This window comes from Bacillus sp. MUM 13 (genome assembly GCF_001866725.1).
In the GTDB taxonomy this organism is placed as follows: domain Bacteria; phylum Bacillota; class Bacilli; order Bacillales; family DSM-1321; genus Peribacillus.
Genome location: NZ_MLYQ01000065.1, coordinates 1 through 57,671 on the forward strand (window position 1 = coordinate 1; position 57,671 = coordinate 57,671).

The 57,671-nt window shown below is 39.5% G+C and carries 55 protein-coding genes, 1 other RNA gene and 1 other annotated feature; of the genes, 39 read left to right on the top strand and 17 right to left on the bottom strand.

Annotated features, from left to right (window positions below; all coding sequences use genetic code 11):
• Positions 1 to 159: 159 nt before the first annotated feature.
• Positions 160 to 450 carry a HesB/YadR/YfhF family protein gene (locus tag BIV59_RS15585; RefSeq protein ID WP_071352372.1) on the bottom strand — a complete coding sequence of 97 codons (291 nt, stop codon included), beginning with the start codon at positions 448 to 450 and terminating at the stop codon, positions 160 to 162.
• A gap of 469 nt (positions 451 to 919) precedes the next feature.
• Here BIV59_RS15585 and BIV59_RS15590 point away from each other — a divergent pair, with 469 nt between their 5' ends.
• Positions 920 to 1,249 (top strand): PadR family transcriptional regulator, encoded by a 330-nt coding sequence (locus tag BIV59_RS15590; protein WP_071352373.1) that lies wholly within the window; start codon positions 920 to 922, stop codon positions 1,247 to 1,249.
• An 82-nt stretch (positions 1,250 to 1,331) separates the two neighbouring features.
• On the opposite strand, the gene BIV59_RS15595 is transcribed toward BIV59_RS15590, so the two are convergent.
• Together BIV59_RS15595 and plsY are read right to left on the bottom strand one after the other, a co-directional pair.
• Entirely contained in the window at positions 1,332 to 1,472 is a 141-nt protein-coding gene (locus tag BIV59_RS15595; RefSeq protein ID WP_071352374.1) for a YycC family protein, read from the bottom strand.
• A gap of 84 nt (positions 1,473 to 1,556) precedes the next feature.
• Complete coding sequence (plsY, locus tag BIV59_RS15600; protein WP_071352375.1) at positions 1,557 to 2,147, bottom strand: glycerol-3-phosphate 1-O-acyltransferase PlsY; 591 nt, start codon at positions 2,145 to 2,147, stop codon at positions 1,557 to 1,559.
• Between the two features lie 322 nt (positions 2,148 to 2,469).
• On the opposite strand from plsY, the gene BIV59_RS15605 reads away from it, so the two are divergent.
• The 5 genes from BIV59_RS15605 (at position 2,470) to BIV59_RS15630 (ending at position 11,158) form a co-directional block, all read left to right on the top strand.
• The gene (locus tag BIV59_RS15605; protein WP_071352376.1) at positions 2,470 to 3,771 is read left to right on the top strand and encodes a purine/pyrimidine permease; all 1,302 of its coding nucleotides are present in this window, start codon (positions 2,470 to 2,472) and stop codon (positions 3,769 to 3,771) included.
• Positions 3,772 to 3,959: 188 nt separating this feature from the next.
• A complete protein-coding gene (locus tag BIV59_RS15610) occupies positions 3,960 to 4,373 on the top strand; it encodes a CoA-binding protein (protein WP_071352377.1) in 414 nt (137 codons plus the stop codon).
• Between the two features lie 306 nt (positions 4,374 to 4,679).
• Entirely contained in the window at positions 4,680 to 6,635 is a 1,956-nt protein-coding gene (gene parE, locus BIV59_RS15615; protein ID WP_481747442.1) for a DNA topoisomerase IV subunit B, read from the top strand.
• Positions 6,635 to 9,085: a DNA topoisomerase IV subunit A gene (parC, locus tag BIV59_RS15620; protein ID WP_071352379.1), complete on the top strand. Its 2,451-nt coding sequence runs from the start codon at positions 6,635 to 6,637 to the stop codon at positions 9,083 to 9,085. Before parE ends, parC begins: the two co-directional genes overlap by 1 nt.
• 438 nt (positions 9,086 to 9,523) lie before the next feature.
• Positions 9,524 to 11,158 carry a glycoside hydrolase family 13 protein gene (locus tag BIV59_RS15630; RefSeq protein ID WP_071352381.1) on the top strand — a complete coding sequence of 545 codons (1,635 nt, stop codon included), beginning with the start codon at positions 9,524 to 9,526 and terminating at the stop codon, positions 11,156 to 11,158.
• Positions 11,159 to 11,214: 56 nt separating this feature from the next.
• Here the strand turns inward: BIV59_RS15630 and BIV59_RS15635 are convergent, their stop codons facing one another.
• Complete coding sequence (locus BIV59_RS15635; RefSeq protein WP_240501923.1) at positions 11,215 to 12,411, bottom strand: MFS transporter; 1,197 nt, start codon at positions 12,409 to 12,411, stop codon at positions 11,215 to 11,217.
• A gap of 3 nt (positions 12,412 to 12,414) precedes the next feature.
• Positions 12,415 to 12,876, bottom strand: a complete 462-nt coding sequence (locus tag BIV59_RS15640; RefSeq protein ID WP_071352382.1) for a MarR family winged helix-turn-helix transcriptional regulator — start codon at positions 12,874 to 12,876, stop codon at positions 12,415 to 12,417.
• A 427-nt stretch (positions 12,877 to 13,303) separates the two neighbouring features.
• On the opposite strand from BIV59_RS15640, the gene BIV59_RS15645 reads away from it, so the two are divergent.
• The 14 genes from BIV59_RS15645 (at position 13,304) to nadE (ending at position 29,008) form a co-directional block, all read left to right on the top strand.
• Positions 13,304 to 14,665, top strand: coding sequence for a cytochrome ubiquinol oxidase subunit I (locus BIV59_RS15645; protein WP_071352383.1), 1,362 nt, complete (start codon positions 13,304 to 13,306; stop codon positions 14,663 to 14,665).
• Between the two features lie 11 nt (positions 14,666 to 14,676).
• Positions 14,677 to 15,720, top strand: a complete 1,044-nt coding sequence (locus tag BIV59_RS15650) for a cytochrome d ubiquinol oxidase subunit II (protein WP_071352384.1) — start codon at positions 14,677 to 14,679, stop codon at positions 15,718 to 15,720.
• Between the two features lie 32 nt (positions 15,721 to 15,752).
• Complete coding sequence (locus BIV59_RS15655; protein ID WP_071352385.1) at positions 15,753 to 16,505, top strand: hypothetical protein; 753 nt, start codon at positions 15,753 to 15,755, stop codon at positions 16,503 to 16,505.
• A gap of 75 nt (positions 16,506 to 16,580) precedes the next feature.
• Entirely contained in the window at positions 16,581 to 17,054 is a 474-nt protein-coding gene (locus BIV59_RS15660; protein WP_071352386.1) for a staygreen family protein, read from the top strand.
• Between the two features lie 147 nt (positions 17,055 to 17,201).
• Positions 17,202 to 17,837, top strand: a complete 636-nt coding sequence (locus BIV59_RS15665) for a TetR/AcrR family transcriptional regulator (protein ID WP_071352424.1) — start codon at positions 17,202 to 17,204, stop codon at positions 17,835 to 17,837.
• Between the two features lie 117 nt (positions 17,838 to 17,954).
• Entirely contained in the window at positions 17,955 to 19,097 is a 1,143-nt protein-coding gene (locus tag BIV59_RS15670) for an acyl-CoA dehydrogenase (RefSeq protein WP_071352387.1), read from the top strand.
• A gap of 114 nt (positions 19,098 to 19,211) precedes the next feature.
• Positions 19,212 to 20,855, top strand: a complete 1,644-nt coding sequence (locus BIV59_RS15675; RefSeq protein ID WP_071352388.1) for an AMP-binding protein — start codon at positions 19,212 to 19,214, stop codon at positions 20,853 to 20,855.
• A gap of 60 nt (positions 20,856 to 20,915) precedes the next feature.
• Positions 20,916 to 22,271 (top strand): acetyl-CoA carboxylase biotin carboxylase subunit, encoded by a 1,356-nt coding sequence (locus BIV59_RS15680; RefSeq protein ID WP_071352389.1) that lies wholly within the window; start codon positions 20,916 to 20,918, stop codon positions 22,269 to 22,271.
• A gap of 18 nt (positions 22,272 to 22,289) precedes the next feature.
• Positions 22,290 to 22,502, top strand: a complete 213-nt coding sequence (locus BIV59_RS15685; protein WP_071352390.1) for an acetyl-CoA carboxylase biotin carboxyl carrier protein subunit — start codon at positions 22,290 to 22,292, stop codon at positions 22,500 to 22,502.
• A gap of 18 nt (positions 22,503 to 22,520) precedes the next feature.
• A complete protein-coding gene (locus BIV59_RS15690) occupies positions 22,521 to 23,435 on the top strand; it encodes a hydroxymethylglutaryl-CoA lyase (protein ID WP_071352391.1) in 915 nt (304 codons plus the stop codon).
• A gap of 30 nt (positions 23,436 to 23,465) precedes the next feature.
• Positions 23,466 to 24,248, top strand: coding sequence for an enoyl-CoA hydratase (locus tag BIV59_RS15695; RefSeq protein ID WP_071352392.1), 783 nt, complete (start codon positions 23,466 to 23,468; stop codon positions 24,246 to 24,248).
• Positions 24,249 to 24,264: 16 nt separating this feature from the next.
• On the top strand, positions 24,265 to 25,797 hold the full coding sequence (locus BIV59_RS15700; RefSeq protein WP_071352393.1) for an acyl-CoA carboxylase subunit beta: 1,533 nt from the start codon (positions 24,265 to 24,267) through the stop codon (positions 25,795 to 25,797).
• An 821-nt stretch (positions 25,798 to 26,618) separates the two neighbouring features.
• Positions 26,619 to 28,091, top strand: a complete 1,473-nt coding sequence (locus BIV59_RS15705; protein ID WP_071352394.1) for a nicotinate phosphoribosyltransferase — start codon at positions 26,619 to 26,621, stop codon at positions 28,089 to 28,091.
• Between the two features lie 86 nt (positions 28,092 to 28,177).
• Positions 28,178 to 29,008 (top strand): ammonia-dependent NAD(+) synthetase, encoded by an 831-nt coding sequence (gene nadE / locus BIV59_RS15710; RefSeq protein WP_071352395.1) that lies wholly within the window; start codon positions 28,178 to 28,180, stop codon positions 29,006 to 29,008.
• 42 nt (positions 29,009 to 29,050) lie between these two features.
• Here nadE and BIV59_RS15715 read toward each other — a convergent pair whose 3' ends face one another.
• Complete coding sequence (locus BIV59_RS15715; RefSeq protein ID WP_071352396.1) at positions 29,051 to 29,548, bottom strand: DinB family protein; 498 nt, start codon at positions 29,546 to 29,548, stop codon at positions 29,051 to 29,053.
• A complete protein-coding gene (locus tag BIV59_RS15720) occupies positions 29,541 to 31,502 on the bottom strand; it encodes an AMP-binding protein (RefSeq protein ID WP_071352397.1) in 1,962 nt (653 codons plus the stop codon). Before BIV59_RS15720 ends, BIV59_RS15715 begins: the two co-directional genes overlap by 8 nt.
• Positions 31,503 to 31,664: 162 nt before the next feature.
• On the opposite strand from BIV59_RS15720, the gene BIV59_RS15725 reads away from it, so the two are divergent.
• Positions 31,665 to 32,282 carry a VC0807 family protein gene (locus BIV59_RS15725; protein WP_071352398.1) on the top strand — a complete coding sequence of 206 codons (618 nt, stop codon included), beginning with the start codon at positions 31,665 to 31,667 and terminating at the stop codon, positions 32,280 to 32,282.
• 65 nt (positions 32,283 to 32,347) lie between these two features.
• On the opposite strand, the gene BIV59_RS15730 is transcribed toward BIV59_RS15725, so the two are convergent.
• The gene (locus tag BIV59_RS15730) at positions 32,348 to 33,586 is read right to left on the bottom strand and encodes a two-component system sensor histidine kinase NtrB (protein ID WP_071352399.1); all 1,239 of its coding nucleotides are present in this window, start codon (positions 33,584 to 33,586) and stop codon (positions 32,348 to 32,350) included.
• Positions 33,587 to 33,830: 244 nt separating this feature from the next.
• The gene (gene katA / locus BIV59_RS15735; RefSeq protein WP_071352400.1) at positions 33,831 to 35,288 is read right to left on the bottom strand and encodes a catalase KatA; all 1,458 of its coding nucleotides are present in this window, start codon (positions 35,286 to 35,288) and stop codon (positions 33,831 to 33,833) included.
• A gap of 211 nt (positions 35,289 to 35,499) precedes the next feature.
• Between katA and BIV59_RS15740 the strand changes: the two genes are divergently transcribed.
• The 8 genes from BIV59_RS15740 to BIV59_RS15775 all read left to right on the top strand — a co-directional run bounded on the left by BIV59_RS15740 (position 35,500) and on the right by BIV59_RS15775 (position 40,834).
• Positions 35,500 to 35,976: a C40 family peptidase gene (locus BIV59_RS15740; protein WP_240501924.1), complete on the top strand. Its 477-nt coding sequence runs from the start codon at positions 35,500 to 35,502 to the stop codon at positions 35,974 to 35,976.
• A gap of 80 nt (positions 35,977 to 36,056) precedes the next feature.
• A non-coding RNA gene (ssrS, locus tag BIV59_RS15745) (6S RNA) lies at positions 36,057 to 36,245 on the top strand.
• Positions 36,246 to 36,376: 131 nt separating this feature from the next.
• A complete protein-coding gene (locus tag BIV59_RS15750; protein WP_071352401.1) occupies positions 36,377 to 36,670 on the top strand; it encodes a hypothetical protein in 294 nt (97 codons plus the stop codon).
• A 100-nt stretch (positions 36,671 to 36,770) separates the two neighbouring features.
• Positions 36,771 to 36,988: a binding site (T-box leader), on the top strand.
• 59 nt (positions 36,989 to 37,047) lie between these two features.
• The gene (proB, locus tag BIV59_RS15755; RefSeq protein WP_071352402.1) at positions 37,048 to 38,133 is read left to right on the top strand and encodes a glutamate 5-kinase; all 1,086 of its coding nucleotides are present in this window, start codon (positions 37,048 to 37,050) and stop codon (positions 38,131 to 38,133) included.
• Positions 38,134 to 38,149: 16 nt separating this feature from the next.
• Complete coding sequence (locus tag BIV59_RS15760) at positions 38,150 to 39,397, top strand: glutamate-5-semialdehyde dehydrogenase (RefSeq protein WP_071352403.1); 1,248 nt, start codon at positions 38,150 to 38,152, stop codon at positions 39,395 to 39,397.
• 150 nt (positions 39,398 to 39,547) lie between these two features.
• Positions 39,548 to 39,808, top strand: coding sequence for a hypothetical protein (locus tag BIV59_RS15765; RefSeq protein ID WP_071352404.1), 261 nt, complete (start codon positions 39,548 to 39,550; stop codon positions 39,806 to 39,808).
• A 232-nt stretch (positions 39,809 to 40,040) separates the two neighbouring features.
• Positions 40,041 to 40,262, top strand: a complete 222-nt coding sequence (locus BIV59_RS15770) for a hypothetical protein (RefSeq protein ID WP_071352405.1) — start codon at positions 40,041 to 40,043, stop codon at positions 40,260 to 40,262.
• Positions 40,263 to 40,603: 341 nt separating this feature from the next.
• Positions 40,604 to 40,834, top strand: coding sequence for a YolD-like family protein (locus BIV59_RS15775; RefSeq protein ID WP_481747440.1), 231 nt, complete (start codon positions 40,604 to 40,606; stop codon positions 40,832 to 40,834).
• 247 nt (positions 40,835 to 41,081) lie between these two features.
• Here BIV59_RS15775 and BIV59_RS23745 read toward each other — a convergent pair whose 3' ends face one another.
• Positions 41,082 to 41,240, bottom strand: a complete 159-nt coding sequence (locus tag BIV59_RS23745; RefSeq protein ID WP_170846172.1) for a hypothetical protein — start codon at positions 41,238 to 41,240, stop codon at positions 41,082 to 41,084.
• A 791-nt stretch (positions 41,241 to 42,031) separates the two neighbouring features.
• Positions 42,032 to 42,169: a hypothetical protein gene (locus BIV59_RS23750; RefSeq protein WP_170846173.1), complete on the bottom strand. Its 138-nt coding sequence runs from the start codon at positions 42,167 to 42,169 to the stop codon at positions 42,032 to 42,034.
• Positions 42,170 to 42,336: 167 nt separating this feature from the next.
• Here BIV59_RS23750 and BIV59_RS15780 point away from each other — a divergent pair, with 167 nt between their 5' ends.
• Both BIV59_RS15780 and BIV59_RS15785 read left to right on the top strand, forming a co-directional pair.
• The gene (locus BIV59_RS15780; protein ID WP_071352406.1) at positions 42,337 to 42,633 is read left to right on the top strand and encodes a hypothetical protein; all 297 of its coding nucleotides are present in this window, start codon (positions 42,337 to 42,339) and stop codon (positions 42,631 to 42,633) included.
• Positions 42,634 to 42,801: 168 nt separating this feature from the next.
• On the top strand, positions 42,802 to 42,987 hold the full coding sequence (locus tag BIV59_RS15785; protein WP_071352407.1) for a hypothetical protein: 186 nt from the start codon (positions 42,802 to 42,804) through the stop codon (positions 42,985 to 42,987).
• A gap of 141 nt (positions 42,988 to 43,128) precedes the next feature.
• On the opposite strand, the gene BIV59_RS15790 is transcribed toward BIV59_RS15785, so the two are convergent.
• Positions 43,129 to 43,959, bottom strand: coding sequence for an STAS domain-containing protein (locus BIV59_RS15790; protein WP_071352408.1), 831 nt, complete (start codon positions 43,957 to 43,959; stop codon positions 43,129 to 43,131).
• Between the two features lie 214 nt (positions 43,960 to 44,173).
• Here BIV59_RS15790 and BIV59_RS15795 point away from each other — a divergent pair, with 214 nt between their 5' ends.
• The 3 genes from BIV59_RS15795 to cotJC are packed head-to-tail and all read left to right on the top strand — an operon-like array spanning position 44,174 to position 45,270.
• Positions 44,174 to 44,422: a spore coat associated protein CotJA gene (locus tag BIV59_RS15795; protein WP_071352409.1), complete on the top strand. Its 249-nt coding sequence runs from the start codon at positions 44,174 to 44,176 to the stop codon at positions 44,420 to 44,422.
• On the top strand, positions 44,419 to 44,679 hold the full coding sequence (locus BIV59_RS15800; protein ID WP_071352410.1) for a spore coat protein CotJB: 261 nt from the start codon (positions 44,419 to 44,421) through the stop codon (positions 44,677 to 44,679). The genes BIV59_RS15795 and BIV59_RS15800 overlap by 4 nt, the downstream gene beginning before the upstream one ends.
• 21 nt (positions 44,680 to 44,700) lie before the next feature.
• The gene (gene cotJC, locus BIV59_RS15805) at positions 44,701 to 45,270 is read left to right on the top strand and encodes a spore coat protein CotJC (protein WP_071352411.1); all 570 of its coding nucleotides are present in this window, start codon (positions 44,701 to 44,703) and stop codon (positions 45,268 to 45,270) included.
• A 442-nt stretch (positions 45,271 to 45,712) separates the two neighbouring features.
• On the opposite strand, the gene BIV59_RS15810 is transcribed toward cotJC, so the two are convergent.
• The gene (locus tag BIV59_RS15810; protein ID WP_071352412.1) at positions 45,713 to 46,141 is read right to left on the bottom strand and encodes a hypothetical protein; all 429 of its coding nucleotides are present in this window, start codon (positions 46,139 to 46,141) and stop codon (positions 45,713 to 45,715) included.
• Between the two features lie 1,537 nt (positions 46,142 to 47,678).
• Here BIV59_RS15810 and BIV59_RS15815 point away from each other — a divergent pair.
• Positions 47,679 to 48,086 carry an SRPBCC family protein gene (locus BIV59_RS15815; RefSeq protein ID WP_083392212.1) on the top strand — a complete coding sequence of 136 codons (408 nt, stop codon included), beginning with the start codon at positions 47,679 to 47,681 and terminating at the stop codon, positions 48,084 to 48,086.
• A gap of 1 nt (position 48,087) precedes the next feature.
• Positions 48,088 to 48,414, top strand: a complete 327-nt coding sequence (locus BIV59_RS15820; RefSeq protein ID WP_071352414.1) for an ArsR/SmtB family transcription factor — start codon at positions 48,088 to 48,090, stop codon at positions 48,412 to 48,414.
• Between the two features lie 885 nt (positions 48,415 to 49,299).
• On the opposite strand, the gene BIV59_RS15825 is transcribed toward BIV59_RS15820, so the two are convergent.
• The 4 genes from BIV59_RS15825 to BIV59_RS24475 all read right to left on the bottom strand — a co-directional run bounded on the left by BIV59_RS15825 (position 49,300) and on the right by BIV59_RS24475 (position 52,314).
• Complete coding sequence (locus BIV59_RS15825; protein WP_139194390.1) at positions 49,300 to 50,976, bottom strand: autotransporter outer membrane beta-barrel domain-containing protein; 1,677 nt, start codon at positions 50,974 to 50,976, stop codon at positions 49,300 to 49,302.
• A 205-nt stretch (positions 50,977 to 51,181) separates the two neighbouring features.
• Positions 51,182 to 51,712 (bottom strand): hypothetical protein, encoded by a 531-nt coding sequence (locus tag BIV59_RS15830; protein ID WP_071352416.1) that lies wholly within the window; start codon positions 51,710 to 51,712, stop codon positions 51,182 to 51,184.
• 238 nt (positions 51,713 to 51,950) lie between these two features.
• Positions 51,951 to 52,208, bottom strand: a complete 258-nt coding sequence (locus BIV59_RS15835; protein WP_071352417.1) for a hypothetical protein — start codon at positions 52,206 to 52,208, stop codon at positions 51,951 to 51,953.
• Complete coding sequence (locus BIV59_RS24475) at positions 52,201 to 52,314, bottom strand: hypothetical protein (protein ID WP_481747441.1); 114 nt, start codon at positions 52,312 to 52,314, stop codon at positions 52,201 to 52,203. The genes BIV59_RS15835 and BIV59_RS24475 overlap by 8 nt, the downstream gene beginning before the upstream one ends.
• Before the next feature lie 566 nt (positions 52,315 to 52,880).
• Here BIV59_RS24475 and BIV59_RS15840 point away from each other — a divergent pair.
• The 3 genes from BIV59_RS15840 (at position 52,881) to BIV59_RS15845 (ending at position 57,209) form a co-directional block, all read left to right on the top strand.
• On the top strand, positions 52,881 to 55,652 hold the full coding sequence (locus BIV59_RS15840) for a DEAD/DEAH box helicase family protein (RefSeq protein WP_240501925.1): 2,772 nt from the start codon (positions 52,881 to 52,883) through the stop codon (positions 55,650 to 55,652).
• An 8-nt stretch (positions 55,653 to 55,660) separates the two neighbouring features.
• Positions 55,661 to 55,915, top strand: coding sequence for an AAA domain-containing protein (locus BIV59_RS24095; protein ID WP_240501926.1), 255 nt, complete (start codon positions 55,661 to 55,663; stop codon positions 55,913 to 55,915).
• A 127-nt stretch (positions 55,916 to 56,042) separates the two neighbouring features.
• Positions 56,043 to 57,209: a hypothetical protein gene (locus BIV59_RS15845; protein WP_071352418.1), complete on the top strand. Its 1,167-nt coding sequence runs from the start codon at positions 56,043 to 56,045 to the stop codon at positions 57,207 to 57,209.
• Positions 57,210 to 57,671: the final 462 nt, after the last annotated feature.

Genomic DNA, 57,671 nt, shown 5'->3' on the forward strand with positions numbered 1-57,671 from the left:
AGGGGGCATTTCTTATGGCTGAATTTACAGATATAGATAGATGAAAAGGTGTAAAAATGTTAATTAAGTCGAATCAGCGAAGTCTGCAGACTGCGCTGATTCGACTAGGGATAATACGCCTTTTTTCTAAAATTCAATAGAAATTATTATTAATAGAGTCTATTTTTTGTATAAAAACTCTGGTTCGTTATACTTCTGGTTAAACTCAATATGCAAGTCATTTCCGTCAAAGTACCATGAGTCGGTTTCTTCGATAAAGAATGAAATGCCCATTTTTTCAGTTTGGGCAGCCGGATTTTCGGGATCTGTATTGTTGACCCCTAATGAAAAGCCGCTTTGTATAGGACTGTATCCTCCATATCTTGCGAAAAAACGGAGAGAATCTCCTTCTTTTAACGAAAGCTCATCTTTATACCATGCTGCTGCTTCATCGTTAATAAATATTTTCATAGCAAAGTCTCCCTTCATACTAGTCGTTAACAATAGTATATAGCAATGCTAGTAAAGAAGCGAACGATGAGTCATCCCGGCAGGAAGCTGGCCCTTGCGATGATTCCAGGGGGGGCATGTAAGGGAGTATAAATCTATGAAAATTTAAATCATATTAATCATTTTTCTCTATAAAAATTCAGCTGGTGTAAAAAAATTCAGAAGAGTTGCTATATTGTGTTAAAATATAGATATTAACAGCACTACTTTATAATAATGGGTTACTTAGTCATGCGATATGAATGCTTCGGTCGTCCAGTGACACTGCTTATATACCTATTACTTCTTATATGGGGTGAGCTGAGTTAACTGAATGTATTGAAGCTGACTATATAGTTTAGAAAATAACAGATTTTTATCTATATATTATTAATATGTAATGGAAATTGAGGGTATATAATAATGCGATATAGTTAAGGGAGCGGGATAAATGCGTAAATCCGAATTGCTGAAAGGCAGCACAGAGATGGTGCTTCTTTCAATTTTAAAGAACCGGGATATGTATGGGTATGAAATTATCGAGGAATTAAAAAGGATCAGTGATGGATACCTGATATTTAAAGAAGGAATGCTGTATCCGGCTTTGAAAAAATTAGAAGAAAAAGAACTTGTGAAAAGTTATTGGAGAGATTCTCTGGAGGGGCCAAGCAGGAAATATTACTACATTACCAAAAATGGAGTGCGCGAACTAAAGGAGCAAATTACAGAGTGGGAGCTTTTTCATGAGATCTTTAATAAAGTAGTCCATCACCAGAAGTGAGCTTGGGGTTATAAAAACAGGACAAAAAAAAAGAGAGCTTATCTCGGGCATGACCTGCCTTTGGCGGCTCTCTTCTTGTTCTTTATTCCTTTTCCTTTGCTTCCATTTCAGCTATTTTTGCGATAAGAATATGCGGAGGCATATGCATGATCTGTTCAATTGGCACTGATAGTGATTTTGAAAGCTTAATGGCAGTTTCAGCCGATATTTGCAGAGGCTTCATATTAGCTCCTTTCTTTTTTACTGACAGCTGCGAAAATTAAATGCCAGCCCTTATGTTTTGATTTGGGACGGCGGGAATATATTGTTAAATCCATTTTACTTTTGGCTCGGTTTTATCCAGAATCCGTTTAATGTTTGCACGGTGGCGATAAAAAATAAATATAGCCAGCACTCCAAGGACGATTATCAGGGGCCAGTCGCTCCACTTAAAAATGATGGCATAGGCCAGTGAAACGATTGAAGCCACCATGGAGGAAAGAGACACATATTTTGATAAATACAGCGCAATAAAGAAGGCGGCTAAGACTACAACGAACAGCAGGGGGACATAGGCAAGTACGATTCCTCCTGAAGTAGCTACAGCTTTTCCTCCGCGGAACCCTGCGAAAACAGGAAACATATGGCCGATTACAGCAAAAACTCCTGCCAGAAGGGGATGGATATGAGCTCCGATCATCATAGGAAGCATAGTAGCCAGTGTTCCTTTTAATATATCCATTATGGTAACAGCCATTCCGGCTTTAATGCCGAGCGTCCGAAAAGTATTGGTGCCGCCGAGGTTTTTGCTTCCGTGTTCACGGATATCCGTTTTATAAAAGATCTTGCCGATAATCAAGCCGGAAGGAATAGAACCAAGCAGGTAGGCAAGCGCCAATGTGATAATAATTAGTAACATATTGCAGCCCTTTCTTATATGTATTTATTTGTATGTATGATTGCTTTTGGCAGATTGTCACTATCGTACATTTATCCAAAAAGCATGTAAACCTTTAGCCAGTAAGCAAGGTACTCTATATTTTATCATGATTATGCAAAAAAACCATCGGCTATGAGATTTTTTATTCCATGAATTTTACGGCTTTTATTCATGAAAGTTTTAAACCATGTGAGATTGCCGGTACTTTGCATCCAAAACTTTCCTGTCCCTTCCCCTGGCAATAGGCAGTTATGTTAAAATAGTAATGTAGTAGACTAGTTGATGAAAACGGGAGATTGTTATGAAAAATTTATTTGGCGCTTTGCAATGGATCGCTTTTATGGTTGCTTCTTCAATCGTAGCGCCCATTGCGATTGCAGACTTATTCGGTTTAACGGGTCATGAAGCAGCAGAATTTGTTCAAAGGACAATATTTGTTCTTGGTGTTGCCGGAGTCATCCAGGTAACCTGCGGGCACAGGCTGCCTATTAATGAAGGGCCGGCAGGTTTATGGTGGGGAGTGTTTGCCCTTTACGCAAGTTTCAGCACCACACTGTTTGCATCAGGCTCTGATACCCTAAGAGCCCTTCAGACAGCCTTGATTGCAAGCGGCATCTTATTTATCATACTTAGTGCAGCAGGATTGATAAAAGTGATCAGCCGCCTTTTTACGCCTGTTGTGATGGGCATCTATCTGCTTCTTCTGGTTATGCAGCTCAGCAAATCATTTTTAAACGGTATGCTTGGATTGGGGTATACAGGAAATAAAGCTGATTTGAAAATTGCCGGATTAAGCCTGCTGACTGTGCTGATCACTTTTTATGTGACAAAACATAAAAAGGAATCCATCCGGCGATACGGAGTGTTAATTTCCCTTGCCTGCGGCTGGCTTCTTTTTGCAGTTTTCGGAGCAGCGAAGAAGGCTGCCTATTCCCCAGATCAGCTTTTTTCACTGCCAAAGCTGTTTGCTTTTGGTTCCCCAAAGTTTAATTCAGGGATGATCATGACAGCAGTATTTGTTACACTGCTTTTGCTGACGAATATGATAGCAAGCATCCGTTTAGCAGAAATGGCCATGGATTCAATAAACCCGGGAGGAGGCAAGGCAAAACTTAAATCAGCAGGCATGGCAGCCGGTATAAACCAGATATTAGGAGGAGTATTCAGTGCAGTTGGACCTGTCCCGATTTCAGGTGCTGCGGGGTTTATTGCCGCAACGAGGATGACATCCAGACTGCCGTTTTTGCTCGGCTCCATTTTAATTGCCGTTTCAAGCTTTTTCCCGCAGGTTATGGCCATTTTTACAGCCGTTCCGATTCCAGTCGGATATTCCGTGACATTTGTAGTGTTTACCGGCATGCTAGGCATGGCGTTTGCGGAATTCGAAAAAGAAAAAGAACAAATTAGAATACGTACGGTTATCGGCGTGTCACTATTAAGCGGAGTAGGCTTAATGTTTGTTCCCGGCACAGCCTTTCAGGGGCTTCCTCCAATTATCGTTTCGCTGCTCAATAATGGCCTGGTGTTTGGCACACTCGTATCCATATGTGCAGATCAGTGGACGAAATTTGTTTACAGAAGAAAGGCTCAGGGTGAAGCATAACTCTTTTAGGGGAAAGATAGCCGTTTATAGGAGAAATTTGCATGAAAACAGCGGGAAAGTCAGCAATATCTCTATATTAAAGGCTAATAAAGATTTTTCTCCTGTTTGTTTATATGCTAAAATTTAAAGATAAACAGGATTTATGCCTCCTGAACGAGAAATAGAATAAAACTAAGGAGCTGAAAATCATGACAATGAATATTCCAAGCCGGGAAGAAATCGGCCGTATATTAAAAAAGGCCAAGGTAATTGCTGTGGTCGGGCTATCAGATAATCCGGAACGTACATCCTATATGGTCTCAAAAGCCATGAAGGATAGCGGATATGAAATCATACCGGTAAATCCCTCTGTCGAAGAAGTTCTTGGAGTGAAAGCAGTTGCTTCCTTAAAAGATATTAAAGGACATGTAGATATTGTGAATGTTTTCCGCCGCTCCGAATATCTGCCGGAGATCGCCAGGGAATTCGACGAAGTCGATGCGGATATATTTTGGGCACAGCTGGGGCTTGAAAATGAAGAAGCGTATAATTTCTTAACAGAAAAAGGTTACACCGTCATCATGGATCGCTGCATCAAAGTGGAACATGCCCTTACAAAGTAAGGCTGAGAGCGGACAAAGCCCCGCTCTTTTTTTATGGACTCCAAATTAAAACAATCGAAAACAAGAAGCATATTTAAATGCCAAGATGCAAAGGAATATTTACATGTCATTGCTGTCATGGTAATCATGATGGAAAACAAAAATAGAACATTTGTTCTTTTTCTTCTTTTGGATTATACTTATCATATAAGAAGTTAATAATATAAAGCCTATTTATTTATGAGTCATATCATACTGAATGATACGGCCCAGAAGTGTTGTTGTTGCAAGGAAAGGGGAATTTCTGTGGCAAAGAAAGTTAGTACAATCGAATATAATGATGATGCGATTCAAGTCCTTGAAGGCCTGGAAGCGGTGAGAAAGCGTCCAGGAATGTATATCGGAAGCACCGATGCACGAGGACTTCATCATTTGGTATATGAGATTGTTGATAACTCCGTGGATGAGGCGCTTGCTGGCTACGGAGACCACATCATCGTTAAAATACATAAAGATAACAGTATCAGCGTGACAGATAAGGGCCGGGGAATGCCGACCGGAATGCACAAGCTCGGCAAGCCGACACCTGAAGTCATTTTGACAATCCTTCATGCAGGAGGGAAATTTGGCCAGGGAGGCTATAAAACCAGCGGAGGGCTTCACGGTGTGGGAGCTTCAGTGGTAAACGCCCTCTCAGAATGGCTCGTTGTTACAATTAAGCGGGATGGCTTCATTTACGAACAGCGATTTGAAAATGGAGGCAAACCAGAAACTACTTTGGAAAAAATAGGCAAAACCAATCAGTCGGGAACTAAAATTCATTTTAAACCCGATACATCCATATTTTCGGTTACCGTATACAATTATGAAACACTTTGTGAACGCCTAAGAGAGTCTGCGTTTCTTTTAAAAGGAATGAAGATTGAATTAATAGATGAGCGGCATGATCACCATGATAACTTTTATTATGAAAATGGCATTGAAGCATTTGTAGAATATATAAATGAAGAAAAAGATACCCTTCACAGCGTGGTAAGCTTTGAAGGGGAACAGAACAATATTGAAGTCGATTTTGCCTTTCAGTTTAATGATGGGTATTCAGAAAATATTCTGAGCTTTGTTAACAATGTCCGTACAAAAGATGGAGGCACACATGAAGTCGGGGCTAAAACAGCAATGACCAGGGCTTTTAATGATTATGCAAGAAAAACGGGCCTGCTGAAGGAAAAGGATAAAAATCTGGAAGGCACAGATATAAGGGAAGGCTTATCTGCTATTATTTCCGTCCGGATTCCAGAAGAGCTTCTTCAATTTGAAGGCCAGACAAAAGGGAAGCTTGGAACAAGTGAGGCGCGTTCAGCAGTTGACAGTATTGTCACAGAGCATTTAGCATACTTCTTTGAAGAAGATCCGAATACAAGCAGCTCTTTGATCAAAAAGTCCATTAAAGCGTTTCAGGCCCGCGAAGCAGCAAGGAAAGCCCGTGAAGATGCCAGGAGCGGTAAAAAAAGAAAAAAATCTGATGCTGTTTTATCAGGAAAACTCACGCCCGCTCAATCTAAAAATCCTGAAAAAAATGAATTGTACCTGGTAGAGGGTGATTCGGCAGGAGGTTCTGCCAAGCAGGGCAGAGATCGCCGTTTTCAAGCTGTTCTGCCTCTTCGGGGCAAGGTTATCAATACAGAAAAAGCAAAATTGCAGGATATTTTTAAAAATGAAGAAATCAATACCATTATACATGCAATAGGCGCTGGGGTAGGGCCGGAATTCAATGTGGAAGATGCCAATTATGATAAAATCGTAATTATGACGGATGCGGATACTGACGGTGCCCATATTCAGGTGCTGCTCCTCACATTCTTCTATAGATATATGAAGCCGCTGATTGAAGCAGGCAAGGTATACATTGCGCTTCCACCTTTGTACAAGGTCAGCAGAGGGACTGGGAAAAAGGAAGTAATAGAGTATTCGTGGAGTGATGAAGAACTTCAGGATACAATCAAAAAGGTAGGCAAAGGCTATATGCTCCAGCGGTATAAAGGTTTAGGAGAAATGAATGCCGACCAGCTTTGGGAAACCACCATGAACCCGGAAACAAGAACTTTAATACGTGTAAAAATCGATGATGGAGCACGGGCAGAAAGACGGGTTACGACCCTTATGGGCGACAAAGTAGAGCCGCGCCGAAAATGGATTGAAGCTAATGTAGCGTTTGGTCTCGAAGAAGAGTCGAATATTTTGGATAATGAAAATATGTCGATATCAGAGGAGGTCAAAATTTAATGTCTTTAGAAGAGAAAGTTCATGATTTGCCCCTTGAAGAGGTTATTGGAGACCGGTTCGGGAGATACAGCAAATATATCATCCAAGACCGTGCGCTCCCTGATGCAAGGGACGGGCTAAAGCCGGTCCAGAGGCGCATATTGTATGCGATGCATGTGGAAGGGAATACAAATGATAAAGGTTTCCGAAAATCAGCCAAGACGGTAGGAAACGTAATCGGGAACTATCATCCGCACGGAGATTCATCTGTGTATGATGCCATGGTCAGGATGAGCCAGGAATGGAAGCTTCGAAATGTTATGGTGCAGATGCACGGCAACAATGGCAGCCTTGACGGCGATCCTCCAGCAGCGATGCGTTATACAGAAGCAAGGCTATCAGCCATTGCGGCAGAGCTCCTTCGGGATATTGATAAACGGACGGTAGACTTCATTCCCAATTTTGATGATACCTCAAACGAGCCGGTTGTTCTTCCTGCAATGTTCCCTAATTTGCTGGTAAATGGATCGACTGGTATTTCAGCAGGCTATGCAACAGAGATTCCGCCTCACCAGCTAGGAGAGGTTATAGACGCAGCCATTATGAGAATGGACAAGCCGGATGCAACTGTCGATGAATTAATGACAGTCATAAAAGGGCCAGATTTTCCGACAGGAGGCATCATTCAGGGGATTGAAGGCATAAAAAAAGCCTATGAAACCGGAAAAGGCAAAATTATTATTCGCGGCAATGCCGAAGTAGAGAATATGCGCGGAGGCAGGCAGCAGATCGTTGTGACAGAAATCCCTTATGAAGTAAATAAAGCAAATCTGGTCAAAAAAATCGATGAATTCAGGCTCGACCGAAAAGTGGAGGGAATCTCTGAGGTTCGTGATGAATCGGACCGGACCGGATTAAGGATTGTCATAGAATTGAAAAAAGAAGCAGATTCTTCAGGCGTGCTGAATTATCTTTATAAAAATTCAGATCTTCAGATAGCCTATAACTTTAATATGGTGGCCATATATAAAAAGAGGCCAATGTTAATGAGTCTTCCAAAGCTTCTTGATGCATATATCGGCCACCGTAAAGAAGTCATCCTGAACCGTTCACGCTATGAACTGCAAAAGGCACAGGACAGAGCACATATTGTGGATGGATTGATGAAGGCGTTATCCATTTTAGATGAGGTTATTGCAGTCATCCGTTCATCCAAGGATAAACGGGATGCCAAGGATAACCTGATAAAGAGGTTTCAATTTACAGAACCGCAGGCTGAAGCAATCGTATCCCTGCAGCTTTATCGCTTGACCAATACGGATATCACTGCACTTCAGTCTGAAGCAGAAGAGCTTAACCGCAAGATTCAGGAATTGCAGGCCATTCTGGACAATGAAAAAACACTCTTTCAAGTCATTAAAAGAGAATTGAAAAGCATTAAAAAAACATATAACGATACACGCCGTTCTAGAATTGAAAACGAAATAGAAGAAATTAAAATTAATCTGGAAGTATTGGTAGCCAGCGAAGATGTTATGGTCACAGTCACGAAGGAAGGATATGTGAAAAGAACTTCTCTCAGGTCGTATGCTGCCTCAGGGGGTCTTGATTTCGGCATGAAGGACTCTGACAGGCTCCTTCAGAAAACGGAAGCCAATACAACGGATGTTATCCTCCTGTTCACCAACAAAGGGAATTACCTGTACTGTCCAGTTCATATGCTGCCGGATATCCGCTGGAAAGAAACAGGGCAGCATATTGCCAACATTGTGCCAATTAGCCGTGATGAGCAAATAGTTAAAATGATCCCGATTAAGGACTTTGAACAGCAGCAATATTTGTTATTTGTTACGAAGAACGGAATGGTGAAAAGAACCGAGCTGCGTTCCTATAAAGCTCAGCGTTATTCAAAACCTCTTGTCGGCGTAAATCTGAAAGGCGATGATGAAATGGCTGATGTGCATCTTACTGATGGAAGCACATCCATTATTATGATCAGCCATTATGGGTTTGCTTTATGGTTTGATGAAGAAGAAGTTGGTGCAGTCGGTGTCAGGGCTGCCGGAGTAAAAGGCATGAACTTAAAAGACGGAGACTTCGTCGTTGGCGGCAAGGTGCTTCAAAAGAATTCAGCAGAGGGCATCCTGGTTGTTACCCAGCGAGGCGCGATTAAGAAAATGAAGCTTACTGAATTTGAAAAGTCTTCCCGTGCCAAACGTGGGGTCGTTGTGCTTAGGGAATTAAAGTCTCACCCGCACCGGGTCATTGGTTTTGAAACCGTTGTAAACAGCGACACCATTTTTATCAGAACGGAAAAGGGGATAATTGAAAGTTCCCATGCTGGAAGTTTAAGGTTCACCGACCGCTATACCAACGGATCGTTTATCATTGATGAAACAGAAAGCGGAAAAGCAGCTGAAATCTGGAAGATCGGTTTAGAAGACTCCAATCCAAACGTAGAACAGTCTTAAGAGATACGGAGCAATAGAGATAATCCCTGAACAGCATCTAACTGTTCAGGGATTTTTTTGTTTATTCCTGATACATTTGCAAGGCTGATTTTGGGATTCCGTGAAATTGGGACCCAATGTGAAATATTCTTCCTGAAGACGGATTCCTATTCAGCGGACTCAACAGGTAATTTTGAGAGCGCTTACCATTTAAAAGCATCCTTCCTCAAACCGTATTTTGATACGGAAAACTTTCCAATTCCTGCGTAATTATGCTATAAAAGAAGTATCCAGGAGCAATGAAGGCGTAGTTTTAGCTCGTTTGCACGTGCTGAAAAAAAAGAAGGGTAACACATTATAAGTACCAAATAGCTCTCTTAAAAATGTGGATTTCTGCGGGAAGTGGGGCTGCGGAAATCGAGAGTCAATATAAGAGAGCCTTTAAAATAGGGGGAGCATATGAAAAAAACATGGTGGAAAGAAGCAGTCGTTTATCAGGTATACTGGAGGAGTTTTTTTGATTCAAATGGAGATGGAGTAGGAGACATTGAGGGACTGATAGAAAAGCTGGATTATATTAAAAATCTTGGCATAGATGTCATTTGGTTAAATCCAATGTATGATTCACCCGATAAAGACAATGGTTATGATATCTCCAATTACTGCGGAGTCATGGAGAAGGCGGGAGATATGGCCAGTGTTGAAAGGCTGGTAGAGGAAGTACACCAGCGCGGGCTGAAAATCATTATGGACTTGGTGGTCAATCATACTTCCGATCGTCATCCTTGGTTTTTGGAATCAAAGTCATCTGCAGATAATCCTAAACGAAACTGGTATATTTGGAAAGATTCAAAAGATGGAAGACCGCCGAATAATTGGCGTTCCTATTTTGCACCTTCACCGTGGACTTATGACGAAACATCGGATCAATACTATTTTCATTCATTTGCAAAAGAACAGCCTGATCTGAATTGGGAAAATCCTGATGTCCGCCAGGAAATATACCGTATTATGAAATTTTGGCTGGATAAAGGAATTGATGGATTCCGGATGGATGTAATTAATCTGCTTGCAAAGAAGCAAGGATATCCTGATGCTGAAGATCCATTTAACTTATCATACCTGGCAAATAACCCAGGTATCCATGATTATTTACAGGAAATGCACCATGTAGTATTAAGCAATTATGATATCATGACGGTTGGCGAAATTCCTTTTGTCAGCCCGCAAGAAGGTTTGTTATATGTAAGTGAAGACAGAAATGAATTAAATACTTTGTTCCACTTCCAAATTGCCGATGAGATGCCGGCATGGGACATGCTCCGATTTAAGCGCATACAAAAGGATTGGTATGAAGGGCTTAAGGGGAATGGGTGGAATTCGCAGTTTCTTAACAATCATGATCATACAAGACAAGTTACAAGGTATGGGAATGACAAAGAATACCGTGTGCAGTCAGCAAAGCTGCTGGCAGTCTTAACCCATACACTTCCCGGGACTCCTTATATCTATCAAGGCGAAGAAATCGGCATGACTGGGATACGGTACGATAAGATTGAGGATTATCAGGATATAGCCATGAAAAATAAATATCGTGAAGAAGTGGAAAAAGGGCAGCATCCAGATGAAGTTCTAAGGAGCCTGCAGCCGCTGTCCAGAGACAATTCACGGACTCCTATGCAATGGAATGATGAGGAAAATGCAGGATTTACATCAGGTACTCCATGGATTGGGATTAACCCGAATTATAAAACGATTAACGCAGAAAAAGAACAGAAGGATCCAATGTCTGTCTTGAATTTTTATAAAAAACTAATTTCCATCCGGAAAGATAGAGATGCAATGGTTTATGGAGATTATCATGATCTGACAGAAAATCATGCTGAATTGTATGCGTATACACGAAAATTGGATAATGAAATGCTTTTGATCATCTTAAATCATAGCGATAATAAAAATGAATTTATGCTGCCCGCGGAGTTAGCTGATAAAAATAAAGAGCTGATTCTCGCAAATTATGAATGTGTCCAAGATGAAGCAGAAAAAATGATGTTACATCCACACGAAGCAAGGATCTATTCCATCAATCTGTGAAAGTTATTTACATGTAAAATCAGAAAAAGGCCCCCAGATAAATGGGGGCCTTTTTCTTACGCACTTTGGTTTAATTGTTGTTTCTTAGTTTTAGTTATTAAGCTGAACGCCATATATAAAAATACAAGCAGAAAGATTAAGAAGCTGGATAATCCATATGTGGCATTATAGCCTATCTCTACTGCAACATTGCCTAAAGTTCCGGCTCCGATCGCCATGCCCAAATCCATGAAGCTTAGGGACATGGCATTTGCTGTCCCTTTCTTTTCAGGGGTTACCCGGCTGACAGCCCAAGCCTGGAAGGTTGGCTGCATGATTCCATATGCAATGCCGTAAAAGACGGCTGCAGCAGATAGCATGGCAAAGTTATGTGTGAAAGCAAGAAGTATCAAGCCGATAATACCACAGACACTTGCAGGATAAATTAAAAATTTATGTCCGAAGCGGTCATATATTTTACCGGAAAACGGCCTTGTGAATACCATCATTCCAGCTACAATCAGGAAGAATACAGAAACCTTTCCTCCAAAATGGTTGGCTGCTCCCAGACCATCAATAAAATTCACGATTCCTGAAAAAGTAATATAAAACAAGGCTACAAGCAAACATGGAAGAAAGGCGCGTTTATCAAAGGCAAATTCGAGAAGGGATTTGTCCGGAACTGGTTTTGCAGCCGGGGCACCCTGATTGTTTTTGATAAAAAAGCTTCCTGCTGCAGTGAGCATAGTTATAAAGAGCATTACGGTTAACAGTTTATTGAATGAATATGAATGCAGCATAGAAAGGGCAATCATAGGTCCAAATGTCGTTCCAAGGCTAGTTGCCATTCCAAAATAGCCTATGCCTTCCCCGATTCGGGCAGAAGGTATTAAATTAGTGGCAAATGTTGCAAAAAGTGTAGAGATAATACCAAAAGAAATTCCTTGCAGTATTCTTAGCATCACTAAAATGGAAAAGGTGGCTCGGCCAAAACTTAAACCAATTGTAATCAATACAAAAAGCAATGTAACTATTAAAGTGGCTTTCATGTTCAGCTTATGCATAAAAATACCGATAAACGGCCTTGTAAATATAGCAGCGAGCATGAAAGAGGTTGTCATCAATCCGCCTTTTGCGGGATCATGTGTAATCTCGCCGACAAAAGCCGGGAAGCCGCCCATAAGTGCCTGAAGGATAAGGAAAAATAAAAAAGTCATAATAATAATGATGATATATTGCCAGGTCCATAATTTGACAGGTGCTTGCTGTTTCAAAACTTATCCTTCTTTCTTTGATACAGTAAGGCAATTTGATGCTTCGTGCTTACTGATATTTCTTTGTATTGTAACGAGAACATTCATAAATAAATGAAGATGTTCATCCGTTATTCCCTGAAGTATTTCGCCATACATATCCTCCACTGCAGGCAGAGCCGCTTCAACAGTATTTCTTCCTTTTTCAGAGACTTCTACGAGAAAAGATCTCCTGTCTTCAGGATTGGGGATTCTTGTGGCTAAATCGTGTTTTTCAAGCAAATCCAATATCTTTGTTAAGGTAGCTTGATCTTTATCGGTTTTTGCGGATAATTCCTTTTGGCTGAGACTGGATACAAAGGTTAATTCTTTTAACACGGTCCATTGCTCAGCTGTAATGTTATATCCCTTCAATACTTTACTTACCAATCCCCGTATTTTTTTGCTGGTTGATGAGGCAGTAAACCCTATCTCATCCTTGAACATGGTTTTTATCCATCCCCCATCTTTTAATTCACCTTCTTATTATACGTGTAAAAATTATAGGTGTAAATATAGTTTGTGGCTAATTATATTACGATCTTAAATAAAGGCTGTTTTCGTAAACTTTGTTGCTATGAAACATGGTGGATGATTTCCGATCCAGGATGCTTGCTTCCCGCTAATCCCACAGGAGTCCCCCACCTTACGCTCCAATCAACTTGACATGACAATGGGAACGCCTCACATAACAAATTTAAAAAAACAAAATCTTTAAGAAAAGAGCCAATAAAAAACATGAATATTCATTTCCTCTCTGCCTGCCAAGAAGCTATGTTGAGGATTTATTTATAAATATCGGCCGGTTTCTTTCATAGATTCTCTTTCTCTGGAAATAATAAGAAACACCATAAGAGTGAAGGGAAGAAAAAAAATGGATCATTTACTGATTGCCAGGTCTATGTTTGGGACCACGATGGGTTTTCACATTATTTTTGCAACAATAGGAGTAGGTTTGCCATTTATGATTTTGACTGCGGAAATCATGTATCAAAGAAAAAAAGACCTGCATTATGCCGTTATGGCTCAGCGGTGGACAAGGGCATTCGCCGTATTGCTCGGAGTTGGTATCCCTACCGGAACGATTGCAGGCGTTCAGCTGACTTTGCTGTGGCCTGGCTTTATGGAGGTGATCGGCAGGGTCATGACGCTTCCTTTTCAAATAGAAATATATGCTTTCTTCGTTGAAGCTCTATTTATGTCTATTTATGTGTATGCTGCAGATAGAGTGGCACCGTGGATGCGTATCGGAAGTTTAAGCCTGGTTGCATTGGGAGCTTTATTTTCTGCTGTACTGATTACTAATGTCCATGCATTTGAAGCGACTCCGACAGGATTCAGAATTGAAAATGGGGAAATTGTGGATGTTCATCCATGGGCCGCCTTTTTCAATCCCAGCTTCCTGGTCACAGCACTGCATGTTGCACTATCAGCTTATACCACCGGTGCATTTGTCGTAGCTTCTGTTTCTGCCTATAAAATGATCAAAGCGGGATTTGGTTCTAAAGTGTATGTATTTCATAAAAAAGCATTAATGCTGAGTGTAGTAGCAGGAGGAATCTTTGCCTTGTTTACAGCATTGAACGGACATGCTTCTGCACAGCATTTATACGAATATCAGCCTGAAAAGCTGGCTGCAGCGGAGGGTCTGTTTGAAACACAGACACATGCTCCGCTTTCAATTGGAGGATTTACAGATGAAAAGACACAGTCTGTGAAATGGGGAATTGAAATCCCGTGGGCTTTAAGCTTTTTGGCAGCTAACAGTTTTGATACTAAAGTGACGGGACTGAATGATTTCCCAAAAGAACATTGGCCGCCCCTATTTATACATACCCTATTCAATACAATGGTAGGAATAGGCTCATTGCTGATATTGCTGGCAGCAGCGGTGATTATCTGGGATAAGTGGTTCAAAAAAGAAAGGTTTCCGCGTTTTCTTATGTGGCTCTTTGTGATTTCCGGCCCTCTGGCAGTTTTATCTATTGAATGCGGATGGATTTTTGCCTGTACGGGGCGCCAGCCGTGGACGATTTATAATTTCCTGACAACGAAGGAGTCGGTTACATCGACATCCAATCTTGGCTTGCTATTTATCTTATTTTTGATTGTTTATCTGATTTTAGCGGTATCTGTACTTTTTGTGCTTATGTATTACTTTAAGCGGCACAGTGCTCTGGATGCCATTCATCAGGCAGAGCAAAAAGACAATCAGGCTCTCGATTCTAATTCTTAAGGAGGATTTATATGTCAGATGCAGTCATAGCCAGTATCGTTCTCTGGGGATTTGTTTTTATTTACTCTGTTATGGCAACCATGGATTTTGGCGCAGGATTTTGGTCCATGATTTATTTCAACCGTGAAAAGACAAGAGCCACCAATATTGCCAACAGGTATTTATCGCCGACATGGGAAGTGACCAACACATTTATCGTCGCGCTCGTTGTTGCCATCTATAGTTTGTTTCCCGGTGCAGCTTTTACACTTGGGACAATCCTGCTTTTGCCAGGGAGCCTCATACTTTTGCTGCTTGCCCTGCGAAGCGCCTTTCTGGTTTTCTCTCATATAGCGATTGATTATGAGAAGATTTTGACTTACATTACCGGAATCACCGGGATCTTGATTCCGGCACTTTTAATCAGTGTTTTACCTATCACTCATGGCCATTTTGTCACAACAGTAAATGGAAAGCAGACATTAAAGCTGGCTGAGTTATTTACCAGTCCGAATGAATATGCCTTTATTGGTTTTGCGATCAGCAGCACGCTGTTTTTGTCATCGCTCCTGCTGTCTGATTACTCCAAGGAAGCGAACGAACTTGAGGCCTTTAAGGTGTATAGAAAGGATGCCATGATAACTGGCCCTATTTCTTTATTAATGGCATTTTTGATCATGATTACCCTGAGAAATGAAGAAGCCTGGCTGTACAACAAGATGATGGATGATTTGCCTATCCTGTTATTCTCTTTGCTTTTTTTCATAATAGGAGGGATTGCCCTATATCTGCCGTTTTTTTCAAAGAAAAATATTAAAGCCATGCCAAGGCTTGCTGTCGTTTCAATTACTCTGCAGTATTTGCTGGCAAGCTATGTTTACGGAAAAGCGCATTTGCCTTATATGGTTTATCCCAATGTGACAATCCACTCTGGCTTTACGGACCCCAATTCTTTTAGAGCTGTTTTTGCCACCTATATCGTCGGCTTTGCGATTTTGTTTCCGGGGTTCTTCTATTTTTGGAGAATGTTCATGAAGGACAATCGATATCTAAAGCAGAAGGAAGCGAATAAATAGTATTTATCCTTTAACCTGAAAGGAATGATACGATGAAACCAAGAAAAGCCCACCTTATTTCCAGTTATCTTATCCTTTTCTTTTTTGCCATTTTCAGTTATCCGGCATCTGCGGAGAAAACTCTTTCTCATAATGGGGAATTGCTGGTTTCCAAAGAGAAGGATGTAACAGGTGATGGAATCCCTGATAAAATTGCCATTTCAGGAATACCATATGATGCAAAAAGCCAATTTCAAAAGAAAATGTTTATAACGGTCACTTCTCCGCCGGAATTTTTAAAGGTCCCCCTAGAGGGAGGATACAACCCTTCTTTATTCTTTGCCGATTTTAACGGAGACCATGTTTGTGATATTTTTGCACAAGCAGACACAGGCGGGAGCGGGGGAACCGTCAAAGGATATGCTTTCAGTTTTAAAGGAGGCCGTGTAAAGGACTTAAAGGTTCCTCCGCCAGTTAGTGCCGGAGGGGAGTTTTTGGACGGATATCTCGCTAAGATTACCTTAAAGAATCATAAACCGGTAATCATGGATGTATCCTCCCGAAAGGAGGAATATGAGAGGCTTGGCATTTATCAAAAGGGCCGTTTGAATGAACCTGCCGAACTTCTTATCGACCCATACTCTTCTATGAAAATTATCAAGGTAATCGGAAACAAAAAGTGTATCAGGGGCATCCAAAGAATAAGCGGCGCTTACCATGCAGATGCATTGGCCGAGGTGATCTCCGATTGGGAATACAACAATGGCAAGTGGCAAATGATTTCAGCGGAGATCCAGAAAATATAGGGCAGATATTAACCATTTTTGGGCATTTGGCATAGGATGAGGTAAACCCGGAATTAAAAAGGAGAATGGCCTCCCATGACCTTCAATGCAGAAAAACTGCTTGTCACCTATAGACCTCCTGCGACAAAAAGCATGCCGGCAGAAGGCAGGAAATATACACTTACACATTCTGATGCAACAGGTGAGCTGTTTCTTGGCATCGGCACTTCGTATGACAAAGGAAGCATTAATCCTCAGCTGAGAGATGAATTCCTTGCAGAATGGCAGCCGCGCCTTGGACAATTCTTGCTTTCAGGCAAAGTTTATATCAGCAGCGGAGATTTTGATGAAAATATATCAAGAGTGCGATATATGGTTTTTATGAAGGAAATACCGACAGCTTTGGAAGCGATCATACATGGAGACAGGGTATTTTTTCAGCATTTCCCCTGGCTGGTGGACAGCCCGATTTATGTCACCTTTGAATCGGTTTTCCCGGAATTCAATAAAATAATGTATTATGGAACCCCGCGCCAATATATGGGCGGCAAAAAGAAAATGAATGTGTAGTTCCCAGTATGCCTGCTGATTTCAGCAGGCATTTTTAGTGCAGATTGCGGCAGATGCATTTCTTAAAATTTTATCTATTTTAATAATTAAGAAATTGACTTATTTTCAGTTTATTTGTTAATATTAATCTATCGCTGGCAATTCATCATTAGCCAAGCCTTATGCAGGCATGGCAGGGGGAGCGGATGCCCTACGGATTTAAAAGAAAGAATCATCGAAACATCACTTCTTCTTTTTGAGGAATATGGCTATCATGGTGTTACGGTTAATACAATTGTCAAGGAATGCGGTACAAGCAAGGGCGGCTTTTATCATCATTTCCAGTCGAAAGACGAGCTATTGTTTGTCATCCATGATGTGTTCATTACATATGTTTTAACAAAGGCGCAGGAAGCAATAGCCGCCAGTGCATCTCCAGCAAAAAAAATGACAATGATCATCAAGTCTTTTGTAAAAGTATTTGACCTCTATAAACCCCACATCTCGGTATTTTATCAGGAAAGCATGTATTTGAAGCCTCAATATGAAGCAGCAATTAGAAGAAAACGTAAAAGTTATAAAGAAATGATCTTTGCAGTAATCGAGGAAGGCAAGGAACTGGGGGTCTTCAGGCCAGAGCTGCCGGTTGAAATAACAGGCATGAGCATACTGGGCATGGTGAATTGGTCATATAAATGGTACAAAAAAGACGGAGAAAAAACGATAGATGAAATTGGTGACATTTTTGTCGATTTGGTTCTGCAGTCTCTGCTGACAGACCAAGCAAAGAAAAAAGAGAAGTAAAGTGAGAATTTCTCTGAAATCTTTTGTTTTCAATTTAATTTAAGCGCTTACATTTCGGCTTTGGCAGACCAACCGGTCGGTCTTGAAGGACATACAATATACCTGAGGAGGATTTTCATGAATTTTGAACTTACAAAAGAACAGCAAATGATTAAAGAAATGGTACGGGACTTTGCTGAAAAAGAAATTAAGCCTAAAGCGATTGAACTTGATCAGCATTCCCGTTTCGGTGAAGATATTTTTAAAAAAATCGGGGAGTTAGGACTGCTTGGCATTCCGTTTCCTGAAGAATATGGAGGCTCTGGCGGCGACACAGTCTCATATGCCATTGCGGTGGAAGAAATCGGCAAAGCATGCGGAGGAACTGGCTTAAGCTATGCGGCTGCCGTTTCCTTGGGATCCAGCCCCATTTACTACTTTGGGACTGAAGAGCAAAAACAAAAATATTTGGTGCCTCTTGCAAAAGGAGAGGAACTGGCTTCGTTTGGACTGACAGAGCCTAATGCAGGATCTGATGCAGGGGGAACCCGGACACGTGCAGTGCTTGAAGGTGATGAGTATGTGCTGAACGGCGAAAAATGCTGGATAACAAATGCCAGCTACGCAAGCACCATTACGGTTACGGCAGTTTCCGGAAAAGACAGCAGAGGGAAAAATATTATTTCAGCATTTCTCGTCCCGACAGATACGAAAGGGCTGACCATAAACTCTAATTATGAAAAGATGGGAGTAAGGGCTTCAAATACCTGTGAAATCATACTTCAGGATGTCAGGGTGCCAAAGGAAAATATCCTTGGAGATCCAAAAAAAGGGTTTAAGCAATTTTTGTATACCCTGGATGGCGGAAGAATCTCTATTGCAGCTCTTGCAGTTGGTATTGCCCAGGCAGCATTTGAGAGGGCACTATCATTCGCTAAGGAACGCCAGCAATTCGGCCAGCCGATTTCCAATTTCCAGGCCATCCAATTTAAACTTGCAGATATGACCATGGAAATAGAATTGGCAAGAAATATGGTCTATAAAGCGGCCTGGCTGAAGGATCAAAAGAAGCCTTTTACGAAAGAGTCAGCTTATGCAAAGCTTTACGCTTCCGAAATGGCATTTCGTACAGCGAATCAAGCCATCCAGATTCACGGCGGTTCAGGATACATGCGTGAATATGAAGTGGAAAGGTATTTAAGGGATGCCAAACTCCTTGAAATAGGGGAAGGAACTTCGGAGATTCAGAGAATCGTCATTGCCAGGCAGTTAGGCTGCTGATCCTGCTCATCAGTAAAGAGAATCATGGATTGAAATGATATAAGCCCCAAAAAAATTGACAGCTTCCGCTTCGACAGACGTCTCTGCAAATAATCACTGAATAGGAGGATTTTAATGGCTGAATTGTTGCGTGTAACGGTTGGAGAATTGATGGAAAACACTGCCAGGGAGGCAGGGGAAAAAGAAGCGGTTGTCTATCACGATCTGGGCTTGCGTTATACTTACAGCCAATTTGAAAAGATTTGCCGGCAGGCTGCCAGAGGGTTTATGTCACTTGGAATTGAAAAGGGAGACCATATCGCAATTTGGGCTTCCAACAAGCCTGAGTGGCTGATTTCTCAATTTTCAACAGGAAAAATGGGCGGTGTACTGGTAACGGTCAATACGAATTACCGAAAAAGCGAGCTTGAATATCTGCTGGAGCAATCCGACTCGGGCACGCTGATATTAATGGAAAAATTCAAGGATCATTCATACATTGACACCCTTTACGAAATTGTGCCTGAGCTTCGCACCTGTCAGCCTGGAAAGCTGCAATCTGAAAAGCTGCCTAAATTAAAGAATGTAATTGTGCTTTCAGACAATGCGTACCCAGGGACTTTTTCATGGGATGATCTCTTAAGAGATGCAGCTTCTGTTACAGAAGAGATGCTGGATTTTCGGATGAGTACGATGAATCCGGACGATGTGATCAACATGCAGTATACATCAGGTACGACAGGATTCCCCAAGGGAGTGATGCTTACACATTCAAACCTGGTGAATAATGGGTATAGCATCGGTTCCTGCATGAAATTGACTAAGGAAGACCGCCTGTGCATCCCTGTTCCTTTCTTTCACTGCTTCGGGTGTGTACTTGGGACGATGGCATGTGTGGCCTGGGGTGCAGCAATGGTCCCGGTTGAGGAATTTAATCCAAGAACAGTGCTTAAAACGGTTCAAAATGAAAAATGCACAGGACTGCATGGAGTTCCTACAATGTTTATTGCAGAACTCAATCTTTTGGACTTTGATCAATATGATCTCACAAGTTTGCGCACTGGCATCATGGCAGGTTCCAACTGCCCGATAGAGGTCATGAAAAATGTGGTGGGGAAAATGGGAGCAAAAGAAATCATAATCATATACGGGCAGACTGAGTCATCACCTGGGATAACAGGAACGAGAAGTGATGATGATATAGAACTTAGGGTTACCTCTGTAGGAAGGGCGCTCCCGCATGTTGAAGTGAAAATCATGCTGCCTGGAACAGATCAGGAAGCTGAAAGAGGAGAGCAGGGCGAACTATGCACCAGGGGATACCATGTTATGAAGGGATATTACAAAAATCCCGATGCAACAAAGTCTGCCATCGATAAAGAAGGCTGGCTTCACACAGGAGATTTAGCAGTAATGGACAAAAATGGCTATTGTAAGATTACCGGACGTTTGAAGGATGTAATCATTCGGGGCGGCGAAAATGTGTATCCCCGTGAAGTGGAAGAGTTCATTTACCAGCATCCAAGTGTGATGGATGTACAAGTAATTGGTGTACCTGATCAAAAATATGGAGAAGAACTGATGGCATGGATTATTCCTAAAGAAAATTCCGGGCTTACGGCAGAAGAAATTCAAAACTATTGTATGGGAAAAATATCAAAACACAAAATTCCAAGATATATAGAATTTACGAAAGAATATCCTATGACGGCTTCCGGGAAAATTCAGAAATATAAGCTCCGGGAGCAATCTAAAAATGTTTTAGGACAATATCATTAACAATTCCGTGAGCAAAGGGTCCAATAAGTTTAATTCCAAAAACCGGAAGGAGGATGTCAATTGATTGAAAAAATACTGATTGCAAACAGAGGAGAAATTGCCTCAAGAATAATCCGGACATGCAAAAAAATGGAGATCCGCACTGTGGCTGTCCATTCAGAAGCAGATGCAGATGCCCCTTTTGTAAAGGAAGCGGATGAGGCTTTCCTTTTAGGAGGCTCCAAGGTACAGGAAAGTTATTTGAACATAGAGAGAATTTTGGAAGCGGCAAAAACCTTTAAATGTGATGCCATTCACCCGGGATACGGTTTTTTAAGCGAAAACAGAGAGTTTGCGGAAATCTGTGAAAAAGAGGGATTAATTTTCATAGGGCCTAAACCTGAAGTGATTGAAAAGATGGGAAATAAAGTTGAATCCAGAAAGACTATGGAACAGGCAGGCCTTCCGCTGGTACCGGGGATTTCGAGGCCGCTTGAAAATGCGGAAGAAGCTATAAGGGCAGCAAAATCCATTGGCTATCCCATTATGCTGAAGGCATCAGCTGGCGGCGGCGGTATAGGCATGCAGGCCGTTTCTGATGAAGCGGAACTTAGAAAAGCATTTGAAGGCAACCAGAAAAGGGCTTTAATGTTTTTCGGCAATGGTGACATGTTCATTGAAAAAAGAATAGTAAAGCCCCGTCATATTGAAATACAGGTGCTGGCAGACCATTATGGGGAATCTGTTTATCTATGGGAAAGAGAATGTTCCATTCAGCGCAGGCATCAAAAGGTTCTGGAAGAGGCTCCATCACCTTTCCTTAATGAAGTTACCCGCCAAAAGATGGGGGAGGCTGCTTTAAAAGCGGTTCAAGCCATCGGGTATACCAATGCGGGCACACTTGAATTTTTAGTTGATGAAAATCAGGATTTTTTCTTTTTGGAAATGAACACACGCCTTCAGGTAGAGCATCCGGTTACGGAAGAAATAACGGGACTGGATTTAGTGGAGCAGCAGATTAGGATTGCTTCTGGAGAGAAGCTTGCATTTACCCAGCAAGATGTTAAAAGAAACGGGCATGCCATAGAAGTCAGGATTTACGCGGAAGACCCGAATACATTTTTTCCATCACCAGGGAAGATAACAAATCTTAAACTTCCTTCAGGAAATAATATACGCCATGAATTGGCGATCCACTCCTCTTCTGCGGTATCTCCATTCTATGATCCTATGATTGCGAAGCTTGTTGTAAAAGGGGCTTCAAGAAATGAAGCAATCAAGGAAATGAAGGATGCACTGGATAACTATGAAATCACTGGTATTAAAACGAATATACCTATGCTAAAACAGATTATCTCTCATGAAGCATTCGCAAATGGAGACACCACAACAGATTATATTGAAAAATACTATAAAAAATCATCGCCGACAACATAAGAAATGGGGGATTTAAAGATGGAAGAAATTAAAGCAAGCATGGCTGGAAGCGTATGGAAGATTGTGGTTTCAGAGAATGAAAAGGTAGAAGAAGGCCAGGATATCGTTATTCTGGAATCTATGAAAATGGAAATTCCAATTTCTGCTGAATCAAGCGGCAATATTAAAGAATTAAAAGTAAGTGAAGGGGACTTTGTGAACGAGGGAGACATACTCGCTATTATTGAATAAATAGAGCGGAGGAAAACAATGAAATGGCCAGAAAAAGTAACAATTAAAGAGGTTGGGCCAAGAGATGGGCTTCAGAATGAAAAAGCTATTGTCTCTACAGATAGGAAGATAGAATGGATCAACGCTTTATCAGAAACTGGCCTTACTTATATCGAGGCAACTTCCTTTGTCAGGCCAAGCTGGATTCCCCAGCTTGGCGATGCAGCAGAAGTGGCAGCAGGCATCAAGAGAAACCAGGGTATCATATATGCTGCCCTTGTGCCAAATATGAAAGGATTGGAAGCTGCCTTAAACGCTGGTATGGATGAAATATCAGTTTTTATGTCAGCAACTGAAACTCACAACAAAAAAAATATCAATAAATCAATTTCAGAAACCTTTCCAGTCTTAAAAGAAGTGGCAGAGACTGCTCAGAAGCACGGCAAGACTGTCAGGGGGTACGTATCAACCGTATTTGGCTGCCCTTATGAAGGGAAAGTACCTCTTGACCAGGTATTCAGGGTGTGCGAAGAGCTCTTTAGCATGGGGATCAGCGAGCTCTCTCTTGGGGATACAATTGGAATCGCCAATCCAAGACAGGTTGAGGAGGTTCTCAAGCAAACACTTGCAAGATTTGATAAAAGCAAATTAGCGCTGCATTTTCATGATACACATGGAATGGCACTTGCAAATGTACTGAAGTCCCTTGATTTTGGAATAGAAACTTTTGATGCTTCTCTTGGCGGTCTTGGAGGCTGTCCATATGCACCTGGTGCAAGCGGCAACCTCGCAACAGATGACCTTGTCCATATGCTTGAAAATATGGGGATCAAAACGGGCATTGACTCAAGGAAACTGATGAAAGCCGCACATATCATGCAAAATGAACTGGATAAACCGCTGCCGAGCCACCAGATGGCCATTTATAATCAATTAAATGAATCAGCTAAATAAATGCGCGGCAGTATTTGAAAGGAGCATAGTATGGTGCAATCTGTTGAATTAAATAAGGATCAATCTGGAATAGCTGTTATGAGTTTGAACCGTTCAAAGGCTGCTAATGCATTATCAAGGCAAATGCTGAATGAAATGAAGGCTGCTTTGCAGAGTATTCATGAAGATGAGTTCATTCGCTGTCTTATACTGACGGGATCTGGTGAAAAAGTTTTTTGTGCAGGAGCAGATTTAAAGGAACGTGCCGGTATGAATGAGTTTGAAGTAAGGAATACAGTGACCCTGATCCGTGAAACCATTAATAGGGTGGAGGAGCTCCCTGTTCCGGTGATTTGTGCAATGAATGGCTCTGCTTTTGGAGGAGGGCTTGAGCTTGCACTAGCCTGCGATATCCGCATTGCCTCAAGCAATTCCAGCTTTGGGCTTACCGAGACTTCACTCGGAATCATTCCGGGTGCAGGAGGAACACAAAGGCTTCCGAGGCTTATCGGGCTTGCAAAGGCAAAAGAACTGATATTTACTGCAAGAAGAATTGGTGCAAAAGAAGCAGAAAGTATAGGCTTAATCAGCAAAACCGCAAGTAACGAAAGTCTAATGGAAGAAGCCTTTACCCTTGCCCGTGAAATTGCAGGAAATGCTCCGCTTGCCTTGAGGGCGTCAAAAAAAGCGATCAACCAGGGTGCTGAGACAGGCCTGCAGGCAGGTTTGAAAATTGAAGAGCTATGCTACGGAACTATTATTGATACGAATGACAGGCTGGAAGGGCTTCAAGCATTTAAAGAAAAACGCAAGCCAGTTTACACAGGCCATTAATAGAGGAGCTGTCACGATGTCAACATTAATTGGAAAACTGAATGAAACAGTCGAGAAAATCAGCCAGGGCGGACATGGGAAATATCATGAAAAAAATGCAGAGAAAGGTAAACTGTTTGTCCGTAAAAGACTTGAACTCTTATTCGATGAAGGAATAGAAATCGAAGATGCATTTTTTGCGAATTGTGCCAGTGAGGGACTTCCTGCAGACGGAGTTGTAACAGGGATAGGGAAGATCAATGGCCAGACGGTTTGTGTGATGGCTAATGATTCTACTGTTAAAGCAGGATCATGGGGGGCCCGAACGGTTGAAAAAATCATCCGGATACAGGAAACCGCTGAAAAACTTCATGTTCCACTTTTATATCTGGTAGATTCAGCTGGTGCAAGAATTACAGATCAAGTAGAAATGTTTCCTGGCAGAAGGGGAGCAGGCCGGATTTTTTACAATCAGGTGAAGCTTTCTGGAAAAGTACCTCAAATCTGCCTTCTTTTTGGTCCATCTGCTGCAGGCGGGGCGTATATCCCTGCATTTTGTGACATTGTTGTGATGGTGGAAGGAAATGCTTCCATGTATCTGGGCTCGCCGCGCATGGCTGAAATGGTCATTGGCGAGAAAGTAAGCGAGGAAGAAATGGGCGGGGCTAAGATGCATTGTTCCGTTTCAGGATGCGGAGATGTGCTGGTTAAGTCTGAAGAAGAAGCAATCGGGTATGCAAGGCGCTATTTATCCTATTTCCCCTCAAACTATCAGCAAAAACCTGAACCCGTTGAACCTGTGCTTCCGGCTGAATATGAAAAAACATTAAAAGATATCATCCCATCAAACCAGAATGCTCCATTCAATATGTATGATCTGATCAATCGGCTGATAGACAGAGATTCGTTCTGTGAAATCAAAAAACTGTTTGCCCCAGAGCTTATAACAGGCTTAGCCCGTTTACATGGACAGACAATCGGAATCATCGCCAATCAGCCAAGAGTAAAGGGCGGGGTCCTGTTCCATGATTCAGCGGACAAAGCAGCCAAATTCATAACTTTATGTGATGCCTTTCATATTCCGCTCCTCTTTTTAGCCGATATTCCAGGTTTCATGATTGGAACCAAGGTAGAACAAGCTGGAATTATCCGGCACGGAGCAAAAATGATTTCCGCGATGAGCGAAGCAACCGTTCCAAAAATCTCAGTTGTTGTAAGGAAAGCTTATGGAGCAGGATTATATGCAATGGCAGGCCCTGCCTTTGAACCTGACTGCTGTCTTGCCCTTCCATCTGCTTCAATTGCTGTAATGGGCCCTGAAGCGGCTGTGAATGCAGTGTATGCAAACAAAATAAATGCTCTTCCGCCTGAAGAGAGAGCAGCATTTATTGAATTGAAACGTGAAGAGTACAGGAAGGATATCGACATATACCGCCTTGCATCTGAAATGATCGTTGACAGCATTGTACAGCCGGATGAGCTGAGAAATGAATTGATCAAGCGTTTTGAATCATACAGCACAAAACAGCAGACCTTTACAGAAAGAAAGCATGGTGTCTATCCAGTCTGATGCTTTGATTTCAAAACCCGGCAGCTATGCCGGGTTTTTCCATTAGGCTCTTTTCTTAAGGATTGTTATTTTTTAATTTGTTCTGTAAAGCGATCACGTTGTTAAACCGGGTTGATTGGAGTGTAAGGTGCGAGACTCCTGTGGGATAAGCGGGAAGGCGAGACCCCGCAAGCTAGCTTGTGAGGTTCACCGCCCGCCCCACGGAAAGCGAGCATCCTGGAACGGAAATCAGCCCCTTGTTCAGATAGCTACAAAGTTTACGAAAACAGCCTTCCATTAAACAGAAATAAATAGCAGATAGGGTATGGTTTGGCATACATATATTTTCGTCCGTTGAAAAATTTTAAAAAAGAGTATACTATATGTACTAATTAAAAAACTCTGTTAATCCAGGACTGTGATTCTGCTGCATTTGAGTGGCTCGCCGCATGCCCCGCGGAATCCGCCTCGTTTTATACCAGCAAAGGATATTTGAAAATTTTTAATAGGACTTGATTCAAACATGAAGCTGAAAGCTAAAGTGCTTCTCCGAAAATTTCATGAAAAAATTGCAGGGATTATTTTTTTAGAAAGATATAAGATGGACCTAGCTTGTGACGAGTAATAAACGATGTGGAAAAAAACTTTCCCCTTCACTATATTAAGGGTACAATATAATGGATTTATTAGTTGGGGAAATGAGACTACTATATTAAAAAAAGAGGCAAGCATACCAGCCGCAGCCTGTTGAACAAGGGGCAATAGATATGCCGGGTTGAATAGCCAGATCGGCATTGTGATAGAGAGAGAGGCTTAAATGCTCTCTTTGGGAGGAAATGAACATGAGCACAAAGTACCAGGATGACAGCTTCGCACTGCATACAGATTTATATCAGATTAATATGGCACAAACTTATTGGGAAGATGGTATACATAATAAAAAGGCTGTTTTTGAAATCTTTTTCAGAACTCTTCCTTTCGAAAGCGGCTACGCCGTATTTGCTGGGCTGGAAAGGATTATTGATTATATAGAAAACTTCCATTTTTCAAAAGAAGATATACACTATTTGCAATCTGAATTGCAATATAATGAAGATTTTCTGCAATATCTCCAAGGTTTGAAGTTCAGCGGGAATATCCGCTGTATGAAAGAAGGGGAACTTGTTTTTGCCAATGAACCCATTTTAAGGGTGGAAGCCCCCTTAGGAGAAGCTCAATTGGTAGAAACCGCTTTATTAAACATTGTGAATTACCAAACGCTCGTTGCAACAAAAGCATCCCGGATCAAGCAAGTGCTGGGAAATGAAATTGCCCTTGAATTTGGAACAAGGCGGGCACATGAAATGGACGCAGCAATTTGGGGAGCGCGTGCCGCTTATATAGCTGGTTTTGAATCAACCAGCAATGTCCGTGCCGGGAAAATTTTTGGCATCCCGGTTTCTGGGACACATGCACATGCCCTGATTCAAGCATATAAGGATGAATATAAAGCATTTCATAAGTATGCTGAAACCCATAAAGATTGTGTTTTTTTAGTTGATACTTATGATACCCTGCGTTCAGGCATCCCGAATGCCATCCGTGTAGCAAAGGAACTGGGAGACAAAATAAATTTCCTGGGCATCAGGCTCGACAGCGGAGACCTGGCTTACTTATCTAAAGAAGCACGAAAGATGCTCGATGAAGCAGGCTTCAGGGATACAAAAATAGTTGCTTCAAATGATCTTGACGAATATACCATTATCAACTTGAAGCAGCAGGGAGCGAAAATCGATATATGGGGTATAGGTACAAAGCTGATTACCGCATATGATCAGCCGGCACTTGGAGCGGTGTATAAAATGGTTTCAATTGAAGGCAAGGAAGGGAATATGATGGATACCATCAAAATTTCCTCAAATCCTGAAAAAGTTTCTACTCCAGGACTTAAGCGTGTCTACAGGATTATCAATTCATTTAATCATCATTCAGAAGGGGATTATATTGCCATGGAGGGCGAAAACCCTCAAGATGAAGAAAAACTGAAGATGTTTCACCCGGTCCATACATTTCTCAGCAAATTTGTGACCGACTATAAGGCGGTAGATCTGCATGAAGATATTTTTGACGCTGGCAGCTTAGTGTATGAAATGCCTGATATAGAAGAAATCAGAACATATTCCAAACATAATTTGGATGTGCTGTGGCCTGAGTATAAAAGGGCACTGAATGCAGAAGAATATCCTGTGGATTTAAGCGAGAAATGCTGGAATAATAAAATGGAAAATATTAAAGAAGTAAAGGAAAATGTTGATAATCTGATTAAAAATAATTAGCCCCCGGGCTAGACACTTGTGTATTTGTGAATGCTGTAATTCAGGTTCACTGTATATAATTCTATTTAGAAAAGAGGGTAACGAAATTGCGGAAAATTCAACAAGAAATCATTGAAAAACTTCTGGTGAAACCGGAAATTGAACCTCAGGCTGAATTCAGGAAAAGTGTTGATTTATTAAAGAATTACCTGAAGAAATACACCTTTCTGAAAAGCTTGGTGCTTGGTATTTCAGGCGGCCAGGATTCTACTCTTTGCGGATATATCGCACAGACAGCTGTGAACGAATTGAATGAGGAGACTGACGGAACTGATTATTCCTTCATTGCGGTCAGCCTTCCATATGGTGTTCAGGCTGATGAAGATGACCGGCAGGCAGCACTTGCTTTCATAAAGCCATCTATGAATATCACAGTGAATATCAAGCCTTCTGTTGATGCAAGTGTCAGGGCAGTTGAAGATGCAACTGGGGAAACAATGTCAAATTTCTTAAAAGGAAATGTTAAAGCCCGCGAAAGAATGAAAGTTCAATATGATCTGGCCGGTTTATATCATGGTGTGGTTCTTGGAACTGACCATGCGGCCGAAGCAGTAACAGGATTCTTCACAAAGCATGGCGACGGAGCTGCTGACCTTGTGCCTTTATATCGCCTTAATAAAAGGCAGGGTAAAGCTATCCTGAAATCAATTGGTGCTCCCGAAAAGCTGTATATGAAAATACCGACTGCCGACCTGGAGGATGACAAACCTTTAGTGCCGGATGAGGTAGCTCTCGGCGTTTCATATGATGATATTGATGATTACTTAGAAGGCAAGGAAATCAGGGAAGAGGCCGCAGAAAAGATTGAAAGCTGGTATCTTAAAACAGAACACAAGCGTAATGAAGCCATATCAGTTTATGACACTTGGTGGAAATAATAATAAAGAGGGAAGGCTGAAAAATTTCTGCCTTCCCTCTTTTTATTGAAATAAAGAAACATTGATGCGGCAGCCCTTGATGGTAAGAAAGGCATGGAGCTGTCCGCGATGATGATAAAAATGCCCGAGTATTTCGAGGAGCCATTCATATCCCGAATAACAAACACCCCAGTAAGATGTTGTTTCTCTCTTCCAATCATCCTCTGTATAATCAGAAACTGCTGCTGTTAAAAACTCGAAGGAGCGGTCAAAAGCTCCAAGTATTTCATCTTTAGAAAAAGGCTGTTGCCGCTGGTAATATTCTTGCATATGCTTCGATGAAGCTTCTTTTGAAATCAGCAAGTCTGCTTCACACAGAATTGAAAGATGGACGAACATTTCACGGAGGTTTCTTTTACCTTCTGCCGGCTGCCAGGCCATCATACTTTCGGGTGTCTGCTGAAGCATTTCCTTGGCTGAATCGACAGCAATCTTTAGCTGGTTCAGAACAGAATGGCAATCATGTATTTTGTTTGGTTGACTTTTATTCTTTTCAGTCATATTCGGGTATCACGATATTTAAATTTTTAACTATTTCCAGGATATCAGGATTTTCAAGAGAGGAAACATCACCTGTTTCTTGATTCAAAAAGGATGCTTTGAGTAATCTGCGCATGACTTTTCCATTTCTTGTTTTTGGAAGCTCTTCAATAGGATAAATTTCTTTCGGTTTGAGTGATTTTCCAAGATGCGCTGCCACCAGTTCATACAATTCTTTTTTACAAAGCTCATCAAATATAGCTCCTGTATTTAATACAACAAAACAAACCGCGGTTTCTCCCTTAACTTCATCCGGGATCCCGATTGTCGCCGCTTCTAAAATGGAGTCATGTTCAACAAGGACTGATTCCATCTCGGCAGGGCCAAGCCTTTTTCCGGCAACATTAAGGATATCATCAGAACGTCCGGTAATGGTCCAGAAGCCATTATCATCTTTGATTACCCAGTCTCCATGCACCCATGTATCTTCCCATCTGCAAAAATAGCTGTTTTCATAGCGCTCATTTTCATTCCAGAAGCCATTGGTCATGCCCACCCATGGTTTGAGAATCACCAATTCCCCAACCTCATTCAAGGCTGAATCGCCATTTTCATTATAAACATGAACATCCATGCCTGGAAGGGCGGCATTAAAGGTGATCGGCGAAATTGGTTTTAAAAGTACATTGCCAAGGATGCCGCCTGATATTTCTGTACCTCCCGAATAATTTACAATGGGCACCTTTTTTTTGCCTGCATGCTCAAATAGCCACATCCAAGGCTCGGGATTCCAAGGTTCACCAGTGGAACCAATCATCTTCAGTGTATCCATTTTATATTGGTCAACCCATTTAGGCCCATGTTTCATAAGGCTGCGGATCAGTGTAGGAGAAATGCCGAGATGGGTAACTCCATATCGTTCAACAAGCTGCCATATTCTATCTGGTGCTGGAAAATCGGGAGTTCCTTCAAACAGAACGATGGAAGCTCCATTCACCAGTCCGCCGAACACAAGGAAAGGCCCCATCATCCAGCCCATATCGGTATACCAGAAAAAGGTATCGCCTTGCTTGACATCCATGCAGATTCCAGCATCAAAAGCTGATTTGATTGGAAAGCCTGAATGGGTATGTACTGCTCCTTTTGGTTTCCCTGTGGTCCCTGATGTATAAATAAGCATGACAGGATCACTTGCATCCGTGTCTGGATATGTATAAGTGCTTTCATTTTTCAGCAAATATTCCCATGCCACATCTTTGTTTTCATCCCACGGTATATCAGATCCGCATCTTTTAACGACTATTACTTTTTCGACAGAAGGAGACATGGAGACTGCCCTGTCCGCTTCCTTCTTCATTTCTACGATTTTACCGCGGCGAAGGTATCCATCTGCTGTTATCAGAAACCTTGCTTCAGCGCTGTTTATCCTTGTTGCTACAGCTTCTGCTCCATATCCTGAGAATGCAGGAGAGAAAATAGCGCCAATTTTTGCAATGGCCATCATGCTGATGACAGTTTCAGGAATCATTGGGAGGTACATGGCGACTATATCGCCTTTTTTTACTCCTAAATCAGATAATCCGGAGGCAGCCCTGGCAATTTCTTTTGACAATTCTTCAAAGGTGTAGATATTTTCCTTTCCGTCATCACCATGCCATATAAGTGCTTTATTTGTCCTAGTGTCAGTATTGGCCGCCCACTTGTCTACTGCATTTTCACAAATGTTCATTTTGCCGCCTGAAAACCAGTTAGGGTATTTCAGCCCTTTACTTAAATCGAGTGTTTTGCTGTAGGGCTGTTTCCAGGTGATATTCAATTCTTTTACTGCTTCATCCCAGAACCAGGCCAAATCATCAATAGATTTTTCATGAAAATCATCATAATCTTTGATTCCCAGTTTTTCCATCCATTTATACATTCTGGTTTGTTTCATGTCCTCTTCGTGCGGAAACCACACTGCTTGATTTGAATCCATATGAAACCCCCTGTGGAATTTTCTGTATTCATTAATATTTCAAAAATTTATGTCTATTCCATTATATAATAAAAGGAAAAGTATTGAAAAGAAAGAATAAACATAGAGTAGCAGGGAAGCGGGGGTGTTTCTTCCCCAAATTTAAAGCAAAGAGGAGAGAGTATGAAAAAATATATCATCCTTCTGGATATCATTTTTTATGCAGCGATTCCATTAATAGTCTGGAATGCTGGAAGGGGTTACCTGGGTGATTATAATACAATACTTGCATCATCCATTCCCGGAATATTATACAGTGTCTTCCGCTTTTATGAAGTAAAAAAAATAAACTTCACGGGCATCTTCATATTGGCATCCCTCATCATAGGAACTGCTTCAGACTTCCTTGCCGGCTCGGCCCTTCAATTGCTGTGGAATAATGTCTTTTACTCAATTGCTGTAGCGCTATTTTTTTTGCTGACGGTTTTCTCGAATAAGCCCGCAGCTCTTTTGCTTTCTCTGGATTTAGCAGAAATGCAGGGGAATGACAGGGCAAGCATGAATGATTTGTTTTTGCAAAAAAAAGTTTTATACGTTTTCAAATTGATTACGATGTTGTTCGCAGCAAGGGAATTGGTATTATCCTTTGTGATGCTGCTGCTTATTAAGAAGTATGGGGTAGAGGCTTTTGACCATGGAATCATTTATAAACAGGCAATCTCATGGTCTTTTGCTATAGTTTGCATAGGGGGATTTATTTATATTAGCAAACTGATTAATCAGGATCCGGAAAGAATCTAATCCTAAAATCAGTCTGCAGCTCTTTGAAGTATTCATCACTCAAGAATATTTAAGTTAGCAGTTTCTTAAGCTAGAGGAAGTTCAATGAAAAAGGATGTGCCATCCTCATTGCTCGATACACTAAGCATGCCATTATGGCTTTCTATAATATTTCGTGAAACAGATAAGCCTAATCCTGTTCCATAATCCTTGGTGGAAAAAAAGGGATCAAAGATATTTGCGAGTATTTTGGATTCAATGCCATGGCCGTTATCTGCAAATATGAATTGAATATAATCGTCTGCCTTTTTTAATGTAATGTTCACCTTTAGATCCAGGTTTCCCTTGGCTTGAACGGAATTTTGGAATAAATTCATAAAAACCTGAAGAAGCTCTTCTTTATCACCAGTGAAAAACAGATTTTTTGTACAGGCATCCTTATTAAAGATATATTCGACATTAAATAGAAGGGCTTGGGTTTTCATGAATTTGTTTAAATAGCTTTCAAAAAACTCCTCAACATTCAGCCTCTCATCATGGGCCTTTGCGGGACGGACAATGCTTAGAAACTCGGATATGATGTTATTGGCCCGGTCAATCTCAGGAATCAAAAGTGATGTAAACAGTTCGGAAATTTCTGGGCCTAAATTGCCTTGAAGCAGCTGTAAGTAACCGCGGACAGTTGTAAGGGGATTCCGTATTTCATGGGCAATGCCTGCTGCAATCCGTCCGGCAAGAGCTTGTTTTTCTGCTTCTTTTATGGCATGGAGAAAGTAAAATACTCCTACAACCCTCTTGATTGACCCGTCCGGGTTTCTGATGATTTTTGTGTTTACATTATAATAGTTGCGGTCCCATATTTCATGGTTGACCAGTTCTTTTTCCATTCGAAGAGATTCCAGGATCATTATTTTTTCATCGGGAATTTTCATTAAGTCACGGATATGCTTCCCGGTTATTTCTTCCCGGTCTACACCATGGTCTTTGGCAGCCTGTGTATTGCAAAGAGTTATATACCCTTTTTGGTCAATGAAAACGATATGGTGGGGTATTTGGTCCAATATAGGCAATAGGATAGCTTCCATCTCGTCTAATGGATCGAAGGCAGATGAAATCTGCAGCACGTTTTTATCGGAGGTATTTTCCAAACTCGTTTCTGCTATAACCGGGGAAGTACACTCTTCTAAACTTTTTTCAAGTTTTCTGGCATATTTTTGACTATAGTAGGAAAAGGAAAAGGGCAGTTCATCAATGAGCTCTTTATAAAAAGAATTTTCTTCTCTTAACCTTTTTAATTCAGCTAAATAATTTTGGTCATTGTCCATTCATAAAACTCCTAACAAAAAAAATCAGATTATAATATTCCAATCTTTTACACTATATAATAAATTTTTTCATTATACTAGAAGTCCAGATGAATTTTTCTAAAAGAAATTAGAGAGAGCCTGATGAACAGGCGGGGCTAGTCACAATTAGACAGCATGAATAGCAGCAAAAAAAGGCATCCGCTGAGAAATGGATGCCCTTTTTTTGAGAATGATGCTTGTTAAATGAGAATGGATGGATATACTATTTCACGTTTGCCGGAACTGTGATCGGCAAACCTAGACCAGCAGCGATCCGTGTTCCAAATTCAGGATCAGCTTTGTAGAAATGCTGTATTTGACGGCGTTTGATTTCTTCAGTTTTAACTGGTTTCATGGCACCCGTGATTGTTTCAATAAGCCTTGATCTTTCTTCCTCACTCAGCAGGCGGTATAGGTCTCCCGGCTGCGTATAATGGTCGTTATGATCGTAAGAAACAGATTGAGCCAATCCTTCCACTTTGAAAGGAGAAGGATTGCTTTCAGGCGTTTCTGATGGGCCTCCAAAGCTGTTTGGCTCGTAATATACAGAGCCTCCGCCATTATTATCGTAACGCATTTGGCCATCGCGCTGATAGTTATTCACTTCTGTTTTAGGCCGGTTGACCGGCAGGCTGTTGTGGTTGGCCCCTACTCTATAGCGGTGGGCATCTGAGTATGCGAACAATCTTCCTTGAAGCATTTTATCCGGTGAAGCCTCAATTCCAGGCACAAAGCTTCCAGGAGAAAAAGTGGCCTGTTCCACTTCAGCAAAATAATTTTCAGGATTCTTGTTCAGTACCATACGGCCCACTTCAATTAAAGGATAGTCTTTTTGAGACCAGACTTTTGTTACATCAAAAGGATCGAATCGGTAGGTGTCTGCATCTTCAGCAGGCATGATTTGAACGTAGAGCTTCCATGAAGGAAAGTCTCCGTTTTCTATGCTGTTGAAAAGATCCTCGGTATGATAATCGGGATTCTCTCCTGCCAGCTTTGCAGCAAGGTCAGCATCAAGGTTTTTGACACCTTGTTCAGTTTTAAAATGGTATTTAACCCAAACAGCTTTTCCTTCGTTATTAACCCACTTGAAGGTATGGCTTCCGAATCCATGCATATGGCGGAATGTCGCTGGAATACCCCGGTCAGACATCAGAATCGTGACTTGGTGGAGTGATTCTGGGGAAAGGGACCAGAAATCCCAGACAGCGGTCGGATTTTTCAGGTGTGTTTTAGGATCTCTTTTTTGTGTATGAATGAAATCAGGAAATTTAATGGCGTCGCGAATAAAGAAAACAGGAGTGTTATTCCCGACAAGATCGTAATTTCCTTCCTCTGTATAAAATTTTACAGCAAATCCTCGGGGATCACGGACAGTATCAGCGGAGCCCAATTCTCCCGCTACAGTTGAAAAGCGGATGAACATTGGTGTGCGCTGACCTACAGCAGACAGAAAATTGGCTTTCGTATAGTTTGATACATCATTGGTGACTTCAAAATATCCATGTGCCCCTGCACCCTTGGCGTGTACAACACGCTCAGGTACTCGTTCCCGGTTAAAATGAGCGAGTTTTTCTAAAAGATGCACGTCTTGGATCAAAGTTGGGCCGCGGTGTCCTGCAGTCATGGAGTTTTGGTTGTCCCCGATGGGAGCTCCCCAGCTTGTGGTAAGTTTTTTTGTCATAGTATCAATCACCTCTTGAAATAGTAAGATAATTTAAATGATAACATTTATCAGTTTAAAATCAATAGTTATTTAAAATAATTATAATATAATACTCGATTAATTATTTCATTATTCCGAAAATGTTTAAGCGAGAATATTTCATATTCTTTATCATATCTTGGTCAATGTGGTTTTCTATGAAATACATTTAAAAAGGAGTTGTTCGTTTGTGAAGAGGTCAAAAAGATTATCAAAATTATTTACTGCAGTCTTCGTTCTTTTCTTTGCATTTACAATGGTGCTGGGTTTTTCCTCAAGTGCCAAAGCTAGCCCTTCGCCTGGGCAGGAAGCAGCCGCCACAGCAGGACTATATAAAGGGAAGCCGTTTAAATGGGGAGGAACAGCTCCAAGCGGGTTCGATGCTTCAGGTTTTACCCAATATGTTTTCAGTCATTCATATGCAAAGCTGAAACTTCCCCGTACAGTTAAAGATCAATACAAAATAGGGGCTACTGTTCAAAAGAATGAATTAAAAGAGGGAGACCTTGTATTTTTTAAAATTGATAGGAAGAATGTCTCTTTTGTAGGAATTTTTCTCGGTAATAATAAATTTATTGCCGCTGCTTCAAAGGGAGTAAGCATTCAGTCACTTTCTTTAAAATATTATAGTGAACGATATGCAGGAGCTAAACGAATTGTAAAGTGAAGTTCTTCAATAAGCATTAAAATATAAACATTATGCATAAATTTCCATTGCTTAACCTGCCTATCCAGGTGTAATATACTAATAAGCTGCATTGTACGTAATGATAATTAAGTTTTAACCTTTAAGCTGTAATAGGGAGTTTTATATCGAAACAGAAATGTCATGCCTCATTCAATGCAAGAGGACGACAGGAATGGTTCTGCAAACACCCACTTTGAGAAGTGGTGGTTTAAAACTTTCTTGCAAGTTACGGCAAGTGCGGCTTCCTTATACTATTATCCCAAGCCAGTTTCCTATCGGGAGCTGGTTTTTTAGTTATATGTGCTGCCAGGATATAGAATGTTTTCTACAGCAAATATACATATACTTTAAGAAAATATTAAATTTTGGAGGAACAATCATGGAATTTCAAAAAATAACTCATGAAGAAGAAAAAAGTTTTCCTGCTTTTAATAATCATTTGGAAGCAAGAGAATATTTTAAGCAATATTATATGGACCACTTTACATATAAAAACAAAAAGGAAAAGGGCGGGCAGGAAATATTCAGCTATGTTCTAGTGCTGAATGCAGAGGCCTACAGATCTGGACAAGAAAAATTGGCAAGATTTGAAATGGTTGACGGAACAGATTTTTCAGCCAGTTTTCAGACCATTGATATTTATGAAGATGGCAGCATATATATTTACCGTTAATAGAGTGAAAAGGACACCCGGCATCATTTTCACTTTTGTACTTCCTGGCGTCAGATAATGTTTGACACGAAGGGTATTTTTTTGCATAATATATAAAAATATTTGAACGTTGAAAGAAGATTAGTATGCAAAAATTTATGTTACAGAGAGCGGAGTAGCATGCTGAAATACCCGCAGCAATAAATTTGCAGAACCTGCTTCTTGAGTCCTGTGTTAATGCATAGGCGCTATTTTTTAGCGTTATCAATTCAAGCGGGATACATTGCATTGTATCCAACTAAGGTGGTACCGCGGAAATTTGCCCTTTTCGTCCTTTATATAAGGATGAAAAGGGCTTTTTGTGTTTTTCTATAAAAAAGTGTGCAGGAGGATGAAATATGAAGAAGCGGATCGTTGTAAAAATCGGCAGCAGCTCCATCACTGATAAATACGGAGAAATTGACGATGAAAAATTCTCCGAACATATCCAGGCTGTTGCGGCATTAAGAAGAGTGGGCCATGAAGTTGTACTTGTCTCTTCGGGTGCAGTTGCAACCGGCTTTAAAAAACTTGGATACTCTTCAAGACCTGTAACAGTTAAAGGAAAACAGGCAGCAGCAGCTGTCGGGCAAAGCATCCTGATACAATCCTACACAGAACACTTCCGCAATTTTGATATTATACCTGCACAAATTTTATTAACAAGAAATGACTTTTCCAAGAAAGAACGCTATCAAAATGCTTATTCAACATTGTCTGAATTGCTTGGGCGGGGGATACTGCCTATTATTAACGAAAATGATACCGTATCAGTTGCTGAATTGACTTTTGGAGACAACGATATGCTTTCAGCTCTAGTAAGCGGCTTAGTACATGCCGATCAGCTTATTATACTGACAGATGTAAATGGGTTATATGATCGCAATCCCCATAGAGACCAAACAGCAAAAAAAATTGGCTGCTTGCCTGAAATAACCGAAGATATACTTAAAGGTGCGCAGGGAGCAGTTACAAATATAGGAACAGGCGGCATGAAATCAAAGCTGCTTGCGGCAAAAACTGCTCTCTCTTTAGGGGTGAAAGTTTTTATTGGCAGGGGGACCGGACCAATGAAGCTATTGGAGATTTTGGAAGGTGAAGGAGACGGCACATATATCGGCAGGAAGAATTTAAGTCAGCTGGCAAACAGTAAACAGTGGCTATCCCTTCATTCACAAGCAGCCGGAAAAATTTTCATTGATGAAGGGGCGGAAATAGCACTCATGTCAAAGGGACGCAGCTTGCTTCCATCAGGAATATATGATATTTCGGGTTATTTTAATAAGGGAGATGTTGTTGAAGTTTACGGCCCTAATGGGCTCCTTGGCAGAGGGGAAGTGCTTTATTCAGGGGATGATCTGAGGAAATCCATGGGAAAGCACAGTGCAGATTTAGAAGCTGGATTAATTGAAGTGATTCACAGGGATAAATGGGTGAATTTCTAATAAGGGAGGCATAGGAATGAATGAATTAATCCAAAAAGGCATTGCAGCCAAAAAAGCCAGCTATTTATTAACGGGGAAAACTACTCGGCAAAAAAACGAGGCTCTAAACAAAATTGCTCAGAAGCTTCTTGAAAATAAAGATTTTCTCATACATGAAAATAAAAAGGATCTGCACTCTGGCAGGCAAAAAGGCTTTTCAGCGTCTATTCTGGACCGTATTATGCTCAGTGAGAAAAGAATTGAAGATATGGCAGCTGCCATCGTGTTATTAATTGAAATGGATGATCCCATCGGAGAAGTGCTTGAAACAATCCATAAAGATAATGGACTCCTGATTAAGAAATGCAGGATCGCTATTGGTGTCATTGGAATGATTTATGAAGCGCGGCCGAATGTAACCGTTGATGCCGCTGCTTTATGCCTGAAAACAGGTAATGCGGTCATATTAAGAGGAAGTTCGTCTGCAGCACATTCCAATATGGCTCTAGTAAAGGTCATTCAAAATGCGCTGAATGAAACGGATATCCCTCCTCATGCGGTACAGCTGATTGAAGACAGCAGCCGAAAAACTGCTGCAGAATTTTTTCAGCTGCGGGAATATTTAGATGTGCTTATTCCAAGGGGAGGCAAAAAACTGATAGATACTGTGATACAAGAATCATCTGTTCCAGTTATTGAAACAGGTGCAGGAAATTGCCACATTTTTATTGATGAAACGGCAGATGAAAATATGGCAGTCCGCATTCTTGTAAATGGAAAAACACAGCGTCCCTCCGTCTGCAATTCTATTGAAAGTGTTTTAATACAAAAAGAATGGTTTGAGAGGCATGGAAGGAACCTTTTATACATCCTTCACGAAAAAAAAATTGAAATATATGGAGATGAAACTGTTTGTGCTGCTTTTACTGAAGCGAAACAAGCAGAAGAAGAGGATTGGTCAACAGAATATTTGGCACTTAAGCTGAGCATTAAAACAGTAGAAAATGTAGATGAAGCAATTCAGCACATCAATAAATATGGAACGAAACACTCAGAGGCCATTATTTCAGAAAATAAAAAACATGCAGAAAAATTTTTAAGCCTTGTAGATGCTGCTGCAGTTTACCATAATGCCTCAACAAGATTTACGGATGGCTTTGAATTTGGCTATGGAGCTGAAATTGGCATAAGTACTCAAAAACTCCATGCCAGGGGACCTATGGGATTGCCCGCATTGACCACAACTAAATATTTTATTTATGGGAATGGGCAAATCCGGGAATAGTTTAAGTATTTTTAATAACATTCCCTCGAAAGCTTCCAAATCAAGGTATAAAAATCCGCACTTTTTATTTATCCAATCGTGACAAAGAATGAGACAACCTCTTTTACGCTCGCATAAGCTATATGGAATTTGATAAAAGAGGTGGATATATTGAGTAAATCTCCAATCACTCCAAGACAGCCAGATGTAGTGACTATACTTTGGCAGCGCAACCCCTTAAGGCCTTTGCAGCCCCGTACGATAGTAGATGCTACCATCATTGGGAGTGCAAAACCTTGCAGGAATGACTTAGATGAAGGAAGCAGACTGCGGGATGCTGTAGCATGTTTATTGAGAAACGGATTCCTTATGGTTTCCAGTACCGATTTAGGGATATTCGGTGCTTCAGTGTTCATCCGGCAGCCAATGTAATCCTTTAAAGGACAAGTTCTTGCCAGAAATAATTGGAAAAGCCAGCCATGTTTGCTGGCTTTTTCTTTTCTTTTACATAAATATATAACTTCTATTTAACAGGTATCCGTGTGCCATTCATGAAAAAGGGGAATGCATCAGTGAGGCAGCAACAGCACAGTTTTAATTGGGATAAGTGAAAGAGGAAATATTCATTTCAAGGTCGAATTATCTCTTGTAAGGGGTGATTGATATGGAAATAAAAAAATTAATCTTTTCAAAAACTGTTGCAGTAGATGCACGTCTTCAAATATCCGACGATCAGATTTTTTTATTCGCCAATGGGCATACACCTGTACGGGTAAAAAAGAATGGTGCAGAGTCAGAGCAGAGCTGCATAAAAGAAGCCATTAAAATTTTTGAAAAAGAAAATAATGTAAAGCTGCTGCAGGAGAGAAAAAATTTACTTATCTAATAGATTTTGTCCTTGATTTTTTCATTTGCTAAAATGGTGTCCGCTTACTTTAAAACCTGCTGGAAACAGATGCTGTTCAGGCATGATCCTGCGGGTTTTTCAGTGTTCATTTTGCAAATCATGCTGTATTAAGCCGATTTAGAGCTTAATATTCAATTAACACAAAGTTAACACTATGTTCATAGCAGTATGAAAGAATGAATGGAAGCCAATGTTAGTTTCCAGAATAAAACAAGCCACATGTAACATGTAAAACCCAGGAAGATAAATGCGCTTACAAAATATTGAACAGAGTTTGCTCAAATGTTCACATATTGTTCAAACACAAACTGGAAGGCAGCATGTATAATGAAAATATAAAGAATAAATTTAACAAAAAGGAGACAGCTATGATACTTAGAGAACTAAGGAAGAACAGGATATTAACAATTAATTATTATAAAAATGGTTCATTAAAGACTTGCAAAGGGAAAATCCATAAGTTAAATGTTATACAGCAGACATTATTTCTCGAAGATGAAAAACAAAAAGTATTTTCTATAGAATTAGGCGGAATAAAAGATATATCTTAAGAAATCCGGAAGTTACGAAAGGTAAAACACCCCATTTTGCAGCTCTAGCTGCTTCGTAATCCTTCTTATTCCCCCTCAGATACTGTGTTTCATTTTCCTGAAAGTAAGATATTGCCTCTTTGATATTTCTTTCACCGATAAAAGCATTTTTGGAACAAAAACATGAAATTGATGTACTTCATTGCCGCATGCATTTTAGCATAGTTGAAAGAGGATCCTGCCTCTAAGATAGGATCCTCTTTTTAATTTAGTCAGCATCTTCAATACGATTTTTAAATGCTTCTTGTACAACTAGAAATTCTTCATCTTCTTGAGCTTCTGTTGTATGCTGTTTTGTTTGAGTGTTAGCTGGAAACTTTCCGGGATGTCCCTTTTTCTTATGCTCGAATTCATTGCCGCGTGCCATTAACTGACCTCCTTTCCTTCATGTATAGGGTGCCCTTTGCATAAGGAATTATAAAAAATGCTGTATATTCAACTGACAGTTCCGTTCTAAGGTGCAAAGTTATATTAAGCAGTACATATAGAGAGTGAAAGCGTAAAGATTTTACTTTTTATTTTTGTTGAATTTATCAGAAATCTGGCGATGATTATAACATTCTCTTTTTTACTTATCGCGGGATAATGGATAACTTTTCAGGATTCGCATATACGCCCAATGACCAAAAGCCATCTAAAAGGCATTTAATTCGGATTCCAAAGACATTGAGAAAATGGATGAAAATTGGTATTATCTTGGATTATACTAAAAATAATGTTAAAACGGCAGCGAAACCGCTGCCGTTTTCTTGTTCAATTTCATTACTTTCCAGCTTGGTTTTTACGTGCTAAAAACTTTTTGCACCTTATAACGGAAACCGTTAGTATAAAAAAGCATTTCATGATAATATCACGCAGCATGCAGCATGCAGCTTACTCACTATTATGATTTGGGTTTAGGCAACTCAAGGTTGAAAACCTGCATCAGGAGGAACGTTTTATGAATCATTTCATGAGGATACCAGTTAACAGGATTCAACAGGGGATTGCAAAAGCTGAAAGAATCAGCACCTGCAAATGCTCAATATCCGATATAGATGAGCAAGCGGGGAAGTAATTAAAAAGAGGGGGAGCACCCTGGAATAACGATAACAGAGTGCTCCCCCCTAAAAACAGAATGATAATTCTTTAAGAATGTTTTGATTCTAAGGCAGACAATTATAAATTAAATTCGGACTGAACCTCAAGTACCTCGTTAAGGATATCATGGAGCTCTCTATCATCTTTTTCGGAGCCCTCTATTCCTGAATCAAGAATCTCGGATAACAATCCACGTTCAATCTCAATTTTTTTCATTTAGAACCCTCCTCAATGTTTTCTTCATAGTATACGGTAAGGAATTTATCAGTATGCTAAGTAAAAGCTCTCCAATACCATGTGGATATTAATTCCGTAAACAGAAAATAAATGTTATGATTTATCTATAATTTATGAGTGAATTCTATGGAGGCCCTGGTATCATTATGAAAGCAAGATATGAACTGAAAAACATGAATATAACACTTAGCAATGTAACACTCCGTGAGGCATCAGACAGTTATGTTCTTTTAAAGGCAACGGACGAAAATAACAATGAAGTCAAAATTATATTTTCGCATGGGCAGGCAGAATTTCTTGAAGGGGAGTTCCAGGATGTAAATCGGCGCCGTAAAGGGCACAATTCTGATGAAGCTCCACTGCCAGTTGAGGAAATAGAACCAGATGACTCGTACAATTTGTTTAATATTGATTTCTATGATGAAAACAAGGAAGGGAAATAAGTTTATCTAATGGTGGATTAACTTATTTTATCAGATAAAATAGTAAAAAAAAGCTTTATTCCTAATTATGTCAAATTTTTCTATACTTTCTGAATATTTTGTATTATTATAGGAATTAGAAAACTCATCATGTCTCCTGCTTCTATTCATATGACGGGGTGAACAGGAATGATACTTTTAAAAGTAGATGATAAAACTTTTGGGAAAAGTAAAATTACCTATGATGTTGTTGACAAGGAAAATGGACAAGTTATTATCAGCGGAAATTGTATGGATTTTACAATTGTAAGTGATAAATATTATGAGCTTAAAGATCAATATGGATCATCGAATGTAAAGCTTGTACTGAAATAAAAGTAAATGCAAGGCTTCGGCAGGCAGTGCTTATGGGGCTAGCGCATTCACACGAAGATGATAATCATTTTACACAGATGAAGTTAGTAAGGAAGGCCACAGCGATTGCCCGTGGCCTTTTTTTTGCTTCTGGCGCATGTGCTAAACAAGGTTTATAAAATCCTGGACTGTCTGCTGCAGCGTGCCTTTTGTAATTGCTTTCCGGTCAAAGGAAATGCCGAGATGGATCATTTTTCTGACAAGTTCAGCCCGCAATCCGGTTATTACTGCAGTACATCCCATCATATCGATGCCATCGAGAACTTTTTGAAATTTGTCAATAACCTCGACATCCATATCGGTTATCCCGGATAAATCCATAATTAGAGACTGAATTTTGAATCTCGCTATATCATTCAATACCTTTTCTTCTATTGTTGCCATGCGATATGAATCAATAGAGCCAATCAGCGGAAGGATAGCCACTTGTTCGCTGATCGGAATGATTGGGACCGAAAGATGTTCAACATTCTTTCTTTGCTTGTTAATTAATTCATCTTTGTAATCAGAGTAGCTAATAAAAAAATTATTGAGAAATTGATCAATGCTGTCATTAATTCTCTTTTCCAATGAAAAGAAATTTTCACGCTCACTCGGCTTAATTCTTTTCTGTTCAAATTGATGCAGAAATTCCCACAGCGTTCTTCTGATTGCCTGGACCCATTCGAGTTTAAAGGACAGTGTAAGAGAATGCTGTGCCCACGCTATTCCTTCCTTCCGGGCAAAGTCGGTCAGTTCCAATTTATTGCTTTCTACTATATAAATCACTAGTCTTTCAGCATTTTTTAAAAGATCGATATTGCCGGTCCTTAAAATATCATTTATTTTTTCTGCCACGTTTACTGCTTCAGATAATAGTTTCTTCTCAAAAAGCTGCCTGTTCTCTGTAATGAAATCTTTAATATCTTCTCGATCTCTGCAGGTTGAATGCATATAAAAATCTCCTTTCAGCTCCTGTTGAATTTATCCCATATCATTAATTCTGCCAGTACTCAAAAAATTCCTGCAGAATAACTTGAAGAATGCAGTTTTTAAGGGGGGCAATCGCAATTGTGTACCTTTGAACATAAACATTCTTCACTTTTGGCATTTTTCCCAAAAGGATGAATATGCTGTTGTTAGATAGCCAATAAAAGAGGTGTTATGAGTGGACAATACAGCTAATTATTCATTCACTCCATTAAAGGGATACCGGCCTTTTCATGGATTATTCGATCCCTGCAGGCCCTTGGGAGTAAAATATTATTCAACTCCCCCAAATCTGTATCTGGGGTTTCAGCCCCCGAATTTGCAGCAATATCCTGCTAATGAAGCGCTGATGAAGGGCACCTTGTGGCCTGCTCTTTGGGATTATTATGAAAATCCCTATAAAGCGAAAGAAGGTATGGGGCTATGAAACAATTGCCTCCAGAATATTATCAGGAGCTGCAAGAAATACAGGCAGCGGATTTTGTGCTAGTGGAATTAACTCTATATTTGGACACACATCCGAGAGATGAGCAGGCAATGCAGCAGTATAATGAATACGCGCAATATTCCCAGCAGCTTAAGACAAATTTTGAGGCGAAATATGGGCCTCTTCAGCAATATGGAAATAGCTTAACAGATGCTAAATGGGGCTGGGGAAGAACTCCATGGCCATGGCAAATTTAAGACGGCAAAGGGGAAGGATTTATGTGGTTTTATGAAAAGAAACTTCAGTATCCGGTAAAAGTAAGCACATGCAATCCCACACTTGCAAAGTATTTGATGGAACAGTACGGTGGAGCAGACGGAGAACTGGCAGCAGCACTCCGCTATTTAAATCAGCGTTACACCATTCCGGATAAAGTTGTAGGGCTCCTGAATGATATAGGCACGGAAGAGTTCGCGCATTTGGAAATGATCGCTACCATGATATACAAATTAACAAAAGATGCTACACCACAGCAGTTAAAAGAAGCAGGGCTTGCTGAACATTATGTGAGTCATGACAGTGCCTTATTTTACAATAACGCTGCAGGTGTCCCTTTCACTGCTGCCTATATTCAGGCTAAGGGCGATCCGATTGCCGATCTTTATGAAGATATAGCTGCAGAAGAAAAAGCAAGAGCTACATATCAATGGCTAATTGACATTTCAGACGATAGTGATTTAAATGACAGTTTAAGGTTCTTGCGCGAAAGGGAAGTCGTACATTCCCAGCGTTTCCGGGAAGCGGTAGAAATTTTAAAAGAAGAAAGAGACAGGAAGAAGATTTTTTAAGAATTATAATCAGACCAAAAAGAACAATAAGTTCCTTTTTGGTTTTTTTTGTGTGCATAGACGATTTTGCCTTGAAGAAGGGACAACAATATGTAACTATTTCATGACCTCCTAAAAGGGACAGTACCCGATTTCTCCTAATCGCTACAAGGAATCTGTAAAAAATCTTTATCTCAAGAAATTTAAGATGATCTTGTTTATTCGAAGCGCCTTAGCGTTAAGAATAAATTCCTTCATTAACTCTTCATTCTCCATTATTGATTGCTGAATAATTTCTTGAAAAACGACATAAGCTTTTTTCCTCTTTCTCTACTTAATAATTTCAACATTTAATTCATTAATGCTTTTTACCGGGTTTCAGCTTTTTTGACAAAAGGATCGATATAAGTAATGGCATAACCGCTGTTTTTTTCATAGGCCTTATTTGGAAGAGGCTTACTAGTTAATAAGGAAGAGAATTCCCAACAATATCCCTTATCCTAAGCGCTGTCACAAAATAAGCTGCTTTAACGTCTGGATTAAACTCATCCACCTCTACCGGATATTTTTCCTCCTCGATCAACGTTTCGCCGATTACATCATTTATGTAAAAATCATACGCTTTATCCCGTTGCAGCGATAATTGATCAAGGTCTTCTATACTGAAATGGGTATACACAAATTGAAGGCATTCCTGAGAGAAATACCATTCTTCTATCCAAGGGTGAAATTCCCGCGGTCCAAGCGCTGCTGCCTTCTCCTTGAAGAATGGAATAATCTCTCTTAAAATAATATCGTTTATTTTGAAATCTTTGCTGGTAGTCAAAAGTTTCTCCAGCAGCTCCTGATTTTCCATTTTCTTTTTGCTGAATAATTTTTGAAAAAAAGACATGGCTGAACCTCCTGCGACATATCTAATATTTTTTTGGGTTTGATTTTCGTGATGAACACCAGCAATAAAAGAACGGTTTCAAAGCCGAGAACAAGCATCACAACCATCACCCAGACATAATCATCCCATTGCCAGCATTGATTAATAAGCAGCCAATAATGGCGATATGGCCTTTTGTATGTAAGGAGAAAGATTAATTTTGGATATATCTGGGGTTATTAGTTTTATGCGTCCAAGAGCTATCCTCCTATTCATCAGGTGGTTAATTGTGAGCTAAAAAATCATGGCCAATAAAAACATGTGCCAAATTAAAAAGGCAATGCTAAGCGCGGCTTATCAAAAAAGGAACCCTGTAAAAATATCCTGAGCGTAATAGTTTAACCCTGAAAATGCCACGGCCAATCCTCTAAATAAGTAAGAACCGACAGTATCTTTATCCTCGAATACGTTAATCTAATATAAATAGAGGATTGGGTTTGGGATTGGAATTTACGAACAAGACCACCCAATCATAACCACTTGGCATAGTGACATGTGCGCCAAGCAGCATGGAGGCGATTATAGGTAAGATAATGATGGCACTGCCGTAGCCTATATTCTTTTATAAAACATCCTTAATTTAGTTTTTAAAATCAACCGTTACTACTGAAAAATTAAATTTTTGAAATCAGCAGAAGCCATTGGAAACATTCAATCCAGCTGGCTTATGGCACTGTTAAGGCTGTTCATTCGTGCCTCATTGCGCTCCATGGTCAAACCTCCTGTGAAAATCGAACATAAATATTTCCAACTAAATTTTACTAAAGTAAGAATGCTAGAAAAATAGTGAGAAATAGCCACATTTTTATGGCCTGGGTGGATTGAACGAGAAGGATATCGGTTTTTCATTCCCTGTTTATTTAATTTTAAACCACAAATTTGAATAAAATGCCTATTTTGTTGAAATCGAGAGAATATTGACTAGGGATATAGTCATGACCTAAACAAAAAAACAAGGCACATTTAAGGAGCCTTGGTCTCTAAACTTATACAACATTGTTTTGATTGTACTTTCTATCCTGTTCGATCCTGATTTCATCATCCCCGCATTATCTCTAGCTACCTCAGATTACAAGGGAAGCATCATTAGAAAACTTCATTCCTAAATTCTTTTAATAAAAGTGACCCAGTTCCATCAGCGCAATTTTAACTACGTAAGGATTTATAACCTGAAAACCAACTACCTAAAAGTAATCAATGTGGATTGCTTAACCCACTCATTAAAACACCAAAACTATCCGGGGCCTTTTTTTCTCTAATGCATGCTAGAGTTATTGAGGGTAATAAAAGAATATTTACTGATGATAGTCCAAATAACACCTTGAATAGGTTTGTGAAGATTGGGATTAAAATTAAACTATTCCTGATATTAGAAAACTTCCAAGGCTTATGCCAATAAAATCAACAATAAGGTTTAAAATGAAACCAAAAGGTGTTATATTTAATTCAGCAGATTTATATGCGCTAAAAATGGAGGTAATGTTAAATCATGAAAAAGATGCCTGAGATTCGAAAAACTATAGTGCTGAATGCACCAATTGAAACAGTCTGGAGGACTGCTGCAACTTCTGAGGGTATTGCCTCGTGGTGGATGCCCAATACTTTCGAGCCTGTAATAGGACAAAGCTTTGTTCTTCAAACAGGACAATTTGGAGATTCACCCTGCACTGTAACAGAACTGGAGCCACCGTACCGTGTAGGAATTAAATGGGGCAAGGATTGGCACCTTACATTCGAATTGAAAGAGCTTGAAGATGAAAAAACATTGTTCACATTAACTCACTCAGGGTGGGATGAAGAAGGAACAACAGAATTTGGCCAGCCGCATGCAGTGGTGCGCGCCATAATGGACAATGGGTGGGATAAGATTATTTCCGAGAAACTTCCAGCACAAATAGAGGCATAAGTTGACACAATCAACGGTAAAGCATGATGTGTTCCATGCAATTGCAGATCCCACAAGACGCAGTATTTTAATTATGCTTGCTGAAAAGGAAATGTCCATCGCAGCTATAACGTCCTGCTTCCCTGTTAGCCGTACTGCAGTTAACAAACATTTGAAGGTTCTTTGCCAAGCAGGCCTTGCAACAAGCGAAATAGCAGGGCGAGAAACTGTGTACAGCCTCGAACCGCAGCCTTTGAAAGAGCTGAAAAATTGGCTTCATTATTTTGAGGAATACTGGGACAATAAATTATCAGCTTTAAAAGAATTTACTGAAAGTAATAATGATTAATACTTGCTGTTATATTGGAATTTCCGAAAAGCCGCTTATTCGATAAGCGGCTTTCAGTCTTTAACTTGAAAAATGTGTTGGCTGTATTAACCCATCAGCGGAGGTCGCAAACTGTTTATTAGTAATGCAGTCTAGCTGAAACAAGAAAAAAATTGCTAGTGTTGTTGCTTTAACAATGCTGGAAATTGGTTGCTGTGCAGGAATGTCTTCTAGAATGTTAGTTTTCAAAATGAAAAAAGGGTAATAGGAAATTTTCAATATCGGATGTGGGCGGTTACGATTAAAACGGTCAGCGGGGAATTTTACCAATCTGAAGCTTCTCAGTCTGCAAATTCGATATTTGTACAATGACTTTAAGCGGTTAAGTGAAAAAAAGGGGATACCAGTATCTGTAATTGAAATGCTGCATGATGGAAACTTCAAACTTGCTGGCCGCAGAAGAACTTTATTGGGACATGACCGGATCAGTCAGCGACAGATTCTTTTTAAATGCAAAAATTCACTAATTGCTTAAGTGATAGCAACATTTTTTTACTTTGGTCGATCTTTCCCATTCAGGATTCAAAAAAATAGAATACAAAGTTAAAAACAGGAAAATTGATGTTTACGAGAAAAGTTGCTTATAATAGGGAAACTAAAAATATATATTTTATGATTTATCTCGATAGAATAAATTAATACCTTCCTTGAAATAAAATTGTGACAAAACAAAATTTACTTAAAAATCTGGTTAAAGAGTTTTAGTTGTAATTATCCTGTTGGTAATAAGTCTAATAAGCCTCGCCATATCCTCTTATATCTGAGCAAATCGTTAAATGTCCACCTTGTATAATAATTTTTCATACAAAAAATGACCATTTCGCACATAGCGGATGGTCTTCTTCTTTAGAAGAGCTGGTTTCCTTGAATAACAAACATCGTTACTGTAACTGGCGGGCCAGTTGTATAGCCGATTGGCAATACCGGCTGTGGAGGAACAGCGGGAAGCAGTGTATCCCCAGGGCCCCCCCAAGGCTGGAGGTAACTAAAGAAGTTATCAAGTATCTTTATTTGCCCTGCAGCCGGAAGGTTCGTTCCTCCTCCGCCATAGTCCAGATACACAGCTAGACCATTAGGTAAATCTGATTTAACGAAAATATTTTCTTGAAACAAAATCTCGGTAAAACCTGAGAAGTCCCACCCTCCAGTAATATAAAACGAAAAGGTTGCAGCCGTAATGCCGGGAGAATAGGAGTTGCCGGTATGATTGACATAGTTTTCGGTAACTTCAAGGCTTACATTTACTGCTACCGTATCCCAAACAATGAACTGAAAGAAGCTGAATACTGAGTTATTTGAGATATTCATTAGACCTTGCGCAAATTCCCCGCCAAACGAATTCTCTATTAAGATGGCGCCTTTGCTGTCTGTGCTTCCATTAAAAATATTTCCGTAAATTAAAGTAGATGTTATGTTAAATGTTAGTACGAGACAATTATGCAGGAAATTATGGAAAATTGTATTGCCAATAAACTGCATTCTGTCAGCAGCAATAAAGCCTGTATACTGCCCGCCATTAAAAATGTTGTAACGCATTTTAATATTCGTAAAAATACTTGGCGGCGGGCCAAATGAGGCGGGGATAGTAAAGATACTGTTCATATCACCGGCTCCAACTATAGCCGGAGTCGGTCCGGTAAAATTAATGTTCTCCACAATCACATTATCTGCCGCGATAACCATATACGGAAGATCCAGCGAATTTCCATTGGATACAAACACTACATTTGTTAATGCAGAAGAAATTCCTCTTAAGGTAATTGATTTGTTAATTAGCAATTGATCATCAGGTGTATTAATACCTACAGTTACATTATACGTACCTGGAGACAGTTCAATTACATTTCCATTCGCAGCAGCATTGATGGCTGCCTGAATGGTGGCATAGGTAACACCTAACGTAATATTTGTTATGCGATTTACAATAGGCGTCACGTTTGCACCAATTGTAATAAAATTGAATGCCTGATCGATGTTGAAAGTTACGGAAGTATTTGCCGTAGAAATCAGCCGGACAGCGCTCGTCCGAATTACGGCCGGACTGGTACTGATATTATAAGCGATGCCCGGAGTTAAAACGATCCGGCTGAAGGTATTGTTATTTAGCGCAGCCAGCAGATCTGCACTGGATGCCACCGTTACAGTAGTCTGGGCACCAAGCTTTTGGATAAAAACAGAAGCAGTATCGTTTGCTTGAGACCCACCCGCCTCCGTTTGCAACGTAACCGTCAGCGGAACGATATTCGTATGGTATCGGACAGTTAAAGTAGCTGGTACTGTATCGACGGTTAGGATGGTTTGTCCCGTGTTTTGCTGGCCGGCATCATCAGAACCATAGATTGTTCCGGGAACGAGCACTCCTCCGTTAAATAAGGCAAATTGATTAGTGATGTTTCCTGTTACAGAAAAAGAAATATAGTAATCACCCGGATCGTTAATCAGGATCCCTGCTGTACCCGGTGTATGGGTGATGGCGCCAATGGTTGTTCCATTGCTATCATACAAGATATCGTTTTCCGGCATTAAGGCTTGGGCACTTAAATTGTAAATAAACGCATGATCCGATGAAAATCCTGGAGGTCCCGGAGGCCCAGGAGGACCCGGTGGACCTGGGATAGCCGTCGGAATGAAAGAACTTGATCTATAAAAGCATGACTGTTCTATGAAACACGAACAGCTGTGCAGCTTACATTTTGAACATCTAGTCTCCAAGATAAGACCTCCTTCTTTATAACTTCTGGATGAGAATTGAGGCTGTGACGTTGTTTGCCGTCCCGCCCGCAAGTGTTTCTAGTAATACAGGCGTTGTTGAAATATAGTTTCGTAAGGTAAGTGTGGAAGTGCCTGCAATGGTAATGATGGCCACTCCTGTATTTTGCTGACTAACATTATTTGATCCATAAATGGTTCCCGCTACGAGTGTGCCATTTAGGAATAGTGCAAACTGGTTTTCCTCCTGTGCTGTTACTGAAAAAATAACTTTATAGTTGCCTGGCGTATTAATGGTAATGATGGAGTCACCCACGGTATGGGCAATGGAACCGAAAATTACCCCGTTTGTATCAAACGTAACATCGGTTTGGGGATCAACAGACTGAGCAGTCGATTGATAAATTAATGCGTAGTCAGTAGAGGCCGCCGTTCCATTTGCACCTGCTGCCCCTTGTGGTCCAGCAGGTCCAGGGACAGGAACAGGGACCGGAAACGGAACCCTATTCGGACAACAGCAATCACTGTGTCCGCATTTTCTGCAAGACATAAAATCACCTCTGTATTCAAAAATATTACTTGTCCAAGAAAGAAACCCGTAACTGATATAGAATATGCAAGAAGACTTATATTGGTGATTATTGAATGGTTATAAAATGTTTTGTACGATGTAATACAACACAAAGAAGATGCTTTACAAGCATCACGGAAAAATGGTTCACATTATAAAGTAGAAAAACCAAGAAAAGACAGAAAGCTGAGCTGTTTATGTGCTCAAATTCCTGTCTTTATTTTTGCTTGCTGATCAGAGTGGTTTTATTTTCCTGGTTCTTGATTTTCCCTTTTTTATAAATAAACAGATAAAAGCCAATGTAATAAACAACCAGAATGAAAAAAGGGCGATTGTTAATGGATTTTTCATGAAATGCTGGGAGTACTGAGAGCTGTTTAAGCTGTTCTTCTGCTGTCCCATTATTTGTATAAGGATAAGAAAACGGAATATAAAACGGCTTAGGAATAGAAGGAATACAAGAGATTCTACCCATATGGAAGTCTGTAATAGATGATGCCGCTGCGTAATTCAAAGGTGCTGTGCCTGATTCCGTAGAACAGCAGAATCCCGCCTAGAGCTATTCCAATGAGTGTATACACAAAGGAAATAGGGTGGTATCTTTAACAACCTTTAATCAAAACGCCACTCTTGGCGATTTTTTATTTGACTGTTTAAAAAAAGAAGGTATTACACATATTGGTGATTATAATTTTATATAGACCACTTCCTCAAGTAGAAGTGGTCTTTTATCCCTAAAAGGCAATTATATGAAATAATGATATACTCAAACCTATTATCGGTTCGGGTTCGGACGAATTAGCAGTATTCAAAGATGAATCTAATTTGGTAGAAAAAAACTAAGTGGGTGACCTCATATAGATTCATCACGGTGAACCGTACCACAAGTGATGGTAAATTCAAAAAAGGAACTTAAATTAGAGATTTATAAAATAAATAAGAGAATCTAAAAAAGGATAAAGTTAAGGCAAGTCTGAAAAAGGTTTGTCTTTTAATTTGTATAAATTATTCAAAAAGACTCATTACTTATATATGCAAAATATATTTATTTGAATTTTTATTATATAACCTATATTTCCAAATTTTGATTATGATATCATTTATCTTTAATATGTTTTCGAGATGTTATGACTGTAGGAGTGAAGAGATGGAAGTTACAAAAACACAGAGGGTTTTAAAGGCTTGGCACTTAGTCGAAGCATTAGTCCCAAGTGAAGTTCCTGGTAAGGGAGAAGTTTTGGAAAAAAGTTATTTTATAGACAATAAAAATCGAAACCGAACACGCTTGATAGCTCTTAATGAAAAACCGTGGGAGAACGTAATAGTAAAGGAAAGTAAAAAACATCAAGTGCAATTCCGCTATTACTTAGCTTGTTTTGACCATCATAAATTTGTCAGCTTTATACGTAATATTTTTAAAAATAAGGATGAGATTATTAATAAAGAAAATAAAACTTTATTTGGTTTTTCTTTTTTGGTTGATGATAAAGGCAACTATATAAAGGATTCAATATTTGTTCCTTTTTTGATGTATGTAATAAAATTTTTGGCAGAAACTTCAGAGGTGAAATATGAGGAACTATTAAATCCTTTTCGGAGTAAATTGAAATTGTTTGAAGAACAAACACAAACCGTTTTTATTAATGGAGTGACAGAGGAATCCTTAATCTTAATTCAACAAGTTTACCAACAATTTTTTCATAGATTAGATGATTGTTCATTAAATTATTTAGAGATTGAAGTGATGAGGGTAGATCAAACTTCTACAACAAAGAATTTTAATAGCTTCTATTTAAATGACTTAGAACTAATTTTAAAAAAAGGAAAAAACGAAGCACTCAGTCAGTTTGTTGAAGGAGTAGCTATTGAAGAACGCTTAGATATAAATGAAAATCAGGGATATATCGAAGACGTTTTACAGCCTATTAATTTACCGGATGGTCGGTGGCCATCTCCGGTAGAGCATAGACTGTCTTTAATGCAGCAAGTTGCTGTAAATCAAATTATAAATAGTAATCAAAAAATTAGTTCTGTTAATGGACCGCCTGGAACAGGAAAAACTACTTTATTAAAAGATATCTTTGCTAATATTGTAGTTCAAAGAGCTGAAAAAATCGTGCAATTGGATACCCCCACCCAAGCTTTTACAAAAGTAAAAACTATTAATTTAAGTGGCTTCTTTTATCCCATCTATTTATTGGATTCAAAAATTAAGGAGTACTCTATGGTAGTTGCTTCAAGTAACAATGGAGCAGTTGAAAATATCTCGAAGGATCTTCCTAAACTAGGTGAAGTTATACGTCCTCCGGGTGAAAGTAAATTTAATAATTATGAAGAGTCATATGCTAAAGAGGCGAAGAATTTGTCAATGTATCCAACTGCGGCAAAGAATCTATTAGGTAATAATGATGAGACATGGGGATTATTTTCAGGAGCTCTTGGTAAATCAGATAATATATCAACATTTGGTTGGAGTTTGTATGGAAGTAATAAGGAAGAATATTCTTTTCTTCAACAACTTGAACAGGATAGTAAACAAGTAAGCATTAAGGATTGGGAGAATGCTGTAAAAGAATTTGAAGATACTCTTAATTCTATAAAGAAAAAAAAGGAGAGTCTCCAGAAATTTCATAACGAATTTAAGAGTATAAAATCTTCTATTGTCCAGTTGAAAATGTTAGAACAACAATTACCTAAACTTATTCAAGAACTAATGTATTCAGAGAATGAGAAGACCCATTTAGAACAGCAAAAGCAACTCACAGAACAGCAAATTCAATCCCTACCAAAACTTTCTCTCTTTCAAAAGGTCTTAGGTAAGAAAAATACAAAAAAAATAGAATTGGAAAATGAACTCAATAATATTATTGCTCGTTTGAAAGAAGAAGGAAGTAAGGTTCATTTAAAAAGGAAAAAGGTTGAAAAATCTAAAAAGATGATCAAGGAATTCAAAGAAAGGGAATCTACTTTTACAAAACAGCTAAAAGATTTTAAATTGAAGGGGCTGGTACTACCTGATGGAGAATATTGGTCAAACACGCAACAGGCATACGAATTTCGGCAATTAAATACCATTTGGCTTACAGATGAACTAAATTTCGAAAGAGGATTATTGTTTTTAAAGGCCATTAAAATCCATAAAATGGTATTAGTCTTTAATTTTGAAGCCATTAAATCAACTTTACGTTTACTAATTAATCGTTCCAATCTAGATCTTAACTATAAGGATCATAGAGATTACTTAAAGAATATGTGGCAAACTGTTCATTTAATTACTCCTTTAGTAAGTACAACTTTTGCAAGTTTTAGCTCTATGTATCAAGGTATAGAAAAGGACTTTATTAATTATTTATTTATAGATGAGGCAGGACAAGCTAGTCCACAACAATCGGCGGGTGCATTATGGAGGTCTAAAAATGTGATAGTAGTAGGTGACCCAATTCAAATTGAGCCAGTTATAACAATAGATCAAACAATTTTAGGAGATATTAAGAAGTACTTCAACGTAAGTGATAAATATATTGGAATGGGAACCTCAGTTCAAACCATGGCAGATACAGCTAATCCATATGGAATGTCCAACAGTTATGGTCAATGGATTGGCATACCTTTATGGGTTCATAGAAGATGCTTAAATCCAATGTTTACTATTGCGAACGAAATAGCTTATGATAACAAAATGGTATTGGGTAAAAAGGGGCAAGGCAAGAGTATCTGGTTTAACTGTAAGGGATCGGCTAAAAACCGTCAATTCGTGGAAGAACAAGGAGAATTGGTTGCAGACCATATTATTGAATTATGGAAGAAAAACTCTGGTCCTCCCAATGTATATATAATTTCTCCGTTTACAGCAGTTAAGGATGGCATTAAAGGAATATTAAAAGAGAGATTAAATAACATGCAAGTTTCTACATATTAAATGATTGGTTGAAGAATTCTGTAGGTACTGTCCATACATTTCAAGGAAAAGAAGCGGAAATTGTTTATTTAGTAACTGGTACAGACGAAAAAGGTGATGGAGCAGCAAACTGGTCATGTTCAAAGCCTAATCTAATAAATGTAGCTGTTACCCGTGCTAAAAATGAGTTCTATGTAATTGGTGATTATAAGCGGTTTTCTAAGAAACCTTACTATGCTTCTATCGTAGAAAACATAGAAATCAAATGCCAAAGTTTACATTAGAAAAAAGAAACTCTAGATATTATGTAAAGAATTAAAGAATCAAAATTTAATAAGTAAAGGTTACTATATTTTTAAAAATCATAGTGTAGAACACTTACCAATTTCGAAAAAAATGAGGATAGTAGATATGAGAACAAAAAGAATTAATATTAATAGAGCGTTTGAAATAGCTATTATTGCACTTATTGTATTTACGTTCCTTCAATTTGTAGATGGGGAAATATTATATATCATTGGAAATACAATTGAGAAGCTTTTGCATATACACACGGAAATAAATGTTGAAACAATGAGATCATATTTAGTTATGATTTTTTCAGGAATATTTGCAAGTACGATAGTAGCACTAAGCTTTTTTATTGTGGAGTATCAATATGAGAAACAAAAAGCATTTATGAATCTTATAAAAGAAAATACTAGACTATCGAATTTGTATCTTGAAATTCCGTATTTTGATGACAAAAGTGAATATGGTAAGCTTTGTATAAATTATTATCATGAAGTGTTAGGTGAACTTATAGCTGGTAAGCGTGATAAAAAAAAGCCATATATTATTGTCAGTGGTTCATTAAAAGAAGAAACAATTAAAAACACTCATGAAGCTAAATTGATTAGATATCTTGAGCAAAATAAAGAACTTTTGACCAGTGTTTTTGTGGATGGAGAATTGCCAATCAATCAAAAACTAAAAGATATATTTATAGAAATACAATTTAAGCTTATAGAGGCATTGGAGGTATACAATCTTATAGTCAAAGAAGATTTAGAGGTGCTAAAATATTACGTTTATGATATTGAACGTTTCTCAGGACTTAGCTTCAGAAAAATTAAAAAAGTAATAGGTGAAGATAAAGAGGTATTACAAGGCTTAACTCGTGCAAATATATTTAATAAGGATATTGTTGAGAAAAGAATATTAACTTTGCATAAACGGGTAACCGAAAAGACTAAGCTAAATTTTGAAGAGGTCAATTTAGATAGTGTTAATAATAAGGATTATATAGATGACTTTGAAGCTTGCATAACTTTATTTAATAAAGTATTGTTTGCCCAGAATGGGATTTTTGGTGAGGTCTATCATGAGTATTTTAAGGCAAATGTTATTTATAATAAATTTGCTTACCACATGGCTAAACTAAATAGTATTCTAGTTTATAACTTAACAAGGGAAATAGATGAGATTAACAAGTGGAAGTTTACCTCTAGAAGAAAAAAGGAAGTTCGAGGTGGACGTGTACTACATAATAAATGGATTCCCGGAGATGTAATGTATGGCGATATATATCGAGAATGATTTTATGGACGGCTTAAAAGCATTTTTTGTAAAAGAACTTAGTTAAGTCTTAACCCCTCCTATAAAGAGGGGGAACATCTCTTTTCATAAAACAATTATTTGCGTCATGATTACGCATACGGCGCATTGTGAGGCAGTATCCAAAATAGTTCTAAATGTAGAGGGAGCCTAATAGGCTTCTTTTATTATTGAGTAGATTAGCATTTGTTAAGGTGAACCGTATCACAAGTGATGGTAAACAAAAAAATAGAGTTAAAAGTTAGTGTACTTCGATTAGAAGAATTAAGGAGTAGGGACAAAGAAAAAGCTAGAATTGATTCAAATTTAACAGGTTAATCGAATGTGAAGCAATGACAAAACATGCGTTTGGGGATAGAGTCAATAAAAGGGCGCTATAATATTTAGGACAGATGGAAAATTCTATCGGTCCTAAAATATTGTAGCGCCTGTAAAATCTCTTTA

Bases quoted from the DNA above. Each gene is read 5' to 3' on its own strand.
- BIV59_RS15585 (WP_071352372.1), bottom strand. From the start codon at position 450: ATGAAAATATTTATTAACGATGAAGCAGCAGCATGGTATAAAGATGAG.
- BIV59_RS15590 (WP_071352373.1), top strand. From the start codon at position 920: ATGCGTAAATCCGAATTGCTGAAAGGCAGCACAGAGATGGTGCTTCTT.
- BIV59_RS15595 (WP_071352374.1), bottom strand. From the start codon at position 1,472: ATGAAGCCTCTGCAAATATCGGCTGAAACTGCCATTAAGCTTTCAAAA.
- plsY (WP_071352375.1), bottom strand. From the start codon at position 2,147: ATGTTACTAATTATTATCACATTGGCGCTTGCCTACCTGCTTGGTTCT.
- BIV59_RS15605 (WP_071352376.1), top strand. From the start codon at position 2,470: ATGAAAAATTTATTTGGCGCTTTGCAATGGATCGCTTTTATGGTTGCT.
- BIV59_RS15610 (WP_071352377.1), top strand. From the start codon at position 3,960: ATGACAATGAATATTCCAAGCCGGGAAGAAATCGGCCGTATATTAAAA.
- parC (WP_071352379.1), top strand. From the start codon at position 6,635: ATGTCTTTAGAAGAGAAAGTTCATGATTTGCCCCTTGAAGAGGTTATT.
- BIV59_RS15630 (WP_071352381.1), top strand. From the start codon at position 9,524: ATGAAAAAAACATGGTGGAAAGAAGCAGTCGTTTATCAGGTATACTGG.
- BIV59_RS15640 (WP_071352382.1), bottom strand. From the start codon at position 12,876: ATGTTCAAGGATGAGATAGGGTTTACTGCCTCATCAACCAGCAAAAAA.
- BIV59_RS15645 (WP_071352383.1), top strand. From the start codon at position 13,304: ATGGATCATTTACTGATTGCCAGGTCTATGTTTGGGACCACGATGGGT.
- BIV59_RS15650 (WP_071352384.1), top strand. From the start codon at position 14,677: ATGTCAGATGCAGTCATAGCCAGTATCGTTCTCTGGGGATTTGTTTTT.
- BIV59_RS15655 (WP_071352385.1), top strand. From the start codon at position 15,753: ATGAAACCAAGAAAAGCCCACCTTATTTCCAGTTATCTTATCCTTTTC.
- BIV59_RS15660 (WP_071352386.1), top strand. From the start codon at position 16,581: ATGACCTTCAATGCAGAAAAACTGCTTGTCACCTATAGACCTCCTGCG.
- BIV59_RS15670 (WP_071352387.1), top strand. From the start codon at position 17,955: ATGAATTTTGAACTTACAAAAGAACAGCAAATGATTAAAGAAATGGTA.
- BIV59_RS15675 (WP_071352388.1), top strand. From the start codon at position 19,212: ATGGCTGAATTGTTGCGTGTAACGGTTGGAGAATTGATGGAAAACACT.
- BIV59_RS15685 (WP_071352390.1), top strand. From the start codon at position 22,290: ATGGAAGAAATTAAAGCAAGCATGGCTGGAAGCGTATGGAAGATTGTG.
- BIV59_RS15690 (WP_071352391.1), top strand. From the start codon at position 22,521: ATGAAATGGCCAGAAAAAGTAACAATTAAAGAGGTTGGGCCAAGAGAT.
- BIV59_RS15695 (WP_071352392.1), top strand. From the start codon at position 23,466: ATGGTGCAATCTGTTGAATTAAATAAGGATCAATCTGGAATAGCTGTT.
- BIV59_RS15700 (WP_071352393.1), top strand. From the start codon at position 24,265: ATGTCAACATTAATTGGAAAACTGAATGAAACAGTCGAGAAAATCAGC.
- BIV59_RS15705 (WP_071352394.1), top strand. From the start codon at position 26,619: ATGAGCACAAAGTACCAGGATGACAGCTTCGCACTGCATACAGATTTA.
- BIV59_RS15715 (WP_071352396.1), bottom strand. From the start codon at position 29,548: ATGACTGAAAAGAATAAAAGTCAACCAAACAAAATACATGATTGCCAT.
- BIV59_RS15720 (WP_071352397.1), bottom strand. From the start codon at position 31,502: ATGGATTCAAATCAAGCAGTGTGGTTTCCGCACGAAGAGGACATGAAA.
- BIV59_RS15725 (WP_071352398.1), top strand. From the start codon at position 31,665: ATGAAAAAATATATCATCCTTCTGGATATCATTTTTTATGCAGCGATT.
- BIV59_RS15730 (WP_071352399.1), bottom strand. From the start codon at position 33,586: ATGGACAATGACCAAAATTATTTAGCTGAATTAAAAAGGTTAAGAGAA.
- katA (WP_071352400.1), bottom strand. From the start codon at position 35,288: ATGACAAAAAAACTTACCACAAGCTGGGGAGCTCCCATCGGGGACAAC.
- BIV59_RS15750 (WP_071352401.1), top strand. From the start codon at position 36,377: ATGGAATTTCAAAAAATAACTCATGAAGAAGAAAAAAGTTTTCCTGCT.
- proB (WP_071352402.1), top strand. From the start codon at position 37,048: ATGAAGAAGCGGATCGTTGTAAAAATCGGCAGCAGCTCCATCACTGAT.
- BIV59_RS15760 (WP_071352403.1), top strand. From the start codon at position 38,150: ATGAATGAATTAATCCAAAAAGGCATTGCAGCCAAAAAAGCCAGCTAT.
- BIV59_RS15770 (WP_071352405.1), top strand. From the start codon at position 40,041: ATGGAAATAAAAAAATTAATCTTTTCAAAAACTGTTGCAGTAGATGCA.
- BIV59_RS15775 (WP_481747440.1), top strand. From the start codon at position 40,604: ATGTATAATGAAAATATAAAGAATAAATTTAACAAAAAGGAGACAGCT.
- BIV59_RS23745 (WP_170846172.1), bottom strand. From the start codon at position 41,240: ATGGCACGCGGCAATGAATTCGAGCATAAGAAAAAGGGACATCCCGGA.
- BIV59_RS23750 (WP_170846173.1), bottom strand. From the start codon at position 42,169: ATGAAAAAAATTGAGATTGAACGTGGATTGTTATCCGAGATTCTTGAT.
- BIV59_RS15780 (WP_071352406.1), top strand. From the start codon at position 42,337: ATGAAAGCAAGATATGAACTGAAAAACATGAATATAACACTTAGCAAT.
- BIV59_RS15785 (WP_071352407.1), top strand. From the start codon at position 42,802: ATGATACTTTTAAAAGTAGATGATAAAACTTTTGGGAAAAGTAAAATT.
- BIV59_RS15790 (WP_071352408.1), bottom strand. From the start codon at position 43,959: ATGCATTCAACCTGCAGAGATCGAGAAGATATTAAAGATTTCATTACA.
- BIV59_RS15800 (WP_071352410.1), top strand. From the start codon at position 44,419: ATGAAACAATTGCCTCCAGAATATTATCAGGAGCTGCAAGAAATACAG.
- cotJC (WP_071352411.1), top strand. From the start codon at position 44,701: ATGTGGTTTTATGAAAAGAAACTTCAGTATCCGGTAAAAGTAAGCACA.
- BIV59_RS15810 (WP_071352412.1), bottom strand. From the start codon at position 46,141: ATGTCTTTTTTTCAAAAATTATTCAGCAAAAAGAAAATGGAAAATCAG.
- BIV59_RS15815 (WP_083392212.1), top strand. From the start codon at position 47,679: ATGCCTGAGATTCGAAAAACTATAGTGCTGAATGCACCAATTGAAACA.
- BIV59_RS15825 (WP_139194390.1), bottom strand. From the start codon at position 50,976: ATGCCGGAAAACGATATCTTGTATGATAGCAATGGAACAACCATTGGC.
- BIV59_RS15830 (WP_071352416.1), bottom strand. From the start codon at position 51,712: ATGTCTTGCAGAAAATGCGGACACAGTGATTGCTGTTGTCCGAATAGG.
- BIV59_RS15835 (WP_071352417.1), bottom strand. From the start codon at position 52,208: ATGGGTAGAATCTCTTGTATTCCTTCTATTCCTAAGCCGTTTTATATT.
- BIV59_RS15840 (WP_240501925.1), top strand. From the start codon at position 52,881: ATGGAAGTTACAAAAACACAGAGGGTTTTAAAGGCTTGGCACTTAGTC.
- BIV59_RS15845 (WP_071352418.1), top strand. From the start codon at position 56,043: ATGAGAACAAAAAGAATTAATATTAATAGAGCGTTTGAAATAGCTATT.